The 57,515-nt window shown below is 71.4% G+C and carries 46 protein-coding genes and 1 tRNA gene (2 of these 47 running past the window's edge); 22 read left to right on the top strand and 25 right to left on the bottom strand.

What is annotated here, in order from left to right; all coding sequences use genetic code 11:
- The 3 genes from MYF83_RS18135 to MYF83_RS18145 all read left to right on the top strand — a co-directional run.
- Positions 1 to 4,019: the 3' portion of a cation-translocating P-type ATPase gene (locus MYF83_RS18135; RefSeq protein WP_248961641.1), read on the top strand. 349 nt of this gene lie to the left of the window's left edge; only the last 4,019 of its 4,368 coding nucleotides appear in the window; its start codon lies beyond the left edge, outside the window; it ends in the stop codon at positions 4,017 to 4,019.
- A gap of 293 nt (positions 4,020 to 4,312) precedes the next feature.
- Entirely contained in the window at positions 4,313 to 5,002 is a 690-nt protein-coding gene (locus MYF83_RS18140) for a RibD family protein (protein WP_248961642.1), read from the top strand.
- Positions 4,995 to 5,435 carry a deaminase gene (locus MYF83_RS18145; RefSeq protein WP_248961643.1) on the top strand — a complete coding sequence of 147 codons (441 nt, stop codon included), beginning with the start codon at positions 4,995 to 4,997 and terminating at the stop codon, positions 5,433 to 5,435. The genes MYF83_RS18140 and MYF83_RS18145 overlap by 8 nt, the downstream gene beginning before the upstream one ends.
- 247 nt (positions 5,436 to 5,682) lie before the next feature.
- On the opposite strand, the gene MYF83_RS18150 is transcribed toward MYF83_RS18145, so the two are convergent.
- Both MYF83_RS18150 and MYF83_RS18155 read right to left on the bottom strand, forming a co-directional pair.
- Positions 5,683 to 7,095, bottom strand: a complete 1,413-nt coding sequence (locus MYF83_RS18150) for a sensor histidine kinase (protein WP_248961644.1) — start codon at positions 7,093 to 7,095, stop codon at positions 5,683 to 5,685.
- The gene (locus MYF83_RS18155) at positions 7,092 to 7,820 is read right to left on the bottom strand and encodes a response regulator transcription factor (protein WP_279339705.1); all 729 of its coding nucleotides are present in this window, start codon (positions 7,818 to 7,820) and stop codon (positions 7,092 to 7,094) included. Before MYF83_RS18155 ends, MYF83_RS18150 begins: the two co-directional genes overlap by 4 nt.
- 146 nt (positions 7,821 to 7,966) lie before the next feature.
- On the opposite strand from MYF83_RS18155, the gene MYF83_RS18160 reads away from it, so the two are divergent.
- The 4 genes from MYF83_RS18160 to MYF83_RS18175 all read left to right on the top strand — a co-directional run bounded on the left by MYF83_RS18160 (position 7,967) and on the right by MYF83_RS18175 (position 12,670).
- The gene (locus tag MYF83_RS18160; protein WP_248961645.1) at positions 7,967 to 9,343 is read left to right on the top strand and encodes a ferredoxin reductase family protein; all 1,377 of its coding nucleotides are present in this window, start codon (positions 7,967 to 7,969) and stop codon (positions 9,341 to 9,343) included.
- A gap of 10 nt (positions 9,344 to 9,353) precedes the next feature.
- Positions 9,354 to 9,839 (top strand): FMN-binding protein, encoded by a 486-nt coding sequence (locus MYF83_RS18165; protein ID WP_248961646.1) that lies wholly within the window; start codon positions 9,354 to 9,356, stop codon positions 9,837 to 9,839.
- On the top strand, positions 9,836 to 10,615 hold the full coding sequence (locus MYF83_RS18170) for an FAD:protein FMN transferase (RefSeq protein WP_248961647.1): 780 nt from the start codon (positions 9,836 to 9,838) through the stop codon (positions 10,613 to 10,615). Before MYF83_RS18165 ends, MYF83_RS18170 begins: the two co-directional genes overlap by 4 nt.
- A gap of 84 nt (positions 10,616 to 10,699) precedes the next feature.
- Complete coding sequence (locus MYF83_RS18175) at positions 10,700 to 12,670, top strand: thioredoxin domain-containing protein (RefSeq protein ID WP_248961648.1); 1,971 nt, start codon at positions 10,700 to 10,702, stop codon at positions 12,668 to 12,670.
- Between the two features lie 217 nt (positions 12,671 to 12,887).
- Here MYF83_RS18175 and MYF83_RS18180 read toward each other — a convergent pair whose 3' ends face one another.
- Together MYF83_RS18180 and MYF83_RS18185 are read right to left on the bottom strand one after the other, a co-directional pair.
- Positions 12,888 to 15,011, bottom strand: coding sequence for a transglycosylase domain-containing protein (locus tag MYF83_RS18180; protein WP_248961649.1), 2,124 nt, complete (start codon positions 15,009 to 15,011; stop codon positions 12,888 to 12,890).
- Between the two features lie 122 nt (positions 15,012 to 15,133).
- Entirely contained in the window at positions 15,134 to 15,613 is a 480-nt protein-coding gene (locus MYF83_RS18185; protein WP_248961742.1) for an Lrp/AsnC family transcriptional regulator, read from the bottom strand.
- 102 nt (positions 15,614 to 15,715) lie between these two features.
- Here MYF83_RS18185 and hppD point away from each other — a divergent pair, with 102 nt between their 5' ends.
- From hppD to MYF83_RS18200, 3 genes are all read left to right on the top strand, one after another.
- Positions 15,716 to 16,816 (top strand): 4-hydroxyphenylpyruvate dioxygenase, encoded by a 1,101-nt coding sequence (hppD, locus tag MYF83_RS18190; protein ID WP_248961650.1) that lies wholly within the window; start codon positions 15,716 to 15,718, stop codon positions 16,814 to 16,816.
- A gap of 66 nt (positions 16,817 to 16,882) precedes the next feature.
- Entirely contained in the window at positions 16,883 to 17,383 is a 501-nt protein-coding gene (locus MYF83_RS18195; RefSeq protein ID WP_248961651.1) for an RDD family protein, read from the top strand.
- 32 nt (positions 17,384 to 17,415) lie between these two features.
- A complete protein-coding gene (locus MYF83_RS18200) occupies positions 17,416 to 18,879 on the top strand; it encodes a M1 family metallopeptidase (RefSeq protein ID WP_248961652.1) in 1,464 nt (487 codons plus the stop codon).
- Between the two features lie 41 nt (positions 18,880 to 18,920).
- Here the strand turns inward: MYF83_RS18200 and ilvA are convergent, their stop codons facing one another.
- From ilvA to MYF83_RS18215, 3 genes are all read right to left on the bottom strand, one after another.
- Positions 18,921 to 20,135: a threonine ammonia-lyase gene (gene ilvA, locus MYF83_RS18205; protein WP_248961653.1), complete on the bottom strand. Its 1,215-nt coding sequence runs from the start codon at positions 20,133 to 20,135 to the stop codon at positions 18,921 to 18,923.
- Positions 20,136 to 20,212: 77 nt separating this feature from the next.
- Entirely contained in the window at positions 20,213 to 21,226 is a 1,014-nt protein-coding gene (locus tag MYF83_RS18210) for an ROK family protein (RefSeq protein WP_248961654.1), read from the bottom strand.
- 182 nt (positions 21,227 to 21,408) lie between these two features.
- Entirely contained in the window at positions 21,409 to 22,620 is a 1,212-nt protein-coding gene (locus tag MYF83_RS18215; RefSeq protein WP_248961655.1) for an FIST signal transduction protein, read from the bottom strand.
- A gap of 123 nt (positions 22,621 to 22,743) precedes the next feature.
- Here MYF83_RS18215 and MYF83_RS18220 point away from each other — a divergent pair, with 123 nt between their 5' ends.
- From MYF83_RS18220 to MYF83_RS18235, 4 genes are all read left to right on the top strand, one after another.
- Positions 22,744 to 24,267 carry a sigma 54-interacting transcriptional regulator gene (locus MYF83_RS18220; RefSeq protein WP_248961656.1) on the top strand — a complete coding sequence of 508 codons (1,524 nt, stop codon included), beginning with the start codon at positions 22,744 to 22,746 and terminating at the stop codon, positions 24,265 to 24,267.
- Between the two features lie 136 nt (positions 24,268 to 24,403).
- Positions 24,404 to 26,362 carry a vWA domain-containing protein gene (locus MYF83_RS18225; protein ID WP_248961657.1) on the top strand — a complete coding sequence of 653 codons (1,959 nt, stop codon included), beginning with the start codon at positions 24,404 to 24,406 and terminating at the stop codon, positions 26,360 to 26,362.
- 213 nt (positions 26,363 to 26,575) lie between these two features.
- On the top strand, positions 26,576 to 26,731 hold the full coding sequence (locus tag MYF83_RS18230; protein WP_248961658.1) for a hypothetical protein: 156 nt from the start codon (positions 26,576 to 26,578) through the stop codon (positions 26,729 to 26,731).
- Positions 26,732 to 26,888: 157 nt separating this feature from the next.
- A complete protein-coding gene (locus MYF83_RS18235) occupies positions 26,889 to 27,320 on the top strand; it encodes a DUF2269 family protein (protein ID WP_248961659.1) in 432 nt (143 codons plus the stop codon).
- Between the two features lie 85 nt (positions 27,321 to 27,405).
- Here MYF83_RS18235 and MYF83_RS18240 read toward each other — a convergent pair whose 3' ends face one another.
- On the bottom strand, positions 27,406 to 28,551 hold the full coding sequence (locus MYF83_RS18240; protein ID WP_248961660.1) for a cystathionine gamma-synthase: 1,146 nt from the start codon (positions 28,549 to 28,551) through the stop codon (positions 27,406 to 27,408).
- A 437-nt stretch (positions 28,552 to 28,988) separates the two neighbouring features.
- Between MYF83_RS18240 and MYF83_RS18245 the strand changes: the two genes are divergently transcribed.
- Complete coding sequence (locus MYF83_RS18245; RefSeq protein WP_248961661.1) at positions 28,989 to 30,146, top strand: sensor histidine kinase; 1,158 nt, start codon at positions 28,989 to 28,991, stop codon at positions 30,144 to 30,146.
- Between the two features lie 9 nt (positions 30,147 to 30,155).
- Here the strand turns inward: MYF83_RS18245 and MYF83_RS18250 are convergent, their stop codons facing one another.
- Complete coding sequence (locus tag MYF83_RS18250; RefSeq protein WP_248961662.1) at positions 30,156 to 31,532, bottom strand: cystathionine beta-synthase; 1,377 nt, start codon at positions 31,530 to 31,532, stop codon at positions 30,156 to 30,158.
- A gap of 283 nt (positions 31,533 to 31,815) precedes the next feature.
- Here MYF83_RS18250 and MYF83_RS18255 point away from each other — a divergent pair, with 283 nt between their 5' ends.
- From MYF83_RS18255 to MYF83_RS18265, 3 genes are all read left to right on the top strand, one after another.
- Complete coding sequence (locus tag MYF83_RS18255) at positions 31,816 to 32,820, top strand: SGNH/GDSL hydrolase family protein (RefSeq protein ID WP_248961663.1); 1,005 nt, start codon at positions 31,816 to 31,818, stop codon at positions 32,818 to 32,820.
- A 51-nt stretch (positions 32,821 to 32,871) separates the two neighbouring features.
- Positions 32,872 to 34,224: an outer membrane protein assembly factor BamB family protein gene (locus tag MYF83_RS18260; protein WP_248961664.1), complete on the top strand. Its 1,353-nt coding sequence runs from the start codon at positions 32,872 to 32,874 to the stop codon at positions 34,222 to 34,224.
- Positions 34,225 to 34,400: 176 nt separating this feature from the next.
- Positions 34,401 to 35,621, top strand: coding sequence for an acetyl-CoA C-acetyltransferase (locus tag MYF83_RS18265; RefSeq protein ID WP_248961665.1), 1,221 nt, complete (start codon positions 34,401 to 34,403; stop codon positions 35,619 to 35,621).
- Between the two features lie 36 nt (positions 35,622 to 35,657).
- Here MYF83_RS18265 and MYF83_RS18270 read toward each other — a convergent pair whose 3' ends face one another.
- The 13 genes from MYF83_RS18270 to mfd all read right to left on the bottom strand — a co-directional run bounded on the left by MYF83_RS18270 (position 35,658) and on the right by mfd (position 49,650).
- Positions 35,658 to 36,068 (bottom strand): PPOX class F420-dependent oxidoreductase, encoded by a 411-nt coding sequence (locus MYF83_RS18270; protein ID WP_248961666.1) that lies wholly within the window; start codon positions 36,066 to 36,068, stop codon positions 35,658 to 35,660.
- A 78-nt stretch (positions 36,069 to 36,146) separates the two neighbouring features.
- A complete protein-coding gene (locus MYF83_RS18275) occupies positions 36,147 to 36,380 on the bottom strand; it encodes a DUF4287 domain-containing protein (protein WP_248961667.1) in 234 nt (77 codons plus the stop codon).
- Between the two features lie 195 nt (positions 36,381 to 36,575).
- Complete coding sequence (locus MYF83_RS18280) at positions 36,576 to 37,364, bottom strand: Bax inhibitor-1/YccA family protein (RefSeq protein ID WP_248961668.1); 789 nt, start codon at positions 37,362 to 37,364, stop codon at positions 36,576 to 36,578.
- A gap of 730 nt (positions 37,365 to 38,094) precedes the next feature.
- Positions 38,095 to 38,167: transfer RNA gene (locus MYF83_RS18285), tRNA-Leu, on the bottom strand.
- Between the two features lie 230 nt (positions 38,168 to 38,397).
- Entirely contained in the window at positions 38,398 to 39,756 is a 1,359-nt protein-coding gene (locus tag MYF83_RS18290; protein WP_248961669.1) for an NAD(P)/FAD-dependent oxidoreductase, read from the bottom strand.
- 158 nt (positions 39,757 to 39,914) lie between these two features.
- The gene (locus tag MYF83_RS18295; protein ID WP_248961670.1) at positions 39,915 to 40,712 is read right to left on the bottom strand and encodes a uracil-DNA glycosylase; all 798 of its coding nucleotides are present in this window, start codon (positions 40,710 to 40,712) and stop codon (positions 39,915 to 39,917) included.
- Between the two features lie 42 nt (positions 40,713 to 40,754).
- The gene (locus MYF83_RS18300) at positions 40,755 to 41,666 is read right to left on the bottom strand and encodes a Ppx/GppA phosphatase family protein (protein WP_248961671.1); all 912 of its coding nucleotides are present in this window, start codon (positions 41,664 to 41,666) and stop codon (positions 40,755 to 40,757) included.
- A complete protein-coding gene (locus MYF83_RS18305; RefSeq protein WP_248961672.1) occupies positions 41,663 to 42,244 on the bottom strand; it encodes a DUF501 domain-containing protein in 582 nt (193 codons plus the stop codon). Before MYF83_RS18305 ends, MYF83_RS18300 begins: the two co-directional genes overlap by 4 nt.
- A gap of 131 nt (positions 42,245 to 42,375) precedes the next feature.
- Complete coding sequence (locus tag MYF83_RS18310) at positions 42,376 to 42,795, bottom strand: FtsB family cell division protein (RefSeq protein ID WP_248961673.1); 420 nt, start codon at positions 42,793 to 42,795, stop codon at positions 42,376 to 42,378.
- A gap of 57 nt (positions 42,796 to 42,852) precedes the next feature.
- Positions 42,853 to 44,130 carry a phosphopyruvate hydratase gene (gene eno / locus MYF83_RS18315; protein WP_248961674.1) on the bottom strand — a complete coding sequence of 426 codons (1,278 nt, stop codon included), beginning with the start codon at positions 44,128 to 44,130 and terminating at the stop codon, positions 42,853 to 42,855.
- Positions 44,131 to 44,299: 169 nt separating this feature from the next.
- Positions 44,300 to 45,289, bottom strand: a complete 990-nt coding sequence (locus MYF83_RS18320) for a nucleoside triphosphate pyrophosphohydrolase (RefSeq protein ID WP_248961675.1) — start codon at positions 45,287 to 45,289, stop codon at positions 44,300 to 44,302.
- Position 45,290: 1 nt separating this feature from the next.
- The gene (locus MYF83_RS18325) at positions 45,291 to 45,947 is read right to left on the bottom strand and encodes a SurA N-terminal domain-containing protein (protein WP_248961676.1); all 657 of its coding nucleotides are present in this window, start codon (positions 45,945 to 45,947) and stop codon (positions 45,291 to 45,293) included.
- Positions 45,948 to 46,077: 130 nt separating this feature from the next.
- Entirely contained in the window at positions 46,078 to 49,650 is a 3,573-nt protein-coding gene (gene mfd / locus MYF83_RS18330) for a transcription-repair coupling factor (protein ID WP_248961677.1), read from the bottom strand.
- 370 nt (positions 49,651 to 50,020) lie between these two features.
- On the opposite strand from mfd, the gene MYF83_RS18335 reads away from it, so the two are divergent.
- Positions 50,021 to 50,770, top strand: a complete 750-nt coding sequence (locus MYF83_RS18335; RefSeq protein ID WP_248961678.1) for a class I SAM-dependent methyltransferase — start codon at positions 50,021 to 50,023, stop codon at positions 50,768 to 50,770.
- Between the two features lie 105 nt (positions 50,771 to 50,875).
- Here the strand turns inward: MYF83_RS18335 and MYF83_RS18340 are convergent, their stop codons facing one another.
- Positions 50,876 to 52,249 (bottom strand): TolB-like translocation protein, encoded by a 1,374-nt coding sequence (locus tag MYF83_RS18340; protein WP_248961679.1) that lies wholly within the window; start codon positions 52,247 to 52,249, stop codon positions 50,876 to 50,878.
- On the bottom strand, positions 52,246 to 52,776 hold the full coding sequence (locus MYF83_RS18345; protein ID WP_248961680.1) for a SigE family RNA polymerase sigma factor: 531 nt from the start codon (positions 52,774 to 52,776) through the stop codon (positions 52,246 to 52,248). Before MYF83_RS18345 ends, MYF83_RS18340 begins: the two co-directional genes overlap by 4 nt.
- Before the next feature lie 142 nt (positions 52,777 to 52,918).
- On the opposite strand from MYF83_RS18345, the gene cysC reads away from it, so the two are divergent.
- Complete coding sequence (gene cysC, locus MYF83_RS18350) at positions 52,919 to 54,160, top strand: adenylyl-sulfate kinase (protein ID WP_248961681.1); 1,242 nt, start codon at positions 52,919 to 52,921, stop codon at positions 54,158 to 54,160.
- A gap of 21 nt (positions 54,161 to 54,181) precedes the next feature.
- Here cysC and MYF83_RS18355 read toward each other — a convergent pair whose 3' ends face one another.
- Positions 54,182 to 55,186, bottom strand: a complete 1,005-nt coding sequence (locus tag MYF83_RS18355; RefSeq protein WP_248961682.1) for a glycoside hydrolase family 26 protein — start codon at positions 55,184 to 55,186, stop codon at positions 54,182 to 54,184.
- 391 nt (positions 55,187 to 55,577) lie between these two features.
- On the opposite strand from MYF83_RS18355, the gene MYF83_RS18360 reads away from it, so the two are divergent.
- Together MYF83_RS18360 and MYF83_RS18365 are read left to right on the top strand one after the other, a co-directional pair.
- On the top strand, positions 55,578 to 56,837 hold the full coding sequence (locus MYF83_RS18360) for a Wzz/FepE/Etk N-terminal domain-containing protein (protein WP_248961683.1): 1,260 nt from the start codon (positions 55,578 to 55,580) through the stop codon (positions 56,835 to 56,837).
- Positions 56,834 to 57,515: the beginning of an O-antigen ligase family protein gene (locus MYF83_RS18365; protein WP_248961684.1), read on the top strand. It continues 719 nt past the right edge of the window; 682 of the gene's 1,401 nt are visible here — the first part of the coding sequence; it begins with the start codon at positions 56,834 to 56,836; its stop codon lies off the right edge, out of view. Before MYF83_RS18360 ends, MYF83_RS18365 begins: the two co-directional genes overlap by 4 nt.

Consider the following 57,515-nt stretch of genomic DNA (forward strand, 5'->3'; position numbering starts at 1 on the left):
CGGTGGAACACCGCGCACGGGCGGTCGTCGAGCTGGGGGCCGGACTCCTCGGCGTCGGCGCGACCCTGGTCGGCCAGGTGACCCACGTCGCCCGGGTACCCTCCGCGCTGCCCGCCCTCCTCCAACTGGTGGAGGCCACCCCACGGCTCCGGCACGAGCTGGAGCGCCGGGTCGGGAAGCCGGCCACCGACGTGGTGTTCGCCTCCACGCGCTTCGCCGCCCAGACGCTCGCGTTGCGTCCTTTCGGGCTCTTCATCGACTCGCTGTCGGCGGCCGGCCGCCTGGCCGAGGCCATGGCGAGCCGGAAGGCATGGACGGCGAGAGAGGAGGAGTTCGCCACCGAGAAGGACGCCTACCGCTACATCAGGTCCGCCATCAGCCCGCGTCCCGTCCCCATGCCGTACGGCCCGATCGAGCGCTACGCGGACGGGCTCAGCGCCGGCGCCCTGGCCTCCTACGGCGTGACCTCGCTCATCACCCGGGACCAGGAGCGGGCGCTCTCGATGCTGATCGCCCAGACGCCCAAGGCGGCCAGGCTCGGCCGTGACGCCTTCGTCAGCGCGGTCGGGCGCGCGATGGCGCGGCGCGGCGGCCTCGTCCTGGACCGGGACGCGATGCGCGGCATGGACCGCGTCGACACGGTGGTCTTCGACGCCGAGACGCTGGCGATGCCCTCCTGGACCGTTCACGAGGTGATCGCGCTCGCGTCCGGCTGCGGCGTGGACGCCGACGAACTGCACGCCCGCGTCTACACGCTGCTGGAGAGCGCGGACGCGACCGTACGGCGCGAGCAGGGCGACTGGGCGGCCGAACCGGCGGCGCAGGCCCCGGCGCGGGCGCCGGGCTGGCAGGAGAAGGGAGTCCTGCCGGTCTCCGTCACCTACCGGGGCGAGATGGTCGCCGTGGTCGGCATGGTGCGTGAGCCGCATCCCTACGCCGAGGCGCTCATCGGCGCCGCCCGCGCCTCCTGCCAGGTCGTCATCGCCGGAACCGACGCCGACGCCGGGCTGGCGTCGCAGCTGGGCGTCGAGCGGCTCGTCGAGGGAGGCGACCGGCTGGCCGCCTCCGTGCGGAAGCTGCAGGTGCAAGGTCACGGTGTCGCCCTGGTGACGCGGCGGTCGTACGGCGGGCTGGGCGAGGCCGACCTCGGCATCGGCGTGCTCACCCCGCCGGGACGCCCACCGTGGGACGCGGACGTGATCGGAGGGCCGGAGGTGGCGCACCTGCTGCTGCGGTCGCTGGCCGTGGCCAGGACCGCGAGCGGCCGCAGCGTGAAGGTCACCGCCGCCGGAGCCGCCCTCGGGAGCACGCTGGCCGTTCTCTCGCCCGCCGCGGGCTCCGTGCCCCGCGTACAGCTCGTCAGCGACTGCACCTCGCTCGCCTCGTTCGCGGTGGGTGTCTGGTCCAGCCGGGACCTCGGCCGGATCGCGCTGCCCCTGCGCGTGGACCGCACTCCCTGGCACGCCCTGCCCGCGTCGGACGTCCTGACCCGGGTGTCCTCGACCCCGGCCGGACTCAGCGAGGCCGAGGCCGCCCGCCGCAGGAGCGCGCCGCGCCGGGAGGAGGCTGCCAAGCCCCCGTCGCTGCTGCGCGCGACCGCCGAGGAGCTCGCCAACCCCCTGACCCCGGTGCTGGCCGGCGCCGCCGCGCTGTCGGCCGCCGTGGGCTCGGCGCTGGACGCCGTGCTGATCGCCGGGGTGCTGGGCGTGAACGGGCTGATCGGCGGGGCGCAGCGGACCAACGCCGACCGGGCGCTGACGCGGCTGGCCGACGCCACCGCCATCCCCGTACGGCTGCGCCGCCCGCATGGGGCCGTGGACGCCACCGCCGACGACCTGGTGCGGGGGGACGTCATCGAGCTGCGGGCGGGCGACGCGGTGCCCGCCGACTGCCGGGTGATCAAGACGCGCGGCCTGGAGGTGGACGAGGCGCCGCTCACCGGTGAGTCGCAGCTGGTCACCAAGTCGGTGGCCCCCACCGCGGCGCTGGCCGTGGCCGACCGCAGCTCCATGGTGTACGCGGGCACGACGGTCGCGGCGGGCTCCTGCCTGGCCGTGGTGGTGTCCACGGGCACGGCCACGGAGGCGGGCCGTACGGCGGAGCTGGGAGACAGGGAGGCGCCGCCCACCGGTGTGGAGCTGCGGCTCCGGTCCCTGAGCCGCCAGATCATGCCGGTGGCCTTCGGCTCGGGCGTCCTTTTGATGGTGACCAACCTGCTGCGCCGCTCCCCGCTGGCCGCCGCCGTGGCCCCCGCGGTGAGCCTCGCCGTGGCCGCCGTCCCCGAGGGACTGCCGTTCATCGCCACCGTCGCCGAGCTGGCGGCGGCCCGGCGGCTGTCGACCCGCGAGACGCTGGTCCGCAACCCGTCGACGATCGAGGCGCTCGGGCGGGTGGACGTCCTGTGCTTCGACAAGACCGGAACCCTCACCGAGGGGCACATCAGCCTGCGCCGGATCTCCGACGGCAGCGTGGAGCATCCCGTCGAGGACCTGCCGCAGGACTTCCGGCGGATCCTGGCGGCCGCGCTGCGAGCGGGCCCCCCGTTCAACGGCGAGCGGGTCGTGGCGCACCTCACCGACCGCGCGGTGGTGGAGGGGGCCAAGAAGGCCGACGTAGAGCCCTCGGAGGGCTTGGACGCCTGGCAGCGGATCGACGAGCTGCCGTTCGAGCCGGCGCGGGGCTACCACGCCGTCCTCGGCACCACCGCCCCCGAGGGAGGCTCCCACCTGCTCAGCGTGAAGGGGGCTCCGGAGGTGGTGCTGACGCGCTGCACCACACTGCTCAGCGACGGCGAGGTGCTGCCCATGGACGAGGAGGCGGTGCACTCGCTCGCCAAGGAGGTCGACCGGCTCGCCCAGCAGGGTTATCGCGTGCTCGCCGTGGCCGAGCGCGCCGCCTCCAGCCGCCGCGACCTGGACGAGTCACGCATCGGCGAGCTGCGCTTCCTCGGGTTCCTCGGCCTGGCCGACCCGGTGCGGCCGGCGGCGGCGCGCAGCGTCGACCGGCTGGTGCGCGCGGGCGTCCGGGTCGTCATGCTCACCGGCGACCATCCGAGCACCGCCGAGGCCATCGCCGCCGAGCTGAACGTCCTCGACGGCCTGCGGATCATGACCGGGCCGGAGCTGGACCGCACCGACGACGCCGCGCTCGCCGAGGTGCTGCCGGAGGTGTCGGTCTTCGCCCGGGTCACGCCCGCGCACAAGGCGCGGATCGTCGCCGGCCTGCAGACGGCGGGCAAGGTGGTGGCGGTGACCGGTGACGGCGCCAACGACGCGCCGGCGATCCGGCTGGCCGACGTGGGCGTGGCGCTCGGCTCGCGTGCCACCGCGGCCGCTCGCGCCGCCGCCGATGTGGTGGTCACCGACGACCGCATCGAGACGATCGTGGAGGCGATCGTCGAGGGGCGGGCCATGTGGAGCTCGGTCCGCGACTCGCTCGGCATCCTGCTCGGCGGCAACCTCGGCGAGATCGCCTTCACGGTGGGGTCGAACCTGATCGCCGGCCGTAACACCTTGAACGCCCGGCAGCTCCTGCTGGTCAACCTGCTCACCGACATGCTGCCGGCCATGGCCATCGCCATCCGGCCGCCGAGCGCGACGAGCCCGGAGCGGCTGCTGATGGAGGGTCCCGAGGCGTCGCTCGGCGCCGCGCTGACCCGCGACATCTACTGGCGGGCCGCCACCACCGCGGCGGCGGCCTGCGTCGCGTGGGTGCTCGGGCGCGCCACCGGCACGGCGGCCAGGGCCGACACCGTCGGTCTGATCGGCCTGGTGTCGGCCCAGCTGGTGCAGACCCTCGCGGTCGGCGGCAGTGACCGCACGGTCATGCTCGCCGCCACGGCCTCGCTGGCGTGCCTGGTCGTGGCCGTCTCGACCCCCGGGGTCAGCCGGATCTTCGGCTGCCGGCCGGTCGGTCCCGTGGGATGGGCCATCGGGCTGGGGAGCGGCACCGCCGCCGGGCTGGCGAGCCGGCTGATCAGTCCGCCCCCGAACGGGGACGGTCACCAAATGTTCACCTGACAGTAACCTGTAATGGGACAACTAGCTCCATACATGCCTAATCATGTATGAAGCAGTCAAACCCCTACTGTGAGGTTTCCGGTGTCCAACTTCTTTGCGTCTGTGCTCGCCAAGGCGGCTGTGATTCTCGTCGAGGCCCTGGTCCTGCGCCTCGTTCAGATCTGGGTGGAGCGGGCCGTTCCCCAGGCCGCCTGAACCATCCGGGTCCGCTCGCGCTCCGGCGCGGGCGGAGGCCGACCGAACTCGGCGCTCGGACGTCGCGGGGTCCATGATTGAACCCATGGAGGTCCTCGGTGCCTGAGCGCCCCTATGTCCTGCTGTCGGTCGCGACGTCGATCGACGGCTTCATTGACGATCTCTCAGACAGGCCGCTGGCCCTGTCCAACGAGGCCGACTTCGACCGCGTGGACGAAGTGCGCGCCGGCTGCGACGCCATCCTGGTCGGCGCCGGCACCATCCGCGCGGACGATCCCCGTCTCCTCGTCCGCTCGCCCGCCCGCCGGGCCGGGCGGGTGCGGCGCGGGCTCACCGAGACGCCGGTCAAGGTCACGCTGACCGGCCACGGCGACCTGGACCCCGCGCTGCGCTTCTTCTCACTGGGCGACGTCGAGAAGATCATCTACGCGGCGGGCCCCTCCGCCGAGACGGCGCGCAAAGCCCTCTCGGGAGTGGCCACCGTCGTCGACGCGGGCGATCCGCTCGACCTTCCCGGTGTGCTCGCCGACCTTTCCGCTCGCGGCGTACGGCGGCTGATGGTCGAGGGCGGCACCGCGGTCCACACGCTCTTCCTGACCTCGGGGCTCGTCGACGAGATCCACCTGGTCATCGCCCCGTTCTTCGTCGGCGACTCCTCCGCTCCCCGGTTCGTCGGCGACGGCGCGTTCCCCTCTGGCCCGGCCGCGCCGATGCGCCTGGCCGAGGCGCGCCCGATCGGCGACGTGGTCCTGCTGCGCTACCTGCCCGGGGAGGCCTCCGATGGATGACCTGCGATGGCTGGGCGAGACCATCGAGCTCTCGCGCCGCTGCCCGGTCTCCGCCACCGCGTTCGCCGTCGGAGCCGTCGTCGTCGCCGGTGACGGCACCGTCCTGGCCACCGGCTACTCCCGCGAGGGCGACCCGCACGACCACGCGGAGGAGGCCGCCCTGGCCAAGATCGCCCGCGACGACCCCCGGCTGGCCTCGGCGACCGTCTACAGCTCGCTCGAACCGTGCACCACCCGCGCGTCCCGCCCCCGCGGCTGCACCGAGCTGATCATCGCCGCCGGCGTTCCCCGCGTCGTGTTCGCCTGGCGCGAGCCGGACCTGTTCGTCGACTGCACCGGCGCCGAGACCCTGCGCGAGGCGGGCGTCGAGGTGGTCGAGATCCCCGCCCTCGGCGCCGCCGTCCGAGAGGTCAACGCCCACCTGTTCGCCTGAGAGCGCTACCAGGGGACCACCGGGTACCAGCCGTAGCCGAACATCGCGCACGGCCGACGCTGCCGTACGCGCCCGTTAAGCTGCATGGCGAGCCATTCGCGGCGCAACAGGTCATCAGAGGGAGAGGCACAGGATGTACAAGGAGTTCGCAGTCGAGGCCGTGATGTGGCTGATCCCCGTCGTCGTGCTGCTCGGCATCGCCTTGCTGGTCACCGGGACCGCCTGAGGCCGCAGGGGCCTCGTGCCGCTACGCGGCGGGGAGGAGCACCCGGAACACCGTGCGGCCGGGGCGGGACTCCACGTCCACGGTGCCGCCGTGCGCGCCGACCACGGCCTTGACGATGGCGAGCCCGAGGCCGCTGCCGCCCGAGGCGCGTGAGCGGGCCTTGTCGGCGCGGACGAACCGCTCGAACAGCTCTTCCCTGAGCTCTTCGGGGATCCCCGGTCCGTCGTCGGACACGGTGAGCTCCGCCTTGCCGGGGCCGGGGTCCCGGACCGAGACGGTGACCGTGGTCCCCGGCGGGGTGTGCGCGCGGGCGTTGCTCAGCAGGTTGGCGACGACCTGGTGGATCCGGTCCGCATCGCCGATCATCGTGACCGGCTCCTCCGGGAGCTCCAGCCGCCAGTGATGGGCGGGAGCGGAGACGCGCGCGTCTCCGGTCGCGTCGATCACCACGCGGGTCAGGTCCACCTGGTCGCGGGCGAGCGGCCTGCCCGCGTCCAGCCGGGCGAGCAGCAGCAGGTCCTCGACGAGCTTGCCCATGCGCGACGACTCGGCCTCGATCCGCTCCAGGGCGTGCCGCACCTCCTCCGGCACCTCGCCGGGGTTGCGCCGGGCCAGCTCGACATGGGCGCGGACGGTGGCGAGGGGGGTGCGCAGCTCGTGGCTGGCGTCCGCGGCGAAGGTCCGCATCCGCTGCTCGCTGGCGTGGCGCTGGGCGAGGGCTTCGCCCACATGGCCCAGCATGCGGTTGAACGCGGCACCTACCTGGCCGACCTCGGTGCGCGGGTCCTCGTCCGGCACGCGGTCGGGCAGCGCCACCTCCCCGCTGGCGAGCGGCAGCGTGCTGACCCGCCGGGCCGTGGCCGCCACCCGTTCCAAGGATCGCAGCGACAGCCGCACGCCGATCGCGCCGGCCACCCCGGTGACGAGCATCACCACGGCGAACATCACGATCTCGGCGAGTTGGAGCCGGTGCACCGTGGTGTTGACGCCTTCCATCGGGAGCCCGTTGATCAGGACGTCGCCGTCCTGTCCGTCGATCGCCATGACGCGGTAGTCGTCCAGCGTCGGCAGCTCCACGCTGTGTGCGCGCCCGTCCACCGGTATGCCCGCCAGGACGGCCGCGTCGCCGGCGGCCAGGTTGCGGCCTGTGCTGTTCGAAGCCACCACGGCGGCGTCCGTCACCCGGCCGTTCAGGACGCGCGCGCCCAGGGTGCCGGGAGACTGCCCCCGGCTGTCGCCGTACTCGCCGTTCTCCACCCTGTGCTCCAGGCTGGCGGCGAACTTCCCGACCGTCATGGACAGTTGCTGGTCCAGCCGGCCGACCATGAAGCCTTCCAGCGCGATGGAGGTGGCCACGCCGATCGCGGCGAAGGCGAGCGCGAGCAGGACCAGGACGCCGGCGACCAGCCGGGCGCGGAGCGTGTACGGTCTCATGGCTTGAGGACGTATCCCACGCCGCGCACGGTGTGGATCAGCGGCGGACGCCCCGCGTCGATCTTCTTGCGCAGGTAGCTGATGTACAGCTCGACGACGTGGGCCTGGCCGCCGAAGTCGTAGGACCAGACCCGGTCGAGGATCTGCGTCTTGCTCACCACCCTGCGCGGGTTGCGCATGAGGAAGCGCAGCAACTCGAACTCCGTCGGTGTGAGCTCCACCAGCTCGCCGCCCCGCGTCACCTCCCGCGCGTCCTCGTCCATCACCAGGTCGCCCACGATCAGCCGGTCGCCCTCCGCGGTCCGTGCCACGCCGGCGCGACGCAGCAGGCCGCGCAGCCGGGCCAGGACCTCCTCCAGGCTGAACGGCTTGGTCACGTAGTCGTCCCCGCCCGCGGTGATCCCGGCGATCCGGTCCTCCACGGCGTCCCTCGCCGTCAGGAAGAGCACGCATATGTGCGGCGCCTCGGCGCGCAGGCGGCGCAGCACCTCGATGCCGTTGATGTCGGGCAGCATGACGTCGAGCACCACCGCGTCGGGGCGGAACTCGCGGGCCGCGTCGACCGCGGCCGTGCCGTCGGCGGCGGTGCGCACCTCCCAGCCCTCGTAGCGGAGCACCGCGCCGAGCACCTCGACGAGGTCGGGTTCGTCGTCGACGACGAGCACGCGGACGGGCGTGCCGTCCGGGCGCAGCAGCTCAGGGAGATCTCGGGAAGTCGCGCGCATAGTGGTACCAGCGTCCTCCCCTCGCCGATGCCGTCCTTCTGAACCAGCTCTGAGAATCCTATGAATCGTCCGAGCATGCTCTGTTCAGAAGGAATCTAGAAGTTCGGCTGGCACGGTATGTCACGGATCGACCGAGAGGAGACCTAGTGAGCACCACCTTCGCCGAACGGGCCGTCACCGGCGGCACGCACCGGGGGGGTCCACCGGGAGGCGTCCGCGCCCATCCGGCGGCCGTCCTGATCGCCATCGCCGCGGGCGCGCTCGCCGTCCTCGGCCTGTGGTGGGCGAACACGCCCAGCGTGTCAGGGCTGGACGGCCTGCTGACCGGCGCCGGACGGATCACCGGGCTGCTCGCCGGGTACGCGATCGCGGTCCTGCTGGCCCTGATGGCCCGCATCCCGGCGCTGGAGCGCGGGGTCGGATCGGACAAGCTCGCCCGCTGGCACTCCATGGGCGGGCGGTACGTCGTCTCGCTCTGCGTCGCCCACACGCTGCTGATCATCTGGGGTTACGCGGTGACCGACGCCACCAACGTGGTGAGCGAGACGGTGACGCTGAACCTGACCTACCCCGACGTGCTCCAGGCCACCGTGGCCGTGCTGCTCCTGGTCGGCGTCGGCATCATCTCAGCGCGCGCCATCCGGCCCCGGATGCGCTACGAGACCTGGTTCCACCTGCACTTCTACACCTACCTGGCGGCCTGGCTGGCCTTCGGGCACCAGTTGTCCACCGGCAACGAGTTCCAGGACTCCCGGCTCGCCCAGGCCGCCTGGTACGCCCTGTACATCGGGGTCGCGGTCGTGCTCGTCTGGTACCGGTTCCTCACCCCGGTGCGGCAGTCGTTCCGGCACCGCCTCAGGGTCGGCAGGGTCGTGCGGGAGGGCCCCGGAGTCGTCTCCGTCCACATCACCGGGCGTCACCTGGACAGGCTGCGGGCCGAGCCCGGCCAGTTCTTCCGGTGGCGGTTCCTGACCAGGAAGCTGTGGTGGTCCCCCAACCCCTACTCGCTGTCGGCGGTCCCCCGGCCCGGCGAGCTGCGGATCACCGTGAAGGACCTGGGCGACCAGAGCCGCGAGATCGCGCGCCTGCGTCCCGGCACCAGGGTCCTCGCCGAAGGCCCCTATGGCGCGTTCACCTCCCGCCGCCGGAAGGGACGCAAGGTGCTGCTCATCGCGGGAGGAGTGGGCATCACCCCCATGCGCGCGCTGTTCGAGTCGATCCCGGCCGCGCCCGGCGACCTCACGCTCCTCTACCGGACGAGGACCGCCGAGGACCTGGCGTTCCGCACCGAGCTCGAGGCGATCTCGGTCCGGCGCGGCGCGGCGCTGCACTACTGCGTCGGCCCCCGGGCCCTGATCGGCGAGCCGTTCACCCCGCAGACGCTCACCCGGCTCATCCCCCACCTGCCCGACCACGACGTCTACGTCTGCGGGCCGGCCGGCATGACCGGCGGGATCATATCCGCGCTGCGCGCCGCCGGGGTCAAGAAGCGCCGGATTCACCACGAGTCGTTCGAGTTCTAAGGAATCCCCTATGCGCAGAGCGATATTGGCCGTGCTCGTCACCACCGTGGGACTGGTGCTGCTGCTGTCCTTCAAGCCCCACGAGATCACCGCGACGGCGGACCGGCCGGCCGCTCTGTCCCAGAACGGCGGCGACGATGCGGGAGCCGGGCAGGCGAGCCAGGAAGGCCAGGCGCCGACTCCCAGTGGGAAGACCAAGACCGGTACGAGCGCGACGAAGCGCAAGGTGGTCAACGGCGGCGCCGCCGACACCCGCTGGGGCCCGGTGCAGGTGGCGATCGTGCTGTCCGGCGGCAAGGTGACCGACGTCCAGGTGCTCCAGGCGCCGAACAGCAACCACCGCGACATCGAGATCAACGATCGGGCGCTCCCGATCCTCACCCAGGAGGCTCTCGCCGCCCAGTCGGCCCAGATCGACACCGTCTCGGGCGCGACCTACACCAGCGAGGGGTACGTCCAGTCGCTGCAGAGCGCCCTGGACAAGGCCGGCCTGTGACGCGCCACGTCGAGCATGCCATGGGCACGGTCTTCTCCTTCGACGTACGCGGCCCCGTGGACGCGGCGGACGCGGCGGACGCCCTCGCCCAGGCCGTGGCGTGGCTGCACCGGGTGGACGAGACCTTCTCGACGTACCGGCCGGACAGCCCGGTCAGCCGGCTGGGCAGAGGCGAGATCGGCCTGGACGACTGCCCTCCGGAGGTGGCCGAGATCCTCGACATGTGCGATCTGGCGGCCCAGGCGTCCCACGGCTACTTCACGACCTACCCGGGCGGGCGCCTGGACCCCTCGGCCATGGTGAAGGGCTGGGCGATCGAGCAGGCGTCGCACATTCTCAGGAGGGCGGGGGCGGTGAACCACTGCGTCAACGGCGGCGGCGACGTCCAGCTCGCCGGCACGGCGGCCCCCGGACGCCCGTGGCGGGTCGGCGTCGCCCACCCGCTGCGGCCGGGCGACCTCGCGACCCTGGTGACCGGGAGCGACCTGGCCGTCGCCACCTCGGGCACGGCCGAACGCGGGCCGCACATCCTCGACCCGCACACCGGCCGGCCGGCGACCGAGCTGGCCTCGATCACGCTGGTGGGCGCGAGCCTGACCATGACCGACGCCTACGCCACGGCGGCCTTCGCGATGGGCGGCGCGGCGGAAGAGTGGGTGACGGGACTGGAGGGGGTGGAGGCCTTCGCGGTCACGGCGTCGGGAGGCACCTGGCACACGCCCGGCTTCCCGCACGCGCCGCAGGTGCCGGCCCTCAGTATCCGGCCCTCAGTATGAGGTCGGTACGCCGCTCATAGTCGCGTCTCCGAGCCGGTCTAGTGTGAGAGGGATCGTGGGCCCCGCCTAGGCAGGAGAAGGTCGATGAACCGGCTGAAGGATGCGACGAGCCCATATTTGCTCCAGCACGCCGACAACCCCGTCGAATGGTTCGAATGGGGCGAGGAGGCCTTCGCCGAGGCGCGCAGGCGCGATGTGCCCCTTCTGGTGTCCGTCGGCTACTCCGCCTGCCACTGGTGCCACGTCATGGCCCACGAGTCGTTCGAGGACCCCGAGACGGCCAGGATGATGAACGAGCGGTTCGTCAACGTCAAGGTCGACCGCGAGGAGCGCCCCGACGTGGACGCCGTCTACATGAACGCCACGACGGCCATGACCGGGCAGGGCGGCTGGCCGATGACCGTGTTCGCCACCCCCGAGGGCCACCCGTTCTACACCGGGACCTACTTCCCCCGGCAGCGGTTCCAGCAGCTCCTGGCCGGCGTGTCGCGGGCGTGGACCGAGCAGCGGGAGGCGGTGCTCGCACAGGGATCCCAGGTGGTGACGGCGCTCGGCGAGAGCGCCGAGCTGCCGCGCGGGCCGCTGCCGACGCCGCCGACGCTGGAGCGGGCGTTGGACGACCTCGCCAGGAGCTTCGACGCCGCCCGGGGCGGGTTCGGCGGGGCTCCCAAGTTCCCGCCGTCCATGGTGCTGGAGTTCCTGCTCAGGCACGGCACTCCCCCGGCGCCGGCGATGGCCGAGAAGACCCTTTCCGCCATGGCGCGCGGAGGCATCTACGACCAGCTCGGCGGCGGCTTCGCCCGCTACAGCGTGGACGCCGGCTGGGTGGTGCCCCACTTCGAGAAGATGCTGTACGACAACGCCCTGCTGCTGCGGGTGTACGCCCACTGGTGGCGGTCCAGCGGGTCACCCCTGGCCAGGCGGGTCGTGATGGAGACGGCCGACTGGCTGCTGCGCGAGATGCGCACCCCCGAAGGCGGCTTCGCCTCGGCGCTCGACGCCGACAGCGAGGGCGTGGAGGGCAGGTTCTACGTCTGGACGCCCGCGCAGCTGCGCGAGGCGCTCGGCGAGGAGCGCGGCGCCTGGGCAGCCTCGGTGTTCGAGGTGACCGACGCGGGCACCTTCGAGCACGGCGCCTCGGTGCTCCAGTTGCTCGAGGATCCGCCCGACCGGGCGATGCTCGACGATGTGCGCGCGGAGCTGCTGACCGCCCGTTCCGCCCGGGTACGTCCCGGCCGGGACGACAAGGTGGTGGCCGCCTGGAACGGGCTCGCCATCGCGGCCCTCGCCGAGGCGGGTGCGCTGTTCGACCGCCGTGACTACGTGGACGCGGCGCGCGCGGCGGCCGAGCTGCTCGCGCGGACGCACCTCGACGGCGCGCGGCTGGTCCGCACGTCCCGCGACGGGCGGGCCGGGGCCAACACCGGGGTGCTGGAGGACTACGCCGACGTCGCCGAGGGTTTCCTCGCCCTGTACGGGGTCACCGGGGAGGTGCGCTGGTTCGAGCGGGCGGGCGCCCTGCTGGACACGGTGCTCGACCGGTTCCCCGATGGGTCGGGCGGGTTCTACGACACCGCCGACGACGGCGAGACGCTGTTCCAGCGCCCCCAGGACTCGACCGACGGCGCCACACCGTCCGGGCAGTTCGCCGCGGCCGGGGCCCTGCTGTCCTACGGCGCCCTGACCGGGTCGGCCCGCCACCGGGAGGCCGCCGAGGCCGCTCTGGGCACGGTGTCGACGCTCGCCGACCGGCACGCGAGGTTCGCCGGATGGGGGCTGGCCGTCGCCGAGGCCGCCCTGGCCGGGCCGGTGGAGGTCGCCATCACCGGAGCGCTCGACGACCCGCGCACCACCGCCCTGCACCGCGCCGCCCTCATGGCCGGGGTCCCCGGCATGGTGATCGCGCTGGGCGACGGCGGCGTTCCGTTGATGGAGGGGCGCGGCCTGGTCGGCGGGCTGCCCGCCGCGTACGTGTGCCGCGGCTTCACCTGCCGGATGCCGGTGACCTCCCCCGCCGACCTGGCCAAGGAACTGCGCGACGCCCCCGCCCACTGACCGCCCGCCGGTGGAAGGAGACCACGAACTCGCTCACCGGGTTACCCGACGTACCGTGGCGCCGGCCTCGCCGTCCCCCTTCTCGCCGACCCGGCGCCGAATGCGCGAGCAGGCAGGGCCGGACGGTGGTCAATCCGCCGACCGGAGGAAAGCCGTCAGCCTGAGCGCGAGCAGGCAGGGCCGGACGGTGGTCAAGCCGCCGGCCGGAGGAAGGCCGTCAGCCTGGTGGGGGTGGGGTTTCCACCGGGATGTTGTCGGGGAACTGCGGATCTGTGCCGTTGGGGTTCCCGCCGTTCGGGTCCCCCGTGTTGGGGTCGCCGCTCGGGCCGGGGGCGTCCGGGCTCGCCGGGGGCGGGGTGGTGTCCGGCTGCGAGGTGGGCCCGGTGGTGGGCTGCCCGGTCGGGGCGCCGTTGTCGCGGCCGCCCCAGCCGTTGCCCCACCCGTTGCGGTTCCAGTCGTTGTAGTACGGGTCGTAGCTCGATGAGCCGGGGAAGTCCTTCACCGGCTTGCCGGCCATCGCCTCGGACATGAACGCCCGCCACACCTGCGCGGGCAGGGACCCCCCGTAAAGCGCTCCGTACCCGGGGACGCTCACGGTCTTGTTGTCGTCGCGGAACATGTTCACCGCGGCCGACAGCTGCGGGGTGTAGCCCACGAACCACACGGCGCTGGAAGAGTCGCTGGTGCCGGTCTTGCCCGCGATGGGACGGTCGTACAGCCGGGCCGCCGTGCCGGTGCCGCTCTGCACGACCTGCTCCATCGCGAACGTCGCGTCGGCGGCCGTGCTCTCGCTGAACGCGCGGGCGCCAGGCACCGTGAACTTCCTGGTGTCGCCGGCCGCGTCGGTCACCGAGCGGATGACGTGCGCCTCCTTGTGGATGCCGCCGGCGGCGAAGGTGCCGAACCCGGAGGCCTGCTGAACGGCGCTCACCGACGCCGTGCCGAGGGGGAAGGTCGGGTAGTCCTTCTGCCGGGCGAGCTGGTCGGCCGGGATGCCCGCGGCCTCGGCGGCCTCGGCGACCTTCGCCAGCCCGACCCGCTGCGCGAGGTCGACGAACGCGGTGTTGACCGAGTTGCGCGTCGCCTCGACGAGGTCGATGGCCGCGCCGTAGGAGGTGCCGCCGGAGTTCGGGATCGGATCCTTGGCCGAGGCCACGCGGATCGGCGAGTTGCCGTTGACCCGGGTGTTCAGGTCGAGGCCGTTCTCCAGCGCGGCGGCCAGCGTGTACGGCTTGAAGGTGGAGCCCGCCTGGACCTTGGCCGAGAACGCGTTGTCGTACTGGTTCTGCGCGTAGTCCTTGCCGCCGTAGAAGGCGACGACCTCGCCGGTGTCGGGGGCGACCGCGGCCAGGCCGGTGCGCACCTTGTTGGAGGTGTCCTGCGGGAGGGTCTCCTCGACGGCGCGCTCGGCGGCGGCCATGAGCTTCTTGTCGAACGTCGTGGTGATCTTGAGGCCGCCCTGCTGGATGTCCTCGTCGGTGTAGCCGCGGCGGTTCAGCTCGGCCCGCACCTGGGCGAGGATGTAGCCCTTCTGCCCGCTGAGCGAGAGCGGGTCCTTGAGCTTGGCGAGCTTGGGGAAGGCCATCGTCGCGGCCTCGGACGAGTCGATGGAGCGCGTCTCGACCATTGCCTTCACCACGGTCTGCCAGCGGGCCTGGGCGGCCTCCAGATCGGCGCCCTTGGGCGCGGCGAAGCGCGACGGCTGCTGGATCACCGCGGCCAGGTAGGCGCCCTGGGCGGCGTTCAGCTTGTCCACGTCCTTGCCGAAGTAGGCCTGGGCGGCGGCCTGGATGCCGTACGCGCCCCGGCCGAAGTAGATGGTGTTGAGGTACTGCTCGAGCACCCAGGACTTGGGCCTGGACTGGTCGACCTTCAGCGAGATCATGATCTCTTTGAGCTTGCGCGTCGCGGACCGCTCCTGGCTGAGGCCGCTGTAGTAGTTGCGGACCAGCTGCTGGGTGATCGTCGAGCCGCCCTGGATCTGGTTGCCGGTGACCGTCGACCACATGGCACGGGCCGTACCCTGCAGCGACACGCCCTGGTCCTGGTAGAAGGTGCGGTTCTCGACGGAGATGACCGCGTCGCGCACCACCTGCGGCACCTTGTCGAGCGAGACGTTCTTGCGGTTCACGCCCTGCCTGGCGAGCACGGTCTTGCCGTCGCGGTAGTAGATGAGCGAGCCCTGGGCCGTCGCGAGCTTCTGGGTGGTGTCGGGGATCGGCGTCAGCACCCACACGACGGCGAACAATCCGGCGACGCCGAGCACCAGGATGCCACCGGCGATGAGGAATCGATGGAGAAGACGGCGCCTGGACCGGCGCTTCTTCTCTGCGTCCCGCACGGCGTAACCCCCGATCTACTGCGCAGCAAACCCCCGTAAGCTGGGCGGATCGTCTACAGTAAAGGATAGATAACGGTGCTCCGCACGTCGAGCCGGGGGTCGTCGCGGGACGGCGGCGGGGCCTAGCGGTCGCGGCGGCGAGGCACATCGGCGACCAAGGGCAGCACCCTGTAGGCGACCGGCGTGTCCAGCGCGATCACCGACGACGTGCGCACCACCCCCTCGACGTCCACGATCACATCGATGACCCGTTGCAGGTCGGCGTTACTGCGCGCGACCACACGGCACAGCATGTCACCACCGCCGGTGATCGTGTGGACCTCGAGCACTTCCGGAATGGACGCGAGCAGGCTCGCGACCGGATCATGACCGCTGATTTGCCTGATCTGCAGGGTCACGAAGGCGGTCACGTGGTACCCCAGCGCGGCCGGGTCGACGTCCGGCCCGAATCCGGTGATCACGCCCTGCTCCACCAGCCGGTCGAGCCGCGCCTGCACCGTGCCGCGGGCCACGCCGAGCCGCCGGGAGGCCTCCAGCATGCCCACGCGCGGCTCGGCGGCGAGCAGCGAGATCAGCCGTACATCCAGCTCGTCGATCGTCATGCTGTACAGGATTACCGGGAACAAGTCGCTCCCGCTAGGCAACTTGTCCACCAATTCGGGTAACAGTTGCACATTTGGTGCGCAGCATCCGAGAGTGGCCTCATGAGCGATGTATTTCCCGTACACGGCATGGATTCGGTGGTCTTCGCCGTGGGCAACGCCAAGCAGGCGGCCCACTACTACTCCTCGGCCTTCGGGATGCGCCTGGTCGCGTACAAGGGACCCGAGACGGGAAGCCGCGACGAGGTGGCGTACGTGCTCACCTCCGGCGGCGCGCGCTTCGAGCTGCGCGGCTCGGTGCGGCCGGGCACCAAGATCGCCCGCCACGTGGCCGAGCACGGCGACGGCGTGATCGACCTGGCGCTGGACGTGCCCGACGTGGAGGCCGCCTACGCCCACGCGGTCGCCGCGGGCGCTCGCGGCCTGGTCGAGCCGCACGTCGGCGAGGACGAGCACGGCAAGGTCGTCATGGCCGCCATCGCGACCTACGGCGAGACCCGCCACACCCTGGTCGACCGCTCCAACTACAGCGGCGCCTACCTGCCCGGGTACGTGCCCGCCGCGCCCCTGGTCGAGCCGCCGGCCAAGAGGTACTTCCAGGCGATCGACCACTGCGTGGGCAACGTCGAGCTCGGCAAGATGGACGAGTGGGTGGAGTTCTACAAGCGGGTCATGGGCTTCACCAACATGGCGGAGTTCATCGGCGACGACATCGCCACCGAGTACTCCGCGCTGATGTCCAAGGTCGTCGCGAACGGCACGCGCAAGGTCAAGTTCCCGCTGAACGAGCCGGCGATCAGCCGCAAGAAGTCGCAGATCGACGAGTACCTGGAGTTCTACGGCGGCCCGGGCGTCCAGCACATCGCGCTCGCCACCAACGACATCGTGGGCACCGTCGAGCGGATGCGCGCGGCCGGGGTGGAGTTCCTCGACACGCCCGACTCCTACTACGACGACCCGGAGCTGCGCGCGCGGATCGGCGAGGTGCGCGCCCCGATCGAGGAGCTGAAGAGGCACCGCATCCTGGTGGACCGCGACGAGGACGGCTACCTGCTGCAGATCTTCACCAAGCCCGTGCAGGACCGGCCCACGGTGTTCTTCGAGTTCATCGAGCGGCACGGCTCGCTGGGCTTCGGCAAGGGCAACTTCAAGGCGCTGTTCGAGGCGATCGAGCGGGAGCAGGCCCGGCGCGGCAACCTGTGATCCGCACCGGATGACCTGTTGGTCATGACCGGTTTGGCATGAAGGCTTCCTGGTGATCATGCACGCATGGGATCACCAGGCGAGCCTTCGTACGCGCGGCCGTGGGAAGGCTACGGCCAGGGCGGGCCGCCGTACGGTCCCTGGGGCGCCCCGCTCGCCGGGCGCTGGAGACGCCTGTTCGCCGGCCTCCTCGACCTCCTGATCGTGGGCGTGCTGACCTCGCCGTTCTCCACCACCGTGGCCCAGCGTCTTCCCGACGGCACCGTCGAGGTGGTGCGCGCCGGGAACGGCCTGATGGTCGCGGCCGTCTGGTTCCTGTACTTCTGGCTGCTGACGGCCTTCTGGAACGGCCAGACCCTGGGCAAGAAGCTGTTCCGCCTCCGCGTCGTGCAGTTCCCCACCCAGGAGCCGGTCACGGCGGGGCAGGCGGCCGTCCGCGAGGCCGTGTACGGGATCTTCGGCGTGGTCTGCTGCCTGGGCGTGATCGACCTGCTGTGGATCCTGTTCGACGGAAAGAAGCAGGCCCTGCACGACAAAGCCGCCTCCACCATTGCCGTGGATGCCTGATGACCTGGGCTTCTTCACGTAGGCTGCACGACATGCAGCTCAAGGGTCCACGGCGGCTGACGACCGCCCTGCTGTCGGTCACGGTCTTCGGGCTCAACGCCTGCTCCGCCTCGAACGGGGCGACGGCGCCGAGCGCCGCACCCGGCACGACGGGCGGCACGGCGGCCGCGCGGTCCCCGGCCTCCCAGGCGAGCACCATCGGCACGGCGGGCATCGGCGACCCCGACTTCCCCACCGACGGCAACGGCGGATACGACGTCGAGAACTACGCCCTGAAGCTCGCCTACGACCCGCCGACCCGGAAACTCTCCGGCACGGCGAGCGTCAAGGCGAGGGCCGCGCAGATCCTGTCCCGGTTCGACCTCGACCTGCACGGGCTCACCGTCAGCAAGGTGAACGTCGACGGCAGGCCCGCCAGGTTCACCCGGCAGGGTGACGAGCTGATCATCGATCCTGCCACCGCGATCGCGAAGGGCGCGATGTTCAAGGTCGCCGTCGACTACGCCGGCAGGCCCGACCCCGTCCGCAACTCCTCCAACCTCGGCACCTACGGCTTCATCCCCACCAAGGACGGCGCGTTCGTCACCAGCGAGCCCAACGGCGCCAAGACCTGGTTCCCGTGCAACGACCACCCGGCGGACAAGGCGACGTTCGACTTCGACGTCACGGTCCCCAGCGGCACGACGGTCATCGCCAACGGCGAGATGCGCGGCGCCCCGGTGACCTCCGGCGCCACCTCGACGTTCTCCTGGCGCGAGGGACACCCGATGGCGACCTACCTGGCGACGATCACGCTCGGGAAGTTCGACGTCAAGACCGGCAAGACCGCCGGCGGCATCCCGGCGTACGCCGCCACCGATCCGGCCTTCCGCAGTGACCTCGACTTCCTCTACTCGACCTCCGCCAAGGTCACCGACTACTGGTCCAAGGTCTTCGGGCCCTACCCCTTCTCCTCCACGGGCGGGGTGATCGACGACTTCTCCGCCGGTTACGCCCTGGAGAACCAGACCAAGCCGATGTACGGCGGGTTCCAGCCGGACGAGAGCATCATCGCCCACGAACTCGCCCACCAGTGGTTCGGCGACAGCGTGAGCATCACGCGATGGAAGGACCTGTGGCTCAACGAGGGCTTCGCGACCTACGCCGAGTGGCTCTGGACCGAGCACAACGGCGGCCTGAGCGCCGACAGGACCTTCACGGACTACTACTCCTCCAAAGACGCCGCCATGTGGAAGTACCCTCCCGGCGTGGCCCAGCGCGACGACCTGTTCAACACCTCGGTGTACGTCCGGGGCGCCATGACGCTGCAGGCCCTGCGCCGGCAGATCGGCGACGAGACGTTCTTCAAGCTGCTGCGCACGTGGACCGCCCAGCACAAGTACGGCAGCGCCACGACCGACCAGTTCGTCAACCTCGCCGAGAAGCTCTCCGGCCGCCAACTCGACGACCTGTTCAACGCCTGGCTCTACAAGCCCGTCCGCCCCACGCTCCAGTGATCCCCTGATCTACCCGGGCCTCGATCTCCGGCCGGCCGTGGTCAGCCGAAGATCAGTTTGTAGCCGTAGCGGCGGAGGCCGGCGAGGACCTCGTCGCAGTGGACCGGGCCCTTGGTCTCCAGGTGCAGCAGCACCTCGGCCTCGTCGAGGTGGAGCCGGGGGTCCACCCGCTCGTGGCCGACGTCGAGCACGTTGGCCCCGAGGTCGGCCAGCCGCGCGAGCAGCGTCGCCAGCGCCCCTGGGCGGTCGGGGAGCCGGAGGCGGAAGGCCAGGTAGCGTCCGGCGGCCGACAGCCCGTGCCGCAGCACCCGCGACAGCAGCAGCGGGTCGATGTTTCCGCCGGACAGCACCACGACCACCGGCGGCTCGAACGCGTGGGGCCAGTCGAGCAGCGCCGCGACCCCGGCCACGCCGGCGGGCTCGACCACGAGCTTCGTGCGCTCCAGGCAGAGCAGCAGGGCTCGCGACAGCGTCTCCTCCGAGACGGTGACCACGCTGTCCACCAGGTAGTGGATCATCTCGAACGTGGTGTCGCCGGGACGGCCGACGGCGATGCCGTCCGCCATGGTGGACGCCGGCTCCACCATGACCGGGTGCCCGGCGGCGAGCGAGGCCGGGTAGGCGGCGGCCCGCTCGGCCTGCACGCCCACGATCCTGACGCCCGGGCGCAGGGACTTCACCGCCAGCGCCACCCCCGCCGCGAGGCCTCCGCCGCCGACCGCGAGCGTGATCGTGCCGACCTCGGGGAGCTGGTCGAGGATCTCCAGCCCGACCGTGCCCTGGCCTGCCACGACGTCGGGGTGGTCGAAGGGGTGGATGAACACCGCGCCGGTCTCCTCGGCGTGCTGCTTGGCCGCCTCCAGCGCCTGGTCGACGGTCGCGCCCGCGAAGATCACGTCGGCGCCGTAGGCGCGGGTGGCCTCGACCTTGGGCAGCGGGGCGCCCTCGGGCATGAACACCGTGGCCTTGCACCCCAGCAGCCCCGACGCCAGCGCCACGCCCTGGGCGTGGTTGCCCGCGCTCGCCGCCACCACGCCCCGGGAGCGTTCCTCCTCGGTGAGGCGGGCGATGCGGACGTAGGCTCCCCTGACCTTGAACGAGCCGGCCCGTTGCAGGTTCTCGCACTTGAGATAGACCGGGCCGCCGATCAGCTCCGACAGCACGCGCGAATGCAGCAGCGGGGTGCGGATCACCACGTCGTCCAGCAGGTCACGGGCGGCGACCACGTCGTCGTAGGTCACCTCAGGGTGTGCCATGCCCGAAGTCTCCCACTCCCGGCCCGCCCGCGCCGCCACCGCCCCGCACCAGATCGCCGCCACCGGCACGGGACCGGTCAGGAGGGGACGGTCCAGTAGCGCTCGGGGAGAAGGATGAGGGCGGCGGCGCCGATCAGGCCGGCGTCCTGGCCGAGGTGGGCGGGGACGACGTGGACGCGCCTGGTGAACTCGAGGCGGGCGTACGCCCGCAGGGCCTCCTCCAGGGGCCCGAACAGCAGCGGACCGGCCTGCGAGAGGCCGCCGCCGATCGTCACGATGTCCAGGTCGCACAGGGCGGTGGCCGCGGCGATGCCGATGCCGAGCGCGCGGCCGGCGCGGGTGAGGGCGCGCAGGGCGATCTCGTCCCCGGCGGCGGCGTCCGCCGAGAGCTGCCGCCCGCTCGCCTGGGCGGTCTCCACGTACGGCCCCTCGGGCCGCGCCCCCGTGGCGCCGGGCACCCACCCCTGCTCCAGTGCCCAGGAGGCGAGGCCGGGACCGCGGCTGACGGCCTCCAGGCATCCCCGGCCGCCGCACTGGCATGGGGGGCCGTCGGGGTCCACCACCACGTGCCCGATGTGCCCGGCGTTTCCGGTGCCGCCGTCGATCAGCCGGCCGCCGAGTATCAGGCCGCCGCCGACGCCGGTCGAGACGACCATGCCGAGCATGTTGTCGCTGCCCTGGCCGGCGCCGCGCCAGTGCTCGGCCGCCGCCACGCAGATGGCGTCGTTGTGGACGCGCACGGGGATGCCGGGGAACCGCTCGGCGAGCTGCCTGCGCAGCGGGAAGCCGCGCCAGCCGGGCATGTTCAGCGGGGAGACGGCGCCCTCGGGCCAGGTCATCGGGCCGCCGCAGCCGACGCCCACCCCGAGCAGGCTCGTCCCAGGCCGTCGTTCGAGGACGGAGTCGATCAACCCGGCCAGGGCCTTCCACAGCGTCGCCGCGTCGCCGCCGGGCGGGGTGGCGACGCGTTCCGCGATGGTGATCTCCCCCGCGGCGCCGACCAGTCCGGCGGCGAACTTGGTGCCCCCGATGTCGACGGCCAGCACCGAACCGTGGCCGCGAACGGCCTCCCGCGCCAGGTCACGCGCCACTGACCACGCTCCAAGACCTCGTACAAGCGATCACGGCGGGACCTGGAGGCGGCCCGCGCCCTTAAGGATCACACGCCCGGGACGGTAGGCAGCCCCCTCCCGCCGGACGAGACGCTCGGCCGTCCCCCTCGTCGCGACCGGCCGGACCGGGCCGGCCGGGCGTGCGCGAGGCCGGCGGACGGTCACAGGTGGCGCGCCGCCTTCTGGCCGCCGCCGGAGCCGTTCGAGCTGGAGAAGACGAGGATCGAGGCGGAGAAGCCGTGCACGTGGTTGTGCCCGGCGACCGGGCCGACCTCTCCCGCGGCGAAGAACCCCGCCATGCCGATCGGGCCGAGGGTGTCGTGCAGGGCGAGAACGTCGTGGTCGGGGCTGCCGAACATGGCGGAGCCCCTGCCGTTGCAGGAGAACAGTAAAGCTCCGTCGATGCCTCCGCGCTGCTCCGCGTGGGCGTCCAGCAGCTCGTACAGGTCCTCGTCGGCGGCCGCGGCGTCGCGGACCTGGAAGCGCACGCTCTGCCCGATGTCGAGCACGTCCCCGACGGCGACGGCCTCGCGTTCGGGATCGATGCCGAGGATGCCCCTGATGAGGAAGTCGCCGCGCTCGTGGATCTCGGCGTACTCGTCCATCGCGATGCCGATCTGCAGGCCGGAGGCGACGAGTTCCCTGTCCTCCTCGTCCAGGCCGCTGACGATGTCCTCGAGGCGGGCGAGCGCGGGCTGCCCGGCGAGCTCGAGCAGGAGGTTCTCCTCGGAGCGGGTGACGACCATGGTGGGGCCGATCGGCCGGCAGCCCTGGCTGACGACGGTGCTGACGTTCAGGGCGCCGCTCAGCATGACGCCGATCGCGCCTTCTGTGTACATCTCGCCGCCGGCGAACAGGCGGACGGACCCCTGGCCGCGCATGCCGTTGGCCAGCCCGCCGACGATCGGCAGGTCGCCGAGGACGTCGGCCGAGTGCTCGACGAAGGCGTCGGTCGGGAAGCTGTACGGGTCGGCCAGCAGGATGGCGACCTGGTCGTCGGGCGCGCGGTCGGGAAGCCCGATGATCACGAAACGGTCCTCCATGCGGAGGGTCTCCAGCACGAAGGTGGTGGCGCGCCCGCCGTCGAGGCTGGCCGCCCAGGCGCTGACCGCCGAGGTCAGCTCGACGCCCTTGCCGTCGCCGATGACGCCGGTGGCGCTGCAGCCGACGACCTGGGCCCCCGGCGCCATGCGCATGGCGCGAAGCCCGGCGCGGGTCACCTCCTCGGGATCATCGCCGCAGATGAAGAAGCACACGAGATCGGGTGGTCCCGACAGGCCGGAGAGCGCTTGGCGTACCGCGGTCTCCGCGGCGACGACCAGGTCCGAACCCACGGCGAGACCATCCGCGAACCGGCTCGTCAGCACTGCCACACGCCTCGCCTCCTCGTGTGTCGCGAGTCGTAGTGTGTCGTACGTTCGCACCCCTTAGGCGGATTCTCCCCACTACGGGAGCAACAACGCGCGCCTAGCGTCCCGCAATAGTCAAGATCCGAAATGTGCATAAGCTGCCGACACCGTCCCCCGCGACGTAGTCTCGTTCCCGTGCATGAATCGCCCACACCGCGAAGTGAAACGCCGCAAGCTCGCACTCTCCGTGAGCTGCGCGAAAGTGGACACACCTATCGCACGGTCAAGGCGGAGATCCGCGAGAATCTGCTGGCCAGATTACGCGCACGCGCGCCGAGATTCCCGGGCATCGTCGGATTCGACGACACCGTGCTGCCCCACCTCGAGCGGGCTCTGCTGGCGGGGCACGACCTGGTGCTGCTGGGCGAGCGCGGGCAGGGCAAGACCCGGCTCATCCGCACGATCACCAGCCTGCTCGACGAGTGGACCCCGGTCATCGACGGATGCGAGATCAACGACCATCCGTACGCCCCCGCGTGCGTCCGGTGCGTGAAGCTCGCCGCCGAGCGCGGCGAGGACCTCGGGGTCGCCTGGAAGCACCGCGACGACCGGTACGGCGAGAAGCTGGCCACGCCCGACACCTCGGTCGGCGACCTGATCGGCGACGTCGACCCGATCAAGATCGCCGAAGGCCGCACCCTCGGCGACCCGGAGACCGTCCACTACGGCCTGGTGCCCCGCACCAACCGGGGCGTGTTCTCGGTCAACGAGCTGCCCGACCTGGCCGAGCGCATCCAGGTGTCGCTGCTCAACGTGCTGGAGGAGCGCGACATCCAGGTGCGCGGCTACAACCTGCGGCTGCCCCTGGACATCCTGCTGATCGCCAGCGCGAACCCCGAGGACTACACCAACCGCGGCCGCATCATCACCCCGCTGAAGGACCGCTTCGGCGCCGAGATCCGCACCCACTACCCGCTCACCCTGGAGGACGAGCTCGCGCTCATCCGCCAGGAGGCGGCGCTCAACTGGCGCGAGCAGGACGCGGGTTCGGGCGACGGCGCCGCGGCCGAGCCGGCGGGCCTGAGCGCGGAGCTGCCCGAGCACCTCGTCGAGATCATCGCCCGGTTCACCCGCCTGGTCCGCGAGTCCACGGCGGTCGACTCGCGCTCGGGCGTCTCGGCCCGTTTCGCCATCGCCGCCGCCGAGACGGCGGCCGCCTCGGCGGTGCGGCGGGCGGCCCTGACCGGTGAGGAGCGCCCGGTGACCCGGGTGTGCGACCTTCCGGGAGTGGTCCCCACCCTGCGCGGCAAGGTCGAGTTCGAGGTCAGCGAGGAGGGCCGCGAGGTCGAGGTGCTCGCGCACCTGCTGCGGCGGTCCGTCGCCGAGACCTTCCGCGGCACGCTCGGCGGCATGGACCTGTCCGCGCTGCTGGACAAGTTCTCCGAAGGCGTCCAGATCGAGTCCGGCGAGCTGACGCCCGCCACCGAGCTGCTCCACCGGATCGGTCCGGTGAACGGGCTCTCCAAGATCATGTCCGCGGTGGGCATGGGAGAGGGCGACGAGTCCCCCGGGCACGCCGCCGCCGCGCTGGAGTTCGCGCTCGAAGGTCTCTACCTCATGCGGCGCCTGTCCAAGGACGAGGTCGACGGGGGCGCCGTCTACCGCACCTGAGCGTCCCGGCCTCGTGCGGGCGGCCCGCCCTCGCCGGTGGGCCGCCCGCCGGTCGTGCCCTGCTCCCCCAGCCAGGGCCCGCACCGTACCGGACGTTCCTCGCACACCGGACACACGACGATTAGGCTCACATGAGATGAGTGGCTACCGATACGGCGAGTACCACGACGGACCCGATCCGCTGGCGCCGCCGTACGACGTCCGCGCCGCGCTCGACGAGATGGGCGACGCGATCCTGTCCGGCTCCACCCCGCTGGACTCCCTGCGCGACCTGCTGAGGCGAGGCCTGCCCGGCGCCCCTGACCGGCGCGGCCTCGACGAGCTGCTCCGCGAGGTACGCCGGCGCCGCCGGGAGCTGCGCGAGAGCGGGAGCCTGGACGGCACCCTGGAACGCGCCCGGGCCCTGCTGGACAAGGCCATCGGGCAGGAGCGGGCCGAGCTGTTCCCCGACCCCTCCGACGACGCGCGGCTGCGCGAGGCCGAGCTGGACTCCGTGCCGGCCGACACCGCGAGCGCGGTGCAGCAGCTCGGGTCGTACGAATGGCGGTCGGCCGCCGCGCGCGAGACGTTCGAGGAACTGCGCGACCTGCTGCGCAGGGAGGTCCTCGACAGCCGGTTCCGCGGCATGCGCGAGGCGCTGGCGAATCCGGACCCGGAAACGATGGAGCGGGTCCGCCAGATGATGACGGATCTGAACGACATGCTGGACCGGGATGCGCGTGGCCTGCACACCCAGAACGATTTCCAGCAGTTTATGCAGAAATATGGCGATTTCTTTCCGGAGAATCCCCGGAACCTGGAAGAGCTGGTCGACATCCTCGCCCGCCGGGCCGCCGCGGCCCAGCGGATGCTCGCCTCGATGACCCCGGAGCAGCGCGAGGAGCTCCAAGGGCTGATCGACCAGACCCTCCAGCAGGCCGGTCTCGCCGAGCAGATGACCCGCCTCGGCGAGGCCCTGTACGCCCGCCGCCCCGACCTCGGCTGGGACACCCCCGAGCGGATGGACGGCGACCAGCCCCTCGGCATGGGGGACGCCGTCAGCGCCCTCGAGGAGCTGGCCGACCTCGACCGGCTGGAGCAGTCGCTCGCCCAGGACTACCCCGGAGCCACGCTCGACGACGTCGACGAGGCCGCGATCCGCCGCGCGCTCGGCCGCTCGGCGGTCGACGACCTGGAGACGCTCAAGCAGATCGAACGCGAACTGGAGCAGCAGGGCTACCTGCGCCGGCAGCGCGGCAAGCTGGAGCTCACGCCCAAGGCCGTGCGCCGGCTCGGTGAGACCGCGCTGCGCAGGGTGTTCGACTCGCTGGAGACCGGACGCCGCGGCGACCACGACCAGCGCGACGCGGGGGCGGCGGGCGAGCTGACCGGGTCCACCCGGCCGTGGCGCTTCGGCGACGAGCAGCCCATCGACGTGGTCCGCACCCTGGTCAACGGCGTGCGGCGCGGCGGGAAGGCGGACGGCGACGGCCGCGTGTCGCTGACCGTGGACGACTTCGAGGTCGCCGAGACCGAGCGGCGGACCGCCGCCGCCGTGTGCCTGCTGGTCGACCTGTCCTACTCGATGGCCCTGCGGGGCACCTGGGCGCCCGCCAAGCAGACGGCGCTCGCCCTGCAGGCGCTGGTCGCCTCGAAGTTCCCCGGGGACGCCGTCCAGATCATCGGCTTCTCCAACTACGCCCGGGTGCTGCAGCCCGAGGAGCTCGCCGGGCTCGAATGGGACATGGTCCAGGGGACCAACCTGCACCACGCGCTGCTGATCGCGGGTCGTCACCTCGACCGGCACCCGGACTTCGAGCCCGTGGTGCTGGTCGTCACCGACGGCGAGCCCACCGCCCACCTCATGCGCAACGGCCGCTACTGGTTCGAGTGGCCGCCTTCGCGCGAGACGCTGGAGCTCACGCTGGCCGAGGTGGACAAGATGACCCGGCGCCGGGCGACGCTCAACGTGTTCATGCTGGCCACCGACGAGCGGCTGAAGGAGTTCGTGGACGAGGTCGCCCGCCGCAACGGCGGCCGGGTCTTCTCGCCCAGCGCCGACCGCCTCGGCGAGTACGTCGTCAGCGACTTCCTGCGGGCGCGCCGCTCCCGCTGACCAAGGATGCCCCCGGAACCGGTCTGCGGACCGGTTTAGGGGGTATGTCCATATCCTGACTCGGCTCTCTCAGGAATGGGCCGCGGTATTCCCGTTCGGCTCGTTAATCGCTTGCCGATCGATATGCAATCTCGGAGGATATTCATAGGGGGTGTCCGACAGCAATCCGCAAAACAGCCGGCGGATCCGTCCTGTCCCGGGAAGGAGAGTGCAATGTTCGCGGCAGTCGCTCTCCTGGTCGTGATGATCCTCACGGTGGCGATGTTCGAGCTCACCGTGAACAACCGTCATGCCAAGCCGGTCATCAGCGAGCCGGACGCATGCCCTGAGGAGACCGCCCAGGGCGCCCCAGAAGCCCCCAAAGCCTGACCCCGCCTCCTCGGGACACCCCCGCCCGTCCCGGAGGCGCAGGCCGGGCGCTCGGCGCCTCTCCCGAGTCCCCGCAAAGCCTGGGACCTGTCATGATTGCGTACGGCCACCGCACGGGCGGTTCCCGGCTGATCACGGAGACGATAGCCTCGGCGGCATGTCGTTCCTCGACAAGCTCCTGCTGTGGCTGCACATCGGCTTCGCGATCTTCGCGATCGGACCGGTGACCGGCGCCACCATGTTCACTCCGCGATACATCCGGGCCAAGGACGCCGGTGTGCTGCGCTATCTGCACCGCACCACGCGCATCTTCGGCATCCTCACCCTCGGCGTCTTCCTGTTCGGCCTCGCCCTCGGCGGCAGCGCGCTGGGCAAGCCCTACCTGTCGATCTCGATGACGCTGTTCATCGTGGCGGCGGTGCTCCTGGTCATCATCGAACGCGACCAGCGCGCCGCCGTCCGTGTGCTCGCCAACGAGACGCCCGAGGACGACGCCAAGGTCCAGACCGGCCGCATCGCCACCCTCTCCTCGATCATGGCGCTCATCTGGCTCGTGATCCTGGTGCTGATGGTCTGGTTCAACCCCTGACGCCGCCGGCGGCCGGCCGGGGCCGGCCGCACGTGCCGAGGATCCCCTGCGGCAGAGGATCCTCCGGCACCGGCCGTCCAGGCCCCTAGGACTCCAGGGCCTGCGTCAGGTCCGCGAGCAGGTCGCCGGCCGTCTCGATGCCGACCGACAGGCGCACCAGGTCGGACGGCACCTCCAGGGGCGAGCCCGCCGCCGACGCGTGCGTCATGCGCCCGGGGTGCTCGATCAGCGACTCCACGCCGCCGAGCGACTCGCCCAGCGTGAACAGCTGGGCCCGGTCGCAGATCTCGACCGCCTCGGCCTCGCCTCCGGCGACGCGGAACGACACCATGCCGCCGAACCGCCTCATCTGCTTGGCCGCCACCTCGTGGCCGGGGTGGCTCGCCAGCCCCGGATAGAGGACCTCGATGACCCGGGGGTGCGACAACAGCAGGTCGACGACCCGCTCCGCGTTGTCGCAGTGGCGTTCCATGCGCAGCGCCAGCGTCTTGATGCCGCGCAGCGTCAGCCAGGCGTCGAACGGGCCCGCGATGGCCCCCATGGCGTTCTGGTGGTAGGCCAGCTCCTCGCCGAGGTCGCGGTCGCGGGCCACCAGCGCGCCGCCGACCACGTCGGAGTGCCCGCCGACGTACTTGGTGGTCGAGTGGATGACCACGTCGGCCCCGAGCGCGAGCGGCTGCTGCAGGTACGGCGAGGCGAAGGTGTTGTCCACCACCAGCCGCGCGTCCGCCTGGTGCGCGATGGAGGCCAGCGCCTCGATGTCGGCGATGTTCAGCAGCGGGTTGGTCGGGGTCTCCACCCAGATGGCCTTGGTGGTCTCGGGACGGACCGCCGCGCGCACCGCGTCCAGGTCGCCCAGCGGCACCGGGTCGAAGTGCAGGCCCCAGCGCTCCAGCACCTTGGCGAACAGCCGGTAGGTGCCGCCGTAGGCGTCGTCGGGGATGATGACGTGGTCGCCCGGCCGGCACACCGTGCGCAGCAGAGCGTCCTCGGCGGCCAGGCCGGAGGCGAACGCCAGCCCGCGCGTCCCTCCCTCGATGGCGGCCAGGCACTCCTCCAGAGCGGTCCTGGTCGGGTTGGCGGAACGGCTGTACTCGTATCCCGACCGCAAACCTCCGACGCCGTCCTGCTTGTAGGTGGACACGGCGTATATCGGGGGCACTACCGCACCGGTCTGCGGGTCGGCCTCCTGGCCTGCGTGAATGGCCAGGGTCTCAAAGCCTTCAATCATGGCTTCACGGTATCGCCCTTCCAGAGGACGAAACCGCACCCGGGGACTACCGCCACAGGACGAGACCGGGATCAGTCCGTCGTCCGATGGCAGCGGCCTCGCGCACCCCTAGTGTCGGCCATGAGCCTCCTCGCGGCAGGGCGCCGCGACTCCGGCTTCACCGCACGACCGGACACCCGCCTGGCGCGGGTGCGCGGGCCGGCGACACCACCTCACGGCTCCGGGCGCATGGACCCCCACCTTCACGCCCGGATGGCCCCGGCCGCACGAAAAGGGGCCCCCTACTTTCCAGGCGGGAGTCCCCGACCACGGTGGGCGCATCTCAGGGCCCGGGCCGTCAAGTACGCGGGCCCTGCCGGTCCGCCTTCGCTGAGCGTCGGCGACTCGGCCGAACGGCCGATCCCCTCGTCGCACCGGCTCGTTTAGCCTCGATGTCCGTGAGGGACAACGGACGGCTCGTCCACTGGATCCAGCGGCTCAGCGACATCTCGCTGGTCGGATTCCTGGGGTTGCTCCTTCTCGCCGACACGGCGTTGGCCGTCTCGATCCGCGGGGCGCAGTGGGCGGTCCCGTTCTGCGGGCTCATCGGCATCGGCGCCTATCTGCTGAGGCGCCGGTTCCGCGTCCAGGGCGCCGTGCTGCTCATGACGATGTCCGCGGCGGTGTCGCTCGCCATCGCCGGGGTCGGCTCGAACGGCGCTCCAGGCTTCGCCGAGACCGGAGCCCTACTACTGATCACCGTGGGAGTCCTGCGGTGGGTCCGGCCGCTGCGGACGGCCGTGCTCCTCTCGGTGCTGTCGATGATCACCCTGGAGCTGGGGAGCGTGCGCCCCCTGGACCCGTCGTCCATCGCCTTCGGGTTCCTGATGTTCGTCGCCTGGGCCGTCGCGATGGGCATCGGCAGCTACCTGCGCTACCAGCTCGAACGCCGCCAGGAGACCGTGGACGCCGTGCGGAGGGCCGAACGGCTCGAACTGGCCCGGGAGCTGCACGACCTGGTCGCCCACCACATCACCGGCATCGTCGTCCAGGCGCAGGCGGCCAGGACCGTGGCCGTGCACCAGCCCGAGGCCGTCCTGCCTTCGCTGGACGCGATCGCCGGCGCCGGGGCGGACGCGCTGACCTCCATGCGCCGCCTGGTCGGGGTCCTGCGCGCCGAGGACGACGCCTCCCGCAACGCGGGCACTACGCTCGCCGACCTGCGCGTCCTCGTCGAGCGCTTCTCGGCGGGCGGACCGCCCGTCGCCTTCGACGTGGGCCAGGGCCTGTCAGAGCTCGCACTGGCGCCCGAGGTGCTCACCACCCTGCACCGCATCCTGCAGGAGTCCCTGACGAACGTACGGCGGCACGCGCCGCACGCCGCCTGGGTGATGGCCGACCTGCGGCCGGCCGACCGGGGGGTGCTGCTCCGCGTCCGCAACCACAGGACGTCCGCGGACCCGCGCCTGTCGAGGATGGGAGGCGGGTTCGGCCTGGTGGGCATGGCCGAGCGCGTCCAGGCCCTCGGCGGGGACCTCCTCGCCGGCCCCACCCGGGACGGCGAGTGGGAGGTCCGCGCCTGGTTCCCGGTCGACCGGGCGATCACGTCGTCCTGAGCGCGCGCCTCAGATGGTCGTGCTCGCGAGGAAGGCCAGCAGGTCCTGCCGGGTGATGAGGCCGATGGGCTTGCCGTCGTCGAGGACGACCGTGGCGTCGGCCTTCTCCAGCGCCTCGATGGCCACCGAGACCGGCTCGCCCGAGCCGATCATGGGGAGCGGCGCGGACATGTGCTCCTCGATGGGGTCCTCTCCCCGGACCTTGCCCCGGTAGAGCGCCTCGAGCAGGTCGCGCTCCACGATCGAGCCGATCACCTCGGCGGCCATGACCGGAGGCTCCTCCTTCATGACAGGGAGCTGCGAGACGCCGTACTCGTGCATGATCGCGATGGCCGTGCTGACCGACTCGTGCGGGTGGGTGTGCACGAACTCGGGGAGCCCCGCCGCCTTGCGGCCGAGCACGTCGCGGACATGCCCTTCCTCGCTCGAGGAGGTCAGGAAGCCGTAGTCGGCCATCCAGTCGTCGTTGAAGATCTTCGACAGATAGCCGCGCCCGCCGTCGGGCAGCAGGACGACCACGATGTCGTCGGGCCCCGCCTCGGCCGCGACCCGCAGGGCCGCCACGACCGCCATGCCGCAGGAGCCGCCGACCAGCAGGGCCTCCTCGCGCGCGAGCCGGCGGGTCATCCCGAAGGAGTCCTTGTCGGAGACCGCGATGATGCGGTCGGCGACGGTGGTGTCGTAGGTCGCGGGCCAGATGTCCTCGCCGACGCCCTCGACCAGGTAGGGCCGCCCGGAGCCGCCGGAGTAGACCGAGCCCTCAGGGTCGGCGCCGATGACCTGCACCCGGCCGCCGGAGACCTCCTTCAGGTAGCGCCCCGTGCCGCTGATCGTGCCGCCCGTGCCGACGCCCGCGACGAAGTGCGTGATGCGCCCGTCGGTCTGCTGCCAGATCTCGGGGCCGGTCGAGAGGTAGTGGCTGTTGGGGTTCTCCGGGTTGGAGTACTGGTCGGGCTTCCAGGCGTTCGGCAGCTCGCGCGCCAGCCGGTCGGAGACCGAGTAGTAGGACTCGGGGTGGTCCGGCGAGACCGCGGTGGGGCACACCACGACCTCGGCGCCGTACGCGCGGAGCACGGCGATCTTGTCCTGGGCGACCTTGTCCGGGACGACGAACAGGCAGCGATAGCCCCTTTCCTGGGCCACGATGGCGAGCCCGATGCCGGTGTTGCCCGATGTGGGCTCGACGATCGTGCCTCCGGGCCGTAGCGCCCCGGAGCGTTCGGCCGCCTCCACCATGCGCAGCGCGATGCGGTCCTTGACCGAGCCACCCGGGTTGAAGTACTCGACCTTGGCCAGGACCTGTGCGGATATGCCGGCCGTGACCTTGCGCAGCCGTACGAGCGGGGTGTCGCCCATGAGCTCGATGAGCGAGTCGTGTACGCGCACCGGGAATAACACCTCATTTGCCGAAGCTTTGTCAGCTTGCCGATGCCGGTCCGGTGCGTGTCCGGTATCCGGCTGGTTCCAATTCCTCACCGTACCGTCACGACTACGACTCCAGGGGACGGGCCCGCGCGAGTCGGGGGCCCCTAGGAATCGACTCGGAGGCGACCATAACGCTCGGAGTCCCGGCCGGGCCGGATCCGAGGCCGAGAACGCGCTCCGGTGAGCACAAATCACGACGGGGAATCATCACGAAAGCAAGAGGATCCAGGAAGGGAAGGCGGAAGTGAACTGGACGCCCGCAACGGCACGGGCGGCTCGTCGCATCGCCACAGCGGCCGCGCTGGGCGGCGGCGGCGTGACCGCGCTCGGAGCCGCCATGTACGGTCTCCTCATCGCCGAGGCGATGCTCGCCCGTAAGATCGTCGGCCGGCCGCACGGCATGGACGGGCCCGCCTCCGATGGCATCTACGGGGAGTGGCCGAGCCACGCGGGCGAGGAGCCCGTGGTGCCGATCAGCATGGTCATGCTCGGCGATTCGACGTCCGTGGGGCTCGGGACGACCGATCCGTCCGAGACCCCCGCCGTGCTGATCGCAGGCGGCCTGGCCGCCGCCGTGGGGCGTCCGGTGCGGCTGAACGTCTTCGGCCGCTCGGGCGCGGTGTCGGCCGACCTCGGGATGCAGGTCGATCGGGCGCTCAGGGCGCGGCCCGACGTCGCGGTCATCTTCGTGGGCGCCAACGACGTGACCACCCAGACCAAGCCCGCCGACGCGGTGGGCCATCTGGGCAAGGCCGTGCGGCGGCTGCGCGAGGCCGGCGCGGAGGTCGTCGTCGGCACCTGCCCCGACCTGGGCACGATACGGCCCATCGCCCAGCCGCTCCGGTGGGTCACGCAGCGGTGGAGCCGCCAGCTCGCGGCGGCACAGACGGTCTCGGTGATCGAGGAGGGCGGGCGCACGGTGGCCTTCGCGGACATCCTCGGCCCGGAATTCGCGACATATCCGGGCGAGATGTTCGGACCCGATAGATACCACCCATCTGTCCGAGGTTACCAACGGTCCGCTTACGTAGTGCTACCTTCTGTATGCGCCGCGTTGGGGTTGGGGCCCGAGCCAGAGCCCGAGCGCGGCGAGGGATCGCAATCGATTTACCTCGCGGCGGCCAAGGCCGCGGAGGAGCCCGGCACCGAGGTCACCGCGACCCGCGTCGCCGGCCGAGCGACCGGCCCCTACGGAAGATGGGCCACGATACTTCGCCGCCGGCCGGGGGCGATGCCTCGCAGCGCCTAGATCCGGTCACCCTCCGCGACGCGGTCGTCACTCTGCCCACATTGGAGTGTAATGCCCGTGATCCGGCCTCTCGCGAAACCGGCCCTGGCGCTTGCCGGGGTGCTCACCCTCGCCGGCTGCTCCAGCAGCAAGGCGGCCAGCGAGGAGACGCACCCGACCTGGCGCAACGACGAGATCAACGCCGTCAGCCGCGCCACCGTGGCCGCCGGCGTGGCCACGGTGACCTCCATGAGGACGGACGGCACGCTGGAGACCACCGCCCTCGACCTGACCAGCGGGAAGAAGCTGTGGGCCCATCCGGCCACCATCGCCGGGCGCCTGCCCGGCATGGGGGTGCAGCCCCCCGCCGCCGTCGAGACCGGCCAGGGCCAGGGCGTCATCGCGGCCATCGACCCCGCCAAGCAAGGAAAGTGGACGGCGACCCTGGTCGCACTCGACGCGCGCACCGGGCACCGCAGATGGGCCCGCCCGGTCCACTCCACCTTCGGCCCGCAGCGGTGCGGCCCGTACATCTGCGTGTCGGAGAACACCGCGCTCGCCTCGGCCCGCATGGTCGTGCTCGACCCGCTCACCGGCAAGACCCTGTGGAAGCTCCCCGGCATCGCCGAGGTCGAGTGGTCCGACGCCGCCAGGGTCGTCATGCTGCGCATGGCCAAGCACCCCGTCCTGTCCGCCCACGACGTGAAGACCGGGGCGCAGGCGTGGCAGCTCCCGGTCGAGCAGGCGCTCAGCCCCGGCGTCGACCTGTCCGGCGGCTGGGCCTTCGGCGCCTCCGGCGGGAACCTCATCGGCTACGTCGCCCCCTACACCAACCCCAAGAAGAACAAGACCTCCTCCTTCGGCGTGTTCTCGGTGAAGCTCGCGGACGGCGCCGTCAACTGGCTGCGCCCCTCGGTCGTCCGCGTCTACCCGAGCGGGAGCCCCGGCTTCGCCCCCGTCGTGCGGCCCATCGACGAGCAGGGGCAGTACGGCGGCTTCGCCCGGCTCGACCCGGTCTCCGGGCGCGTGCTCGGGCAGATCACCGCCGACCAGGTGCCCGGCACCGGATGGTGGCTCGCCTTCCCCGGCGACATGGCGAGGCTCGGCTTCCTCAAGCCCGGCGGCTCCGGCTCCGCGTTCGACCTGGCCTCCGGGCAGTCCATCCCGGTCAAGGACCAGCGCGGCTGGTCGTTCTGCGTGACCGACCCCAAGCCGCTGCCGCTGGCCGACGGGGCCCAGGGCTTCTACGCGGTGGCGTCCCTGTGCGAGTTCGACCTGGCGACCGGCAAGCGCCTGTCCGGGGCCGGCGTCCCGCCCGCGTGGTTCACCGGGAGCCAGGACGGCTGGCGCCTCTGGCGTGACGACAAGGGCGCCGTGCACGCGGTCAGGGACGCGACCGGCAGCACTCCCGGCATGTACGGCTGACGCCTTCGACGGGTGCCCCCGTGTGCGCGCGGCACACGGTTCCATGTGCTCACCGCACATGGAACCGTGTGCCGCCGTACATAGTTCTGTTTCCAGGCGCCCCGGGGCGTGGCAAGCGGGCTACCGCGCGGTAGCCTCCGCTGGAGGGAGCCCTGCCACGAACCCAGGAGAGCCACATGCCCGAGGCAGTAATCGTCGCGACGGCACGTTCGCCGATCGGCCGAGCCTTCAAGGGGTCGCTCAAGGACATCCGTCCCGACGACCTCACCGTACAGATGATCAGAGCCGCGCTGGACAAGGTCCCGCAGCTCGACCCCAACGACGTCGACGACCTGATGCTGGGCTGCGGCCTGCCGGGCGGCGAGCAGGGGTTCAACATGGGCCGCGTGGTCTCCGTGCTGCTCGGCCTGGACGGCGTCCCCGGCACCACGGTCACCCGCTACTGCTCGTCGTCGCTGCAGACGACCCGCATGGCCTTCCACGCCATCAAGGCGGGTGAGGGGGACGTGTTCATTTCGGCCGGCGTCGAGTGCGTCTCCCGCTTCGTCAAGGGCAACTCCGACTCGCTGCCCGACACCACCAACCCCCTGTTCCTCGACGCCAAGACCCGCACGGACGCGGGCGCCCAGGGCGGCACCCCCACCTGGCACGACCCGCGCCAGGAGGGCTCGCTGCCCGACGTCTACATCGCGATGGGCCAGACCGCGGAGAACGTCGCCGGCCTCCGGGGCGTGAGCCGGCAGGAGCAGGACGAGTTCGGCGTCCGGTCGCAGAACCTCGCGGAGAAGGCCCTCGCCAACGGGTTCTGGGAGCAGGACATCACCCCGGTCACCCTCCCCGACGGCACCATCGTCAGCAAGGACGACGGCCCGAGGCCCGGCACGACCTACGAGGCCGTCTCCCAGCTCAAGCCGGTGTTCCGGCCCGACGGCACCGTCACCGCCGGCAACTGCTGCCCGCTCAACGACGGCGGCGCCGCGGTGATCGTGATGAGCGACGTGAAGGCGGCCGAGCTCGGCATCACGCCGCTGGCCCGCATCGTGTCGACCGGCGTCACCGGCCTGTCCCCCGAGATCATGGGCCTCGGCCCGGTCGAGGCGTCCCGGCAGGCGCTGCGCCGGGCCGGCATGTCGATCTCCGACGTCGACCTCGTCGAGATCAACGAGGCCTTCGCCGCCCAGGTGATCCCGTCCTACCAGGAGCTCGGCATCGACCTCGACCGGCTCAACGTCAACGGGGGCGCGATCGCCGTCGGGCACCCGTTCGGCATGACGGGCGCCCGGATCACCTCCACCCTGCTCAACGGCCTGCGCTTCCACGACAAGTCGATCGGCCTTGAGACCATGTGCGTCGGCGGCGGCCAGGGCATGGCCATGGTGCTGGAGCGCCTCGGCTGACCGTTCCCAGCCGTTCCTAGCCGTTCCTAGCCGTTCCTAGCCGTGAACGTCGGGGCCGGCGCGGGTGAGGTCGATGCGGACGATCACGCGCCGGTCCCGGGTCATGGCGGCCCGGTAGTCGTCCCAGTCGGGGTGCTCGCCGGAGATCTCGCGGTAGTACTCGACCAGGTGCTCCATCGCCTCGGGCAGGGGCACGATCTCGGCGGTGCCCTCGATCTGGATCCACTCGCCGAAGAACGCGTCGGTCATCACGCACAGCGTGACCGCGGGGTTCTCGCGGAGGTTGCGGGTCTTGGCGGCGGTCTCCCGGGTGCTCACGACCGCGTAGCCGTCCGCGTCCACGCCGACCGTCACCGGTGACATCTGCGGGCGGCCGTCAGGATGGAAGGTCAGCATCACCGCGCGGTGATTGCTTTTGATGAAGTCACGGGCCTTGTTGAGATCCATGTCTCAATCATGGGACATGCCCGGCGCAGAAGGGCGCCCACGCCGGTCGATGGCGTGGGCGCGCTGGTCGTGCAGGGCTTACATGAAGCCCATGCGGGAACGGCGTTGCCGCTCGTGCTCGATCACGATCGCGGCGGCGTAGCCGTGGGTCAGCCCGTGCTCGTCGGCGAGCCAGTTGGCCCGCTCGTCACAGCGTAGGAACGACGGGCCGTTGTCGATGGCTTGGAACCACTCTGGGAGTGCGCGTCCGGTGATGTCCGGAACCCTGGCAATCAGCTTGTTCTGCGTCTCCGGTGAGTGGTTCAACGACATGGGCACCTCCATGAGTGGACCTCTTTTGCTCGACATTGCATCACCAGCCCTGCGATGGCAAGCCCCCAATGGCCAGCCTTCTCTTACAGGAGGTAGATCATTAGTCGCGGTACGTGGGGTTACCGTCGGTACGGGCGCCCTGGAAAAGCCGAACGCCCCGCCCGTGACCGGGCGGGGCGTCCATCGGGCGAGGATCTAATCGTTGTTGAAGAAGTAGCTGATGAAGCGCAGGATCTCCAGGTAGAGCCAGACGAGGCTCACCGTGATGCCGAAGGCCATCAGCCAGGAGTACTTCTCGGGGACGCCCGCGCGCACGCCGTCCTCGACGGCCGCGAAGTCCAGCAGCAGGAAGAAGCACCCGAGCAGGATCATCGCGACGCTGAACACCCAGCCGATCGGGCTGTCGGTGCGCAGCCCCAGGCCGCCGTGGGTGAAGATGCTCGCGATCCAGTTGACCAGCATCAGCCCGATGGCCGCGAAGCCGGCGGCGACGACGAACTTGGTGAACTTCGGCGTCGGCCGGAAGATCTTGAGCGCGTACACCGCGAGCACGCCGCCGAAGGCCACCATCGTGCCGATCACGGCCTGGAAGACGATGCCCTCGTAGATGTAGTTGTAGACGTGGCTGATCACGCCGATGGCGATGCCGTAGGCCACCGCGTAGCCGAGGATCAGCGCCGGGTTCGTGCTCTGCCGGAAGGAGACGATCAGGCCGAGCACCAGTCCGATGATGACCGCCGGGGCGATCACCACCGTGCCGAGGTTGAGGTACCACGCGAGCGCGGCGGACGCCATGAGGGTGCCGAGCGTGATGGCTCCGCGCACGACCACGTCGTCGATCGTCATCGGCCGCGTCGCCGTGGGGGGAGCGTACGACGGGGCGTTGTACATGTCCTGCAGGTGCTGGGGACTGGCGGTAGGGCCGCCCCATGACTGACGGTTGTTCTGCCCCAGTCTGCTCAGAACCGGGTTCCTGCTCTGCATCACTGCCTCCACTGCGACCTGCGATCGCCCTGTTCGTCGAGCCGCACAGGGGGTTGCCGCCTGTTGCACATAGCTTTCCATGGGTAATGGCGGTCAGGATGGCCCCTGCCGTATTGCACCGCCGGCCGGATGTCCGGCTTGCCTGCGGCAACGTGTACAACGAGCGGCCCGGCACCCGAGTTCCGGTCCCGTAGGTTGCGGTTGGATCACCTCGCGGGCCCCCTCACCGGCTCCCGGTGTCGCCTTGCCCGGAGGGGAGGCGGAGAGGCCGGGCGTCCGGGCGTCGGAGCGCAAGACGCTGAAGGCGGGGACGATGAGAGCGCGGACCGATGAGCGGGGACATCCGCCGACTGAATGCCCGGTTCCGTCCCACCCCTAACCGGCGATGTAGGCGGATTTTGCCTTTTATGTTCGGTAGTAACCTGTTTATCGATGTCTTTAGCGCTTATAAGCAATTACCGAGCGTAGATCTTGGTTAGACCGGCTCTTCGACGCCGCCGAGCCTTCACTCGGAGAGGGCACGGTGCGGCGGCGGCCGCCGCCCGGCGGGGAGGAGGCTCCGCACCGAGAGGCACGAAGTGGTAACGATTGCCGGCGGCCCGCCGAACGGCCGCCGCACGGCCTGATCGGGGGCTGGAGACAAACAGCGGCCTGCCGACGGCAAACCGACAAGGATATAGGCAGAGGGCTCGCCTTACCGGCGGCGGGGTGTTTCTTATAGCCCGCAGGGTGCCCCCGGTGGGACTCGAACCCACACTGGAACCCTTTTAAGGGGTTTGCCTCTGCCTTTGGGCTACGGGGGCGCCGTAATCATACGTAACGGACCACACTTGCGTAACGGGTCAGAGCTCACGTCTCCGCTCTTCCTTCCGTAGTCCGCAAGATAACCGTATACGTCGCGCGCCCCCACGACTCGGGCAATGAACAACAGACCGCTCAAGTAGCCCAATTCCACCACGCATCCTTGTTATGCCTCCAGACAACGGTACGGCTCGCGCCCGAAGACATCGGGCGCGAGCCGTACCGGAACCCGTCAGCGAGTGGCCGCGGCCGCCCTGAACTCGTCGCGGGGGGACTCGATCTCACCGAGTGAGACGGTCTCCCGCTTGAAGAAGAGGGTGAGCGTCCAGTCGGCCACCACGCGGACCTTGCGGTTCAACGTAGGCACCCGGGACAGATGGTAGGTGCGGTGCATGAACCACGCAGGGAATCCGTGAAGCTTGATGCCGTAGACGTTCGCGACGCCCTTGTGGAGGCCGAGTCCGGCGACCGACCCCGCGTACTTGTGCCGGTAGTCCCGCAACGGACGGCCCTGGAGGTGGCGGACGATGTTGCCGGCGAGTACCTTGGCCTGCCGCACGGCATGCTGGGCGTTGGGTGCGCAGTACTGGCCGGGGTTGGTCATGTCGGGCACCCCCGCCACGTCGCCGGCCGCGAAGGCGTCATTGGTGCCGGCCACGGTGAGCCTGGTCGTCGTCTTGACCCGCCCGCGCTCGTCGAGGGGCAGGTCACCGGCGTTGACCACCGGGCTCGCCTTGACGCCGGCGGTCCAGACGATCGTGGCGGACTCGAAGCGGTCGCCGTCCGACAGCATCACGCGGCCGCCCTCGCAGGACTCGAGCAGGGTGCGCATCTTGACGTCGATGCCGCGCTTGCGCAGCTCCTCGAGGGTCCACTTGCCCATCTCGGGACCGACCTCGGGCAGGATGCGGTCGCTGGCCTCGACCAGCACCCAGCGCATGTCCTTCTCGCTGAGGGTGTCGTAGTACTTCACGGCGTCCCGGCCCATGTCCTCGAGCTCGGCCAGCGCCTCCACGCCCGCGAAGCCCGCGCCGACCACGACGAAGGTGAGCGCCCGCCTGCGGACCTGCTCGTCGTCGGTGGAGTCGGCCCGGTCGAACAGGGCGAGCACGCGGTTGCGGAGCGCGATGGCCTCACCGACCGTCTTGAAGCCGATCGCCGCGTCCGCCAGCCCGGGGATGGGAAGGGTCCGCGAGATCGAACCGGCCGCCATGACCAGGACGTCGTACTCGATCTCCTTGCCGGCTCCGGCGGCCGGCTGGAACGTCACGGACTTGTTGGCGTGGTGGATCTTGGTGACCTTGCCGTTGAGGATGCGGACCTTGGACAGCACCCGGCGCAGAGGCGTGACGACATGGCGCGGCGACAGGTTGCCGGCCGCGGCCTCGGGAAGGAAGGGCTGGTAGGTCATGTAGGACTGCGGGTCGATCACCGTGATCCGGACGCTGCCGGACCGAAGCTCGCTGCGCAGCAGGCGCTGGAGCCGCAGGCCCGTGTAGAGACCGACGTATCCTCCGCCGACGATCAGGATGTGCTTGGCCTTTCGGTCCACGTGAGTGCCCCTTCTGGCATGGTCGGCTTGTGAAACCATTCACAAGCCTACGTCACAGCCCGGTATCAGCGCCAATCCCCCAAGTGTGAACTCTGACCGATTTTTCACTCCCGAACATCTGGCCTGCAGTTTTCTTCGGGAAGAGCGGTAAAAATTTCGTCAAGTGACGGAGTTCACTCCCGGCTTCGCCGTCTCCGTCAGCCGGCCAGCTCGGCCGCGCGGGCGAAGATCGCGTCGAGCATCTCCTCGGTGACCCGGCCGGTGAAGGTGTTCTGCTGGCTCGGGTGGTAGCAGCCGAGCAGGTGGACCGGCCCACCCTTTCCGTTGGAGATGCGCACCTCGGCGCCGTGCCCGAACGGCGGCCTGCTTCGCGGCAGCGTGTAGCCCGCCTCGCGCAGCGCCGGCCAGACGGCCTGCCACGCGTACCCGCCCAGCGCGACGATGACCCGGACCGGTTCGGCGATCAGCTCCAGCTCCCTGGCCAGCCAGGGGAAGCACGTGGCCCGCTCCTCGATCGTCGGCTTGTTGGCCGGCGGGGCGCAGCGGACGGCGGCGACCATGCGCGCCCCGAGCAGCCGCTGCCCGTCGCCCGCGTGCGTGCTCGTCGGCAGGGCCGCGAACCCGGTGCGGTGGAGCGAGGCGAACAGCCAGTCGCCACTCCGGTCCCCGGTGAAGACCCTCCCCGTACGGTTGCCGCCGTGCGCGGCCGGGGCCAGCCCGACGAGGAGAACCCGCGGCTTCTCCTCACCCCAGCCCGCGATGGGCCTCCCCCAGTACGTCTCTCCCATGAAGGCCCGCCGCTTGACCTCCGCGACCTCCTCGCGCCACTCCACGAGCCGAGGACAGGCCCGGCACACCGACTGCCTCGCGGTCAGCTCGCCGAGCGTGCGGCTCGTCCGGGCCAGCTCGAGGACCTCCTCGGGCGTGTGCGCGACGGGAGTGTCCGGCTCGGCCGGATCGTCCGGCCATCCGCTACCAGGGGGAACGAAACTCATACCTCGATCGTGCCAGCCCCCGGGCGATGCGCGGGACCGGCGTCAGGAGACCAGGCCGCGGGCGATGCCGTCGAGGATGTCGTGCTCGCTGACGACGACCTCGCGGAAGCCGTACCGGCTGACGATCAGGTCGAGGATGAGGGCCCCCGCGCCGATCACGTCGACCCGGCCCGGGTGCATGACCGGGATCGCCGCCCGCTCGTCGTGGGACATGGCGAGCAGCCGCTGGGAGACCTCGTGCACCCGCGCGGCCGGGACCCTGGAGCCGTGGATGCGCGCCGGGTCGTAGGCGGGCAGGCCGAGGGCGATGCCCGCGACCGTGGTCACCGAGCCCGCCAGGCCGATCAGCGTGCGTGCCCGCTCCACGGGCACGGCCTCCGCCACCCGGTCGAGGGCCGCGTCGATGTCCTCGGCCGCCGCCGCCACCGCCTCGGGCGTGGCCCCGGAGCCGAAGTGGCGTTCGGTGAGGCGGACGCAGCCGATGTCGACGGAGATCGCGTTGTCCACGTCGGCGGTGCCGAGCACGAACTCGGTGGACCCGCCGCCGATGTCGACCACGAGGAAGGGGGCCGCCACGCCGGTGAGCCCCGTGGTGGCACCGAGGAACGACAGGTGCGCCTCCTCCGAGCCGGTGACGACCTCCGGTTCGACGCCGAAGATCTCGCGGACCCCGGCGACGAAGTCGGCGCGGTTCCCGGCGTCCCGGGTGGCGCTGGTGGCCACCACGCGCACGCGCGAGGCGCCGTGATCCTTGATCAGCTTGGCGTAGCCGCGCATCGCGGTGAAGGTGCGCTCCAGCGCCTCGGGCGCCAGCCGCCCGGTCCGGTCGACGCCCACGCCGAGGCGGACGATCTCCATGCGCCGCTCGACATCGGACAGCTCGCCGCCGGAGATGTCGGCTATCAAGAGGCGGACGGAGTTCGTCCCGCAGTCGATCGCAGCCACCCGTGTCATACGCCCTCCTCAGGGCCATCGAAGCTCGGAAGGTCGTCGGAGCCGGCGGGACCCGCCTGCGCGGACGGCTCGGAGCCGCCGGGGACCTCCACGCAGGGGCCGTCGCACCACCACTCGGGGAGGGCGTCGAGGGCTTCGCGGCCGAACGGGTTGCTGCCCGGCATCGCCAGCTCGTGGCCCACCAGGGCGTGCAGGCACTTCACGCGATCGGGCATGCCGCCCGCGCTCTGCATGTCGCGGGGCAGCGGCGGAAGGCCGTCCTCCGAGGCCACCTTGTCGCGCCGCTCGACGTACCCGGCGTGCGCCCGGGCGTACGCCTCGGCCAGCGCGGGGTCCTCGGCGAGCCGGGCCTGCATGCGCTTCATCAGCCCCGAGGACTCCAGCGTGCCGATGGCCGAGGCCGCCTTGGGGCACGTCAGGTAGAACAGCGTCGGGAAGGGCGAGCCGTCGGCCAGGCGCGGGGCCGTCTCGACGACGTCCGGCAGCCCGCACGGGCACCGGTGGGCCACCGCGCGCAACCCTCGTGGCGGCCGGCCGAGCTGCCGTTCCACCGCGGCCGCGTCGGCCGGATCCACCATCGCACTCTCCCCCTGAAAACCGTGAACTCCCGCGACGCCATCCCGGGCCCCGGACGCGCGGACCCGGGCCGCCGTCCCGGGGATCCCGAGTCATCGGACACGTAAGTATCCAGGAAAGCCGGAACCACCCGTCACGGCGCCGCTGTGCGGGCGCCCATCTCGACGCGTGCGCCGTTGCCCCGGTCGGCCGCCTCGATCGACTCCCACAGCGTCTGGTACCACGGGGGCGCCGCCTGAGTCGTCGACCCGGCCTTGGGCTGCTTGACCTTCTTCGACTCGTCGCGCAACACGTAGCACGTCTCGCCGCTACCGCAGTAGTGCAGCCGCCCCCGGGCGAGCTGCCTGATGTAGTCGGGGTCGTCGAGACGCCTGCTGCGCTCGGCCAGCTCCTGAAGGTCCTTGAGTGCCTGAGCCTGCTGCTTCTCCAGCTGGGCGATCTGGCGCCGCTGCGCGACGTACTCGCGCACAGGATAGGCAAGGCTCATGGCGATCGCGCACACGACGACGGCCAGGATGGCGGCCCGTCCCGTCAGCTGCGGTCGTTTCTTCATGATCCTCCCAGGTCCGTACGGCTTGCGGCCAAAAGCGCGCAAGCCGTACGGGAAAAGCTAGCCCTGGAAACGCGGAAAAGCTCCGCGACCCGCGTAGCGGGCGACATCGTCGAGCAGCTCCTCGATGCGCAGCAGCTGGTTGTACTTGGCGACGCGGTCGGACCGGGCCGGGGCGCCGGTCTTGATCTGGCCGCAGTTGGTCGCCACGGCGAGGTCGGCGATCGTGGTGTCCTCGGTCTCGCCGGAACGGTGGCTCATCATGCACCGGTAGCCGTTGCGGTGGGCCAGGTCGACGGCGTCGAGGGTCTCCGACAGCGTGCCGATCTGGTTGACCTTGACCAGCAGCGCGTTCGCTGAGCCCTCACGGATGCCCCGCTCGAGCCGCTCGGGGTTGGTGACGAACAGGTCGTCGCCCACGAGCTGCACCTTGCCGCCGAGGGCGCCGGTGATGGCCTTCCAGCCCTCCCAGTCCTCCTCGTCGAGCGGGTCCTCGATGGAGACCAGCGGGTAGGAGCGGACGAGGTCCTCGTAGAAGGAGATCAGCTCGTCCGAGCCGTGGCCCTTGCCGTCCAGGGTGTAGACGCCCTTGGAGTGGAACTCGGTGGCGGCCACGTCCAGGGCCAGCGCGATGTCCTCGCCGGGCGTGTAGCCGGCCTTCTCGATGGCGACCAGGATCAGGTCGAGCGCGTCGCGGTTGCTCGGCAGGTTGGGCGCGAAGCCGCCCTCGTCGCCGAGGCCGGTGGCGTAGCCCTTCTCCTTGAGCACCTTCTTCAGCACGTGATAGGTCTCGACGCCCATGCGGACGGCGTCGGAGAAGGTCTCGGCGCCGATCGGCGCGATCATGAACTCCTGGATGTCCACGTTGCTGTCGGCGTGCGCGCCGCCGTTCAGGATGTTCATCATCGGGACCGGCAGGATGTGGGCGTTGGGCCCGCCGACGTAACGGAACAGCGGCAGGTCGGCGCTGTCGGCCGCGGCCTTGGCCAGCGCCAGGGACACGCCGAGGATGGCGTTGGCGCCCAGCCTGCCCTTGTTGGGCGTGCCGTCAAGGTCGATCATGGTCTGGTCGACGAGGCGCTGCTCCTCGGCGTCGAAACCGATGATCTCGTCGGCGATCTCGTCGGTGACGTTCAGAACGGCCTTCTGCACGCTCTTGCCTGCGTAACGCTCGTCACCGTCGCGCAGCTCCACGGCCTCGAACTGGCCGGTGGACGCGCCGCTCGGGACGGCCGCACGGCCGGTGCTGTAATCGTCGAGCAGGATCTCAACCTCGACCGTCGGGTTGCCCCGGGAGTCGAGAATCTCGCGGGCGGTAACGGCCTCGATGGCAGCCACGAAGCGCTCCTAGATCAGTCAGCCCGGGGACGGGCCCCCGGAACCCATCACCGCACCGTCGTACGCGATGCGGTTGCGGACGGTTTGCCTCACGAGCCTATCGGGGTCTACTGCCGGGTACGGCTAGCGCGTCCCGGCACGCCGCCATGGACCGCCATCGGCCGGACGGTCAGCCCTCAGGCGGGCGCCCCTCGGACCCGCGTCCTTCGGACCGCTCCCAGGCGTGGACCCGGTCGCGGTAGGCGCGCGCGGCGGCGCGGAGCTCGGCCTCGGGGTCGAGGCCGGCGGCGCGCGCCCGCCGGACGAGGTCGAACAGCTCCCGCCCGATGCCCTGCCCGACGGCCCGGGACAGCGAGTCGGGGACCCCCGCGCGCTCGGCGCGGCTCTGCAGCCCGCCGGCCAGCGAGAGGGCGGGCTGGCCCATCGGGACGCCGTCGAGCAGGGACTCCCAGCCCTTGGCGGCCCGCTCGGCCGCCTTGATCGTGTCCCAGTTGGCGTTGACCTCGTCGGCGCCGCTCACCACCGTGCCGGCGAACACGTGGGGATGGCGCCGGACCAGTTTGTCGACGATGCCGCCCGCGACGTCGTCCACGTCGAAGCCGCCGTCCGCCGCCGAGCGCTCCTGCGCCACCCGCGAGTGGAACACCACCTGGAGCAGGACGTCGCCGAGCTCCTCGCGCAGGGCGGCGTAGTCGCCGTCCTCGACGGTCTCCAGCACCTCGTAGGCCTCCTCCAGGAGGTAGGGCACGAGGGACTCGTGGGTCTGCTTGACATCCCACGGGCATTCGCGGCGCAGCCGGTCCATGACGGCGACGAGGTCGAGCAGCCGCGCGCCCGGCAGGTCGTAGGACCCGGGGACCAGCTCGATGACCGGCGGATCCTCAAGGTCGAGGGCGGCACGGCCGACGGCGCGCATGAACGCCTCGCCGCCCTCCTGCGCGGCGAGCCAGATCACGGTGCCGTCGCGGCCCTCGCGGGCCAGCGCGACCGGGTCGGGCGTCACGACCTCGACCGGGATGCCCTCCTCGGCCAGATAGGGCAGGAGGGGATGGTCGGCGGAGCCGGTGAGCACCCGGCCCGACCCCAGGGCCGCCCACGCGGGCCCGCTGAGCAGGCCGGGAGCCACCCGTGGGGAGGTCGTGACGACGACGAGGGTCATGTCACTGGCCGCTGGCGGGATCCTGCTGACCGGCGGCGGGGTCCTGGAGCTGGCCGGCCGGCGCCGCCTGCTCCGCGGGCTTGCCGAAGCGCGCCTCGTCGATGAGGCCCTGCTGGGAGTCCCAGGTGCCGTAGCGGTGGGAGACCTTGATGGGGATGGTGTCCATCTGCCCGAACAGCTTCGCCTGCGCGGCCTGGACGGAGTTCTGGTCGGCGAGGTTGGCGCCGAACCGCTCCAGGCTCTTCTGGTAGATCACGGCGGCGCGGATCCACCGGCGGGTCTCCGACGGCGGGACGCCCTGGCCGAGCGAGGCCGGGCCGATCTTCTCGATGCCGCCCTGCTCGGTGATGAACTTGTCCACGTCGCCCTCGGTGACGGTGAGGCCGTTGCGCTGGGCGAGCTGCTCGAACTGGCGGAAAGTGATCAGCTGGAGCAGCACGGCGCGCGGGATGGACGGCATCTTGAGCGCTGCCTCGGAGATCTTGGCTTGCTTCAGCGCGGCCTGGTACTCGCGCACCTCGGTGTTCAGCTGGCCGGAGCTGATGCGGTCGCCGCCGACGGTGGCCGCCGTGCCGACCTGCACGGGCGAGGAACAGGCGGTCAGCGCGACACCGGCGGCCACCGTGGCCAGGAGCACGCGCACACGATTCGACTTCACTAGCGGTCCCTTCAACAGACGCGGGCTACTCTACTCAAACCGCGCGCCGGTCCGGTCATCGAGCCACGCCCTGGCGAAGACCGCCGCCGCGCCCCTCGCCAGCCGAGCGCGGCGAGGCCAAAAAGTACGGTCATCGCGCGCCCGCCGCCCGGGCGGGCTCGAGGAACATGGCCTCGACGAGGTCGGTGCACCACTTCAGCAGGTCGAGGTCGCGCAGCGGCTGCCCGCCGAGCGGCCTGGTCTTCGGCACCGGCACCAGCAGCGACCCGGCGGCCACCTTGTAGATCGCCTTGGGGTACAGCCGGTCCAGGCGCACCTGCTGCGACTCCCTCAGCGACACCGGGGCGAACCTGATGTGCTGGCCCTGCAGGGCGACGTCGGTCAGCCCGGCCTTGCGCGCGTGGACGCGGAACCGCGCCACCTCCAGCAGGTTGTCGACCTCCTGCGGCGGGCGGCCGTACCGGTCGACGAGCTCCTCCCTGACGGCCACGATGTCGGCCCCGTCGCCCACCGCGGCGATGCGCTTGTACGCCTCGAGGCGCAGCCGCTCGGAGGTGACGTAGTCGTGCGGGACGTGCGCGTTGATCGGAAGCTCGACCTTGACGTCGGCGCGCCCCTCGACGACCTCCTCGCCCGCCAGCTTGGCCTTCTGCTCCTGCACCGCCTCGGCCATCATCCGGACGTACAGGTCGAACCCGACGCCGGCGATGTGGCCGGACTGCTCGGCGCCGAGGATGTTGCCGGCGCCGCGGATCTCCAGGTCCTTCATGGCGACGTACATGCCGGCGCCCATCTCGGTGTGCTGGGCGATGGTCGCCAGGCGCTCGTGGGCCGTCTCGGTGAGCGGCGCCTCCGGCGGGTACAGGAAGTAGGCGTAGCCGCGCTCGCGGCCCCGGCCGACCCGGCCGCGCAGCTGGTGGAGCTGCGAGAGGCCGTAGTTGTCCGCGCGGTCGACGATCAGGGTGTTGGCGTTCGGGATGTCCAGCCCGGACTCGACGATCGTGGTGCTGACCAGCACGTCGAACTCGCGCTCCCAGAACCCGACCATGATCTTCTCGAGCTGCTGCTCGTTCATCTGGCCGTGGGCGACGGCCACCCGCGCCTCCGGCACCAGCTCGCGCAGGCGCGCGGCCACCTTGTTGATCGAGGAGACCCGGTTGTGCACGAAGAACACCTGGCCGTCGCGCATCAGCTCGCGCCGCACGGCCGCCGCGATCTGCTTCTCGTCGTAGGGGCCGACGAAGGTCAGGATCGGGTGCCGCTCCTCGGGAGGAGTGAGGATGGTGGACATCTCGCGGATGCCGGTGAGGCCCATCTCCAGCGTGCGCGGGATGGGCGTCGCCGACATGGCGAGCACGTCCACCTGCGTGCGCATGTGCTTCATGGCCTCCTTGTGCTCGACGCCGAAGCGCTGTTCCTCGTCGACGATGATGAGGCCGAGGTCCTTGAAGCGGACGTCCGGGTTGAGCAGCCGGTGGGTGCCGATCACGATGTCGGCGCTGCCGTCCTTCAGCCCCTCGAGGGTCGCCCGCACCTCGGCGTCGCTCTGGAACCGCGACACCGGCTTCACCACCACCGGGAAGCTCGCGAACCGCTCGCCGAACGTCGACAGGTGCTGCTGGACCAGCAGAGTGGTGGGCACGAGCACGGCCACCTGCTTGCCGTCCTGCACGGCCTTGAACGCGGCCCGCACGGCGATCTCGGTCTTGCCGTATCCGACGTCGCCGCAGATCAGGCGGTCCATCGGCACCTCGCGCTCCATGTCGCGCTTGACCTCGTCGATCGCCTCGAGCTGGTCGCCGGTCTCGGCGTAGGGGAAGGCGTCCTCCATCTCGCGCTGCCAGGGGCTGTCGGCGGCGAAGGCGTGGCCGGGCGAGGCCATGCGGGCGCTGTACAGGCGGATCAGCTCGCCCGCGATCTCCTTGACGGCCTTCTTCGCGCGGGACTTGGCCTTGGCCCAGTCGGCGCCGCCCATGCGGTTGAGCGTCGGCGCCTCCCCGCCGACGTACCGGGTGACCTCGTCGAGCTGGTCGGTCGGCACGTACAGCCGGTCGCCCTTGGCGTACTCGATCACCAGGTACTCGCGGGTGGCGCCCTGCACCGACCGCTGGACCATCTCGACGTACCGCCCGACGCCGTGCTGGCCGTGCACGACGTAGTCGCCGACCTTGAGCTGGAGCGGGTCGACCATGTTGCGGCGCCGCGACGGCAGCCGCCGCATGTCCTTGGTGGAGGCCTTCTGCCCGACCAGGTCGAGGTGGGTCAGGACGGCCACCGCGGCGTTGACGAAGCCGTGCTCGACACGGCCGGTGGTGACGTTGACGACGTCCTTGCCGGGGGCGGTCTCCAGGCCGGGCACCAGCCTGGCGGCGACGTCCACGCCCTTGAGCAGCTCCACGATGCGCTCGGCAGGGCCGTGGCCCTCGCTGAGCAGCACGACCGCGCGCCCCTCGCCGAGCCACCCCTTGATGTCGCCGAGCGCGCGCTGGGTGTCGCCGCGGTAGGACTCCGCCTCGTGGGCCGACAGCTCGATGGTCTCGGCGCTCTCGCCGTACAGGTCGTCGGGGACGGCCGGTGGCGTGGTCGCGGCGGCCCCGTCGCCGGTCTGGCCGGTGGCCGCGAACGGCGCGATGGTCCACCACGGCTGGCCCAGCTCGCGCGCGTGGTGGCGCACCTCCTCGAGGCCGCGGAACGCGGCGGCGCCCAGGTCGATCGGGGCCTCGCCGCCGGCGGCGGCGTTGATCCACGACGCCTCCAGGAACTCCTGGCTGGTGCGGACCAGCTCGGCCGCGCGGCCGCGGATGCGCTCGGGGTCGCACACGAACACCGAAGCGCGGGCGGGAAGGTGGTCGAGCAGCAGGTCCATGCCGTCGACGAGCACGGGCGCGAACGCCTCCATGCCCTCGACCGGGATGCCGTCGGAGAGCTGGTCGAGGATGTCCTTGAGCGCGGGATGCCGGTCGGCGAGCTCCTTGGCCCGCGCGCGCACCTCGTCGGTGAGGAGCAGCTCCCGGCACGGCGCCGCGAACAGGCCGCCCTCGGCGACCTCCAGCGAGCGCTGGTCGGCGACCTTGAACCAGCGGATCTCCTCGATCGTGTCGCCCCAGAACTCCAGGCGCAGAGGGTGCTCCTCGGTGGGCGGGAACACGTCCAGCAGGCCGCCGCGCACGGCCACCTCGCCGCGCTTCTCCACCATGTCGACCCGGTGGTAGCCGTTCGCCACCAGGTGCCGCACCACGTCGTCCAGGTCGGCGTCGTCGCCCGAGCGCAGCCGTACCGGCGAGAGATCGCCGAGCCCCGTCACCAGCGGCTGCAGCACCGCGCGGACCGGGGCGACCACGACCTCCAGCGGGCCCGCGGCGGCGTCGCCGGGGACGGGGTGGGCGAGCCTGCGCAGCACGGCGAGGCGCTGGCCCACCGTGTCGCTGCGCGGCGACAGCCGCTCGTGGGGCAGGGTCTCCCAGGCGGGGAAGACAGCGACGGCGTGCTCTCCGACCAGGCCGGTGAGCGCGGCGGCGAGGTCCTCCGCCTCGCGCCCCGTCGCGGTGACGGCGAGCACGGGACGCCGGCGCGCGAGAGCGGCCACGGCGAACGGCCGCAGCGCGGGCGGCGCGACCAGGTTGACGTCCTCACCCGCGCGTTCCAGGGCCCCGGCCAGCTGCGGATCGGCGACGACAAGGTCGAGCAGTCCGGAAAGACTCATTAGAAATGCCCCCACATGGTGATGCTCGCCTTCTCGTTCGCCTCGCGGACGGCCTGCTCGGCTCTGTGAACGTTCCACGTGGCGCCCCACCGCCGCGCGTACCGGCGTACGGCCTTGCCCATCGCACAACATGACTGCACACGCCTGGACGCGGCTGTACACGGCGACACGCGCGACCCCGGTTCGTTGGAGGACCGGGGTTACCCCAAGGCTACTTCCCCCTCGGCACCACCATGCCGAGAACCACCCGTCCATCCGATCAGACCTGACTTGTCATGGAACGCGATCCCGGCGCTCGCCGATAGCGGCGGGCCTCCTCCCGCGAGAGGCGGCCCTTTCGTAAGGTGAATCCATTACAGAAGGAGTCACGATGACTACCCTGAGTCACATGTCAGAGGTTCGATGGTGGCCGGAGACCCATGGCGACGTGTTCTGCCACCGCATCAGGGAGCTCTGGACCGAGCAGCTCGGCCGGCGGCTGGACATCCTGATCGCCGGATGCGGGCGTGGTCACACCGTCGACCTCGAGCGCATCGAGACCAGGGTCATGGGCATCGACGAGGACCTGCCGGTGCTGCGCGCCGCGATCGGGCGCCGCGCCGACCTCGACGCGCGCTTCCTCGGCGACCTGCGGGACGCGCCCCTGCTGCCCCGCACCTTCGACGTCGTGCACGCCGCCTTCCTGCTGGAGCGGGTGCGCAACGCCGAGCTGGTGCTCGACCGCATGGTCAACGCCCTCCGCCCCGGCGGTCTGCTGCTCATCAGGATGCGCGACCGCACGACGGCCTACGGCTTCTGCGACCGGCTGGCGCCGTGGTGGCTGCGCCGGCTCCTGTGGTCGCGGCTCGCCCCGGCGGGCGCCGTCGGGCCGCTCCCGGCCGTCTACGAGCAGGTGGCCTCCCGCGAGGGCATCCACTCCTACTGCCTGATGCGCGGGCTGATGATCGCCGAAGACTATTCGGGGTCGTCCGGTCCGGCGCTGCGCGGCCCGCACGCCAAGCTCGTACGGTTCGTGTGCCGGATCACTCAGAGGCTGTCGGGCGACCGGCTGCCCGCCGGCCGGGACGAGATCACCCTGGTCATCCGCAAGCCGCAGAACCACTTCGCCCGCCTGATCTGACCGCGGCGCCCGCCGCGCCCGGCCGACCCGATCGCGGCGAACGGCGCGGGCGGGCGATGTGGGCGGCATGCGCGCCGCGCGCCGCCCGGCCTCGGCGTCCGGATCTCAGCGGCGGGTCAGCAGGTAATGCCAGCTTCCCGGCCGCTGGCTGTCCCGCATCTCGCCCGAGAGCCGCACGCTCTTAGTGCCGTCGACGGTGACCAGCGCGAGGTAGGCGTCGAACTCGTCCTTGCAGGTGCCCATGCACTCCAGCGCGATCAGATGGTCGTCGTCCGCCCAGGCCACGAGCTGGAGCATCCGCTGCCTGCCGACGACCTTTCCGGTGGCGACCTCCCTGACGGCCGTCTCCGGACCTCTGGGCACCTGCTCCGTGAGCTTCTTCATCTCCTCCGCCGTGTAGACCTTCCCTTGGTCGATGGTCGGGGCGGCGTCGTCGGCGTACAACGCGCCGTTCGGGGAGACGCCCGCCCGCTCCTGCGGCTCGAGCAGCCCCTTGGGCACGTCCTGCCGCCGGCCCTCCAGGTCGTAGAACAGCCTGTTCGGCTGGTCCTTGTCCCCCGCCAACCGGTTGGATTCCCAGATCAACCCGTCAGCGGACCAGTAGAACCGGCCTGCCGGCATCGCCAGATGGCCGATGTCGCTCTTCTGTACGGGCACGGTGTGGAACGACGCCCGCCCCGACGCCACGTCGACGATCTGGAAGCCGGTGCGCCCGGGATCCGGATCGCTCCAGCTGTTCCCGTCGGCGGAGACGTTGACGCGGATCGTCGGGTCCCGCTCATAGGCCGTGGCGAGCAGCTTGGTGCCATCGGGAGACCAGGAGACGTCGGCCACCGGGTGGTCGAGGTCGATCCATCTGACCTCGCGGGTGGTCATGTCCAGCACGCCGATCCGGCGGGCGGGCAGGTCGCGCTCCAGCACGGCCGCGAGCTTCATGCCGGGGGCCACGTCGAGCGCCGCCCAGCCGGTCTCCTCGTAGGTGCCCGTTCCGGGGTTGTAGAGGAACCACCTGTCATGGCGGCGGTCGCTCTTCTTCCCGATCTTCTCCTGCTCCCAGATGTAGTACGCCGGGACCGCCACCTTCCCGGCCGCGATCAGCTTGCCGGGCGGGGAGTTCGCGGTGTCGGTGCTTATCGCGAGCGACTCCGGCAGCGCGCCGGGCTTCACGGGGGTCGGCGCCGCGACCGGCTCCCCCGACGGGCCCTCCTCGGGAGGCTGGGTCGCGAACTTCAGGGCAGGATCGGCAGACGCGGAGCCCTCGGCGACGGCCAGGCGGTGCCCGGTGCCCTCTCCGGACAGGACCTTCGGCACGAGCATCCCCACGGCGACCACGGCGGCCGTCGCCCCGGCGGCGAGCGCCACCGTGTTGACGCGGAACCGGGCACGCCTCCGCAGCGCCCGGTCGGCCAGGCCCTCGGGGACCCGGGCCTCCTTCGACCATTCCCGGAAGGTCTCCGGCAGCAGGGATTCCGGCGTCATGACGTGACCTCCTTGAGCGAGTGGTGTGGCGTGCGGAGATCGGCCAGCTCCGGCGCGGCCGAGCGCAGCCGGGCGATCGAGCGGTGGGCGGTGCTGCGCACCGTCCCGATCGAGCAGCCCATGATCTCGGCCACCTGCGCCTCCGGCAGGTCCTCGAAGTAGCGGAGCACGAGCACGGCTCGCTGCCGCGCGGTCAGCCGGGCCAGCGCGTGGCGCAGGATGAGCTTGGTGTCCGCCGCATGCGTGCCGTCCGGGCCGGGCACGTCGGGGGTGTCCGCGACCACGGTCTCCCGCCGCCGCGACGCCAGCCGCCACCAGCTCACCTGCTGGCGGTACATGGCTCGCCGGACATACGGCTCGGGGTCCTCGATGCGGCTCCACCGGGCGGCGGCCCGTGCCAGGACGGTCTGCAGGAGATCCTCGGCGGCGTGCTGGTCGCCACCGGTCAGCAGGAAGCCCAGCCTCATCAGCGCCGGCGAGCGCGCAGACACGAACTCGCGGAAACGTCGCTCCTCGGCAACGTCCACGATCACCTCCAGAAGTCGATGTCGGCCTTTATGACGCCATCCGCCCGCCCCGGCTATGCCTGCGGTGCCCGCCACCCCGCCGGACCGGTGCCGCCATCCCGCCGGACGTCAATATCCTGTCCCGGTGGGAAACGTGGAGCAGATGACGGCCAACCCTGACCGGACCCTCGAGTGGGTGCCCGACGCGCGCGAGCTCGCCGACCTGGAGCTGCTGCTCTCCGGCGCCTTCGCCCCCCTCACGGGCTTCCTCGGGTCGGCCGACGTCGCCTCGGTCACCGAGAACGGGCGGCTGGCCGACGGCACGCCCTGGCCCGACCCGGTCACCCTCATGGTGCCGCACGACCATCCCGTCTCCGCCGGGCAGGAGCTCACGCTGCGCGACCCCGAAGGCGCCGCGGTCGCCGTCATGAGCGTGACCGAGCGCACGGCCGACGGCCTGGTCGCCGGTCCGGTGAAGTCCCTGGGCGCCCCTGAACACGGCCCCTTCGCGCGGCTGCGGCGCCCACCGGCGGAGGTCCGCGCCGAGCTGGGCGAGCGTCCCGTCCTGGCCGTCACGATGCGCGGGCCGCTGGACGACCTGGACGAGATCACCGCCACGGCCCGCGAGCTGGACGCGGTGATCCTGCTGCTCCCCCTGGCCTTCGGCGAGGGCGGCCCCGCCGTCGTGCGGGCGGCGCTCAAGGCGCGGGACAGGCTGCCGGCCGGCACCTCCGTCGCCGTGGTGCCGCTCGCTCCCCGCGAGCCCGAGATCGACCTGGAGCTGCGCGAGCACGTCGCCACGGCCTACGGCGCCGAGGAGCACCTCGCCGGGCCCGAGCCGGTCACGCTCCCCGGGCCGCCGCACCGGCGCGGCCTGGTGGTCTTCTTCACCGGCCTGTCAGGGTCGGGCAAGTCCACGATCGCCCGCGGCCTGCACGACGCGCTGCTCGAGCGCGGCACCCGCACGGTGACCTACCTGGACGGCGACGTGGTGCGGCGGCTGCTCTCGGCCGGGCTCACGTTCTCGAAGCAAGATCGCGATCTGAACATCCGCAGGATCGGGTTCGTCGCGGCCGAGGTCGCCCGGCACGGCGGGCTGGCCATCTGCGCCCCCATCGCCCCGTACGCGGCGACGCGCGACGAGGTGCGCCACATGGTCGAAGGGGTGGGGGCCGACTTCGTGCTGGTCCATGTGGCCACGCCGCTCGCCGAGTGCGAGCGGCGCGACCGCAAGGGGCTGTACGCCAAGGCGCGGGCCGGGCTGATCCCGGAGTTCACCGGCGTCTCCGACCCCTACGAGGAGCCCGACGACGCCGACCTGACCCTGGACACCACCGGCATGCCGGTCGACCGCGCCGTCGAGCGCGTGCTCGACGTGATCACCGCCGGCGGCTGGATCCGCTGACCACTGGATGGCCTCGGCGCGTCAGCGGTCGGGGACGGGCGTGGAGCTGAAGTACGGCGCGCGCGCCAGCTCGGTGAAGGCGCGCCCGGCGGCGACCGTGGAGTCGAAGCGGGTGTCGCCGCGCGGCGCGCTCGGGGAGTCGAAGTACACCAGCGCCTTGATCTGCGGGTACCCCTTGATCTGCCGGCGCACCGAGTTGAAGAACGAGACCTTGAACGCCGGCTCGTCGGGCCGCTCGAACGCCCCCCACTCGGCCACCATGATCGGCTTGCCGGGGAAGCGCATCTGCGTCCAGCGGTAGAACCCCGGCCAGCCGGCGTGGTCCGCGCGGGTCTTGTCGACCAGGTTGGCGAAGTCGTTCACCCGGCGGTCGGCATAGGGATCGAGGCCGATCCAGTCGACCACGTCGTCACCGGGGTAGAGGCGCTCGAACCAGGGCTTGGTCGCCCAGTTGGGCGCCCCCATGTACGTCATCACGGTGACGGCGTTCCTGACACCGCGCTCGCGCAGGCGCAGCACCACGTGGCGGTACATGGCGGCGTAGTCCTCGGCGGTCATCCCCGACGCCGGGCCCGGGCGCACGTCGTTCTCCGGCTCGTGGTGGATGGTGAGGAAGAACCGCTCCGGCAGCCTGTGCTTGATCCTCTTGGCCACGCGGTCGATGCGGTCGTCGATGGCGCCGTCGGCGATCTCGGCCCAGGTGTCGTGGACGGACGGCTTCCAGTTGATCAGCAGCAGGCGCTTCCTGGCCAGCCTCCGCTCCTCCGGCGTGGGGAACGGGTCGCCGCCCCGGTGGTAGACGTGCACGATGTCGGCCCTGCGGCCCATGCGCTCCTCGGCGGCGGCGATGGCCTGGGAGGGCGGTCTCCCGCCGAAGACGTCCGGCGCCACGCCCCACCACGCGCCGCAGCTCGGGATGAGCTTGGCCGTGGCGACGCAGCCGGGGACGCCGCTCTGGGCCGCCAGGCCGGGGCCGGGGGCGCGGTCTCCCGCCACGGCCTGCTGCTGAGGCTTCACCGACGCCACGGTGTAAACGATCAAACCGCAGCCGACGGCGAGCCCGGTGCCGAAAAACCATATTCCCGCCACTTTGCGCAAGGCAGTCAAACCCCCTTCTAACCATTTCCCCAGAAGGCTGGTATTCACCTTCCCACTAATCGGCGCCGGGCCGCCGGAAACTCGGCGGCCTCCCGGCCGGCATCCCACCACTCAATTACGGAAATATCCGATTATGGCGGTGAGCTGGGACGATGTCTCGTCCAACAAAAACTCCCGTATGCGATCGCGGCCTCTCGCGTTGTGCCTATAGTTCTCTGGATCTGTCCCCGGGAGAGCCGTTCACCATGCGGCCGCCCCACGCGAACGCGAACGGGGCCGATATGCATGACAACCCCGCATCGAGAGGCCTGCCGTTTCCATGAGCCACCCGGCGTCCTCAGTTTCCGGCCCGGCCCCCGGGCGCGAGCTCGCCGAATTCGCCTCGATGCTGGTGCGACGCCGTGTCGCGCTGGCCGTGTTCCTGCTCGCCGGCGTCTGCTGCGGCGGCGTCCTGCTCGCGATGACCCCGCCGTCCTACACGGCGACCGCCGAGGTGCTCGTGTCCCCCACGGGCGTTCAGGACCAGACCAACCAGACCACCCCGCGCCAGCGCGAGCCGCTCAACCTGGACACCGAGGCACAGGTCGCCCGTTCCGCCGTGGTCGCGTCCCGCGCGGCCCGCACCCTCAAGGTCAAGGACCCCGACACCCTCAGAGACCAGGTGTCGGTGGCCGTGCCGCCCAACTCCGCCGTGCTCGCGGTGTCCTACACCGCCGGCGACCCCGTCACCGCAGCCGCCGGCGCCCAGGCCTTCGCCAAGGCCTACCTCGCCAACCGCGAGGCGACGGCCACACGAGCCCTCGACGCCCAGCTCAAGGTGCTGGCCGACAAGCTCCGCGAGGTCGACTCACAGCTCGCCTCCACCGTCTCCGGCCTGCCCCGCACGGCGCCCGGCTCGGCGGCGCGCACCATCGCCGCCCAGCGGCAGAACGTCCTGAGCAGGCAGGTCTACAACCTCACCGTCAAGTACGACGCGCTCAAGACCGTCGCGGTCACCCCGGGCACCGTGATCAGCGACGCCCGCCCGCCCACCTCGCCCGCCCAGCCGAGCCCTCCGCTCTACCTCGGCAGCGGGCTGTTCCTCGGCCTGCTCGCCGGAGCCGGAGCCGCCATGGTCCGCGACCGGTACGACACGCGGCTCAGGACGGCCGCCGACGTCGAGCGGCTCACCGGGCTACCCGTCCTGTGCGAGGGCGAGAACGCCCGCGAGCTGCGCGAGCTCGCCATGGCCGTGGCCCGCCATCTGCGAGACGGCGGCGAGTTGCTCGTCCGGAGCATCTCCCCCGACACCGACCCCGAGCCGATCGCCGACGACCTGCGCGTCGCGCTCACCGGCCTCGCGCCCATCTGGGTGCGCACCGACCAGGCGGCGCGCGCCGACGCCGCCGTGCTCGTGGTCGAGAGTCGCGCGGCCCGGTCCAAGCAGCTCGCCCAGGCCGTCCGGCAGCTCAGGCGCACCGACACCGCGCCGCTCGGCGTGATCCTCCTGCCCTCCCCCGCCGCGTTGCCCCGGGGCGATTCCTCCCTGGCACACGGGCACCACCGCCACCCGACCGACCCCCCTGCCCGCGCCTCGTGAGACCGCCACCCCCCGCCGTCTGGCCGATCGCCGCGTTCCTCCTCGGATATCCCGTGTGGTGGGCGCTCGGCTTCGGCGGCCTGTCGCTCGTCTTCCTCGCCTTCCCGATGGCGGTCGTGCTCTGGCGGCGCCGGCCGATCACGGTGCCCAAGGGCATGGGCCTGTGGACGCTGCTCATCGCCGGATACCTGGTCAGCGCCCTCATGCTGGGCGACACGCCACCCGGCACCTACGGCGACCTCGGCACCGGCCGCGTCCTCGGCTACGCCATGCGGCTCGCGCTCTACGTGTCCCTCCTGGTGATGGTGCTCTACCTGGGCAACCTCACCCCGGAGGAGCTGCCGCAGCGCACGCTGGTGCGCATGCTCGGCGTGCTGTTCGTCACGACCGTGGCCGGCGGGCTGCTCGGCGTGCTCGCCCCGGCCTTCCAGTTCACCTCGCCGCTGGAGATGCTGCTGCCCGAGTGGATCAGCGGCAACTCCTACGTCCGCAACCTCACCCACCCGACGGCGGCCCAGATCCAGCACGTCCTCGGGCACGCCTCCCCACGCCCGGAAGCGCCCTTCGAATGGGCCAACGCCTGGGGAAGCAACATCTCGGTGCTGCTGATCTGGTTCGTCGTCGGCTGGTGGACCTACGGCGGGCCGGTGCGGCGGCTGCTCTGCGTCGCCGTCGCCG

The sequence above is a fragment of the Sphaerisporangium perillae genome, assembly GCF_023276435.1.
Lineage (GTDB): Bacteria > Actinomycetota > Actinomycetes > Streptosporangiales > Streptosporangiaceae > Sphaerisporangium > Sphaerisporangium perillae.

What these genes read in the sequence shown, in the direction of transcription:
- MYF83_RS18145 (WP_248961643.1), top strand. Translation starts at nt 4,995, where the DNA reads ATGGATGACCTGCGATGGCTGGGCGAGACCATCGAGCTCTCGCGCCGC.
- MYF83_RS18150 (WP_248961644.1), bottom strand. Translation starts at nt 7,095, where the DNA reads ATGAGACCGTACACGCTCCGCGCCCGGCTGGTCGCCGGCGTCCTGGTC.
- MYF83_RS18155 (WP_279339705.1), bottom strand. Translation starts at nt 7,820, where the DNA reads ATGCGCGCGACTTCCCGAGATCTCCCTGAGCTGCTGCGCCCGGACGGC.
- MYF83_RS18165 (WP_248961646.1), top strand. Translation starts at nt 9,354, where the DNA reads ATGCGCAGAGCGATATTGGCCGTGCTCGTCACCACCGTGGGACTGGTG.
- MYF83_RS18175 (WP_248961648.1), top strand. Translation starts at nt 10,700, where the DNA reads ATGAACCGGCTGAAGGATGCGACGAGCCCATATTTGCTCCAGCACGCC.
- MYF83_RS18185 (WP_248961742.1), bottom strand. Translation starts at nt 15,613, where the DNA reads ATGACGATCGACGAGCTGGATGTACGGCTGATCTCGCTGCTCGCCGCC.
- hppD (WP_248961650.1), top strand. Translation starts at nt 15,716, where the DNA reads ATGAGCGATGTATTTCCCGTACACGGCATGGATTCGGTGGTCTTCGCC.
- MYF83_RS18195 (WP_248961651.1), top strand. Translation starts at nt 16,883, where the DNA reads ATGGGATCACCAGGCGAGCCTTCGTACGCGCGGCCGTGGGAAGGCTAC.
- MYF83_RS18200 (WP_248961652.1), top strand. Translation starts at nt 17,416, where the DNA reads ATGCAGCTCAAGGGTCCACGGCGGCTGACGACCGCCCTGCTGTCGGTC.
- ilvA (WP_248961653.1), bottom strand. Translation starts at nt 20,135, where the DNA reads ATGGCACACCCTGAGGTGACCTACGACGACGTGGTCGCCGCCCGTGAC.
- MYF83_RS18220 (WP_248961656.1), top strand. Translation starts at nt 22,744, where the DNA reads ATGTGCATAAGCTGCCGACACCGTCCCCCGCGACGTAGTCTCGTTCCC.
- MYF83_RS18225 (WP_248961657.1), top strand. Translation starts at nt 24,404, where the DNA reads ATGAGTGGCTACCGATACGGCGAGTACCACGACGGACCCGATCCGCTG.
- MYF83_RS18230 (WP_248961658.1), top strand. Translation starts at nt 26,576, where the DNA reads ATGTTCGCGGCAGTCGCTCTCCTGGTCGTGATGATCCTCACGGTGGCG.
- MYF83_RS18235 (WP_248961659.1), top strand. Translation starts at nt 26,889, where the DNA reads ATGTCGTTCCTCGACAAGCTCCTGCTGTGGCTGCACATCGGCTTCGCG.
- MYF83_RS18240 (WP_248961660.1), bottom strand. Translation starts at nt 28,551, where the DNA reads ATGATTGAAGGCTTTGAGACCCTGGCCATTCACGCAGGCCAGGAGGCC.
- MYF83_RS18260 (WP_248961664.1), top strand. Translation starts at nt 32,872, where the DNA reads ATGCCCGTGATCCGGCCTCTCGCGAAACCGGCCCTGGCGCTTGCCGGG.
- MYF83_RS18265 (WP_248961665.1), top strand. Translation starts at nt 34,401, where the DNA reads ATGCCCGAGGCAGTAATCGTCGCGACGGCACGTTCGCCGATCGGCCGA.
- MYF83_RS18270 (WP_248961666.1), bottom strand. Translation starts at nt 36,068, where the DNA reads ATGGATCTCAACAAGGCCCGTGACTTCATCAAAAGCAATCACCGCGCG.
- MYF83_RS18275 (WP_248961667.1), bottom strand. Translation starts at nt 36,380, where the DNA reads ATGTCGTTGAACCACTCACCGGAGACGCAGAACAAGCTGATTGCCAGG.
- MYF83_RS18280 (WP_248961668.1), bottom strand. Translation starts at nt 37,364, where the DNA reads ATGCAGAGCAGGAACCCGGTTCTGAGCAGACTGGGGCAGAACAACCGT.
- MYF83_RS18290 (WP_248961669.1), bottom strand. Translation starts at nt 39,756, where the DNA reads ATGGTTTCACAAGCCGACCATGCCAGAAGGGGCACTCACGTGGACCGA.
- MYF83_RS18295 (WP_248961670.1), bottom strand. Translation starts at nt 40,712, where the DNA reads ATGAGTTTCGTTCCCCCTGGTAGCGGATGGCCGGACGATCCGGCCGAG.
- MYF83_RS18300 (WP_248961671.1), bottom strand. Translation starts at nt 41,666, where the DNA reads ATGACACGGGTGGCTGCGATCGACTGCGGGACGAACTCCGTCCGCCTC.
- MYF83_RS18305 (WP_248961672.1), bottom strand. Translation starts at nt 42,244, where the DNA reads ATGGTGGATCCGGCCGACGCGGCCGCGGTGGAACGGCAGCTCGGCCGG.
- MYF83_RS18310 (WP_248961673.1), bottom strand. Translation starts at nt 42,795, where the DNA reads ATGAAGAAACGACCGCAGCTGACGGGACGGGCCGCCATCCTGGCCGTC.
- MYF83_RS18320 (WP_248961675.1), bottom strand. Translation starts at nt 45,289, where the DNA reads ATGACCCTCGTCGTCGTCACGACCTCCCCACGGGTGGCTCCCGGCCTG.
- mfd (WP_248961677.1), bottom strand. Translation starts at nt 49,650, where the DNA reads ATGAGTCTTTCCGGACTGCTCGACCTTGTCGTCGCCGATCCGCAGCTG.
- MYF83_RS18335 (WP_248961678.1), top strand. Translation starts at nt 50,021, where the DNA reads ATGACTACCCTGAGTCACATGTCAGAGGTTCGATGGTGGCCGGAGACC.
- MYF83_RS18340 (WP_248961679.1), bottom strand. Translation starts at nt 52,249, where the DNA reads ATGACGCCGGAATCCCTGCTGCCGGAGACCTTCCGGGAATGGTCGAAG.
- cysC (WP_248961681.1), top strand. Translation starts at nt 52,919, where the DNA reads ATGACGGCCAACCCTGACCGGACCCTCGAGTGGGTGCCCGACGCGCGC.
- MYF83_RS18360 (WP_248961683.1), top strand. Translation starts at nt 55,578, where the DNA reads ATGAGCCACCCGGCGTCCTCAGTTTCCGGCCCGGCCCCCGGGCGCGAG.